This window comes from Methylobacterium sp. C33D (assembly GCF_053345825.1).
This window is the reverse complement of sequence record NZ_JBKFAV010000049.1, coordinates 1-43,463: the sequence shown is the minus strand read 5'-3', so window position 1 is coordinate 43,463 and position 43,463 is coordinate 1. Positions and strand designations below refer to the sequence as shown.

34 protein-coding genes and 2 pseudogenes are annotated in these 43,463 nt (G+C 69.9%); 21 read left to right on the top strand and 15 right to left on the bottom strand.

Annotation, left to right across the window (positions count from 1 at the left end):
* Positions 1 to 263 precede the first annotated feature (263 nt).
* From ACLBXO_RS27890 to ACLBXO_RS27880, 3 genes and pseudogenes are all read left to right on the top strand, one after another.
* Positions 264 to 1,374 (top strand): annotated as a pseudogene (locus ACLBXO_RS27890) (IS3 family transposase).
* A 435-nt stretch (positions 1,375 to 1,809) separates the two neighbouring features.
* Entirely contained in the window at positions 1,810 to 2,598 is a 789-nt protein-coding gene (locus ACLBXO_RS27885) for a Crp/Fnr family transcriptional regulator (RefSeq protein ID WP_447687435.1), read from the top strand.
* Positions 2,599 to 2,816: 218 nt separating this feature from the next.
* Entirely contained in the window at positions 2,817 to 5,291 is a 2,475-nt protein-coding gene (locus ACLBXO_RS27880) for a PAS domain-containing protein (RefSeq protein WP_447687434.1), read from the top strand.
* A gap of 137 nt (positions 5,292 to 5,428) precedes the next feature.
* Here the strand turns inward: ACLBXO_RS27880 and ACLBXO_RS27875 are convergent, their stop codons facing one another.
* The 3 genes from ACLBXO_RS27875 to ACLBXO_RS27865 form a co-directional block, all read right to left on the bottom strand.
* Positions 5,429 to 7,171 (bottom strand): HWE histidine kinase domain-containing protein, encoded by a 1,743-nt coding sequence (locus tag ACLBXO_RS27875; RefSeq protein ID WP_447687433.1) that lies wholly within the window; start codon positions 7,169 to 7,171, stop codon positions 5,429 to 5,431.
* Between the two features lie 240 nt (positions 7,172 to 7,411).
* Entirely contained in the window at positions 7,412 to 8,542 is a 1,131-nt protein-coding gene (locus ACLBXO_RS27870) for an L-talarate/galactarate dehydratase (RefSeq protein WP_447687432.1), read from the bottom strand.
* Between the two features lie 28 nt (positions 8,543 to 8,570).
* Positions 8,571 to 9,935 carry an MFS transporter gene (locus ACLBXO_RS27865; RefSeq protein WP_447687431.1) on the bottom strand — a complete coding sequence of 455 codons (1,365 nt, stop codon included), beginning with the start codon at positions 9,933 to 9,935 and terminating at the stop codon, positions 8,571 to 8,573.
* Between the two features lie 661 nt (positions 9,936 to 10,596).
* Here ACLBXO_RS27865 and ACLBXO_RS27860 point away from each other — a divergent pair.
* From ACLBXO_RS27860 to ACLBXO_RS27840, 5 genes and pseudogenes are all read left to right on the top strand, one after another.
* Complete coding sequence (locus ACLBXO_RS27860; protein ID WP_447687430.1) at positions 10,597 to 11,070, top strand: SRPBCC family protein; 474 nt, start codon at positions 10,597 to 10,599, stop codon at positions 11,068 to 11,070.
* A 415-nt stretch (positions 11,071 to 11,485) separates the two neighbouring features.
* The gene (locus ACLBXO_RS27855; RefSeq protein ID WP_447687429.1) at positions 11,486 to 12,814 is read left to right on the top strand and encodes an aryl-sulfate sulfotransferase; all 1,329 of its coding nucleotides are present in this window, start codon (positions 11,486 to 11,488) and stop codon (positions 12,812 to 12,814) included.
* A gap of 1,073 nt (positions 12,815 to 13,887) precedes the next feature.
* The gene (locus tag ACLBXO_RS27850) at positions 13,888 to 15,408 is read left to right on the top strand and encodes a sulfatase family protein (RefSeq protein WP_447687428.1); all 1,521 of its coding nucleotides are present in this window, start codon (positions 13,888 to 13,890) and stop codon (positions 15,406 to 15,408) included.
* Between the two features lie 140 nt (positions 15,409 to 15,548).
* Positions 15,549 to 16,538 carry a formylglycine-generating enzyme family protein gene (locus ACLBXO_RS27845; protein WP_447687427.1) on the top strand — a complete coding sequence of 330 codons (990 nt, stop codon included), beginning with the start codon at positions 15,549 to 15,551 and terminating at the stop codon, positions 16,536 to 16,538.
* Positions 16,539 to 16,672: 134 nt separating this feature from the next.
* Positions 16,673 to 16,912 (top strand): annotated as a pseudogene (locus tag ACLBXO_RS27840) (ATP-binding protein); the annotation flags it as partial.
* Positions 16,913 to 17,378: 466 nt separating this feature from the next.
* Here the strand turns inward: ACLBXO_RS27840 and ACLBXO_RS27835 are convergent.
* The 6 genes from ACLBXO_RS27835 to ACLBXO_RS27810 form a co-directional block, all read right to left on the bottom strand.
* A complete protein-coding gene (locus ACLBXO_RS27835) occupies positions 17,379 to 17,912 on the bottom strand; it encodes a hypothetical protein (RefSeq protein ID WP_447687426.1) in 534 nt (177 codons plus the stop codon).
* 151 nt (positions 17,913 to 18,063) lie between these two features.
* Entirely contained in the window at positions 18,064 to 18,834 is a 771-nt protein-coding gene (locus ACLBXO_RS27830; RefSeq protein WP_447687425.1) for a hypothetical protein, read from the bottom strand.
* A 54-nt stretch (positions 18,835 to 18,888) separates the two neighbouring features.
* The gene (locus ACLBXO_RS27825; RefSeq protein ID WP_331312965.1) at positions 18,889 to 19,128 is read right to left on the bottom strand and encodes a hypothetical protein; all 240 of its coding nucleotides are present in this window, start codon (positions 19,126 to 19,128) and stop codon (positions 18,889 to 18,891) included.
* A 235-nt stretch (positions 19,129 to 19,363) separates the two neighbouring features.
* Positions 19,364 to 20,116 (bottom strand): helix-turn-helix domain-containing protein, encoded by a 753-nt coding sequence (locus ACLBXO_RS27820; RefSeq protein ID WP_331312966.1) that lies wholly within the window; start codon positions 20,114 to 20,116, stop codon positions 19,364 to 19,366.
* A 92-nt stretch (positions 20,117 to 20,208) separates the two neighbouring features.
* Positions 20,209 to 20,799 (bottom strand): class GN sortase, encoded by a 591-nt coding sequence (locus ACLBXO_RS27815; protein WP_447687424.1) that lies wholly within the window; start codon positions 20,797 to 20,799, stop codon positions 20,209 to 20,211.
* A complete protein-coding gene (locus ACLBXO_RS27810) occupies positions 20,796 to 22,985 on the bottom strand; it encodes a marine proteobacterial sortase target protein (protein WP_447687423.1) in 2,190 nt (729 codons plus the stop codon). Before ACLBXO_RS27810 ends, ACLBXO_RS27815 begins: the two co-directional genes overlap by 4 nt.
* Positions 22,986 to 23,235: 250 nt before the next feature.
* On the opposite strand from ACLBXO_RS27810, the gene ACLBXO_RS27805 reads away from it, so the two are divergent.
* The 8 genes from ACLBXO_RS27805 (at position 23,236) to ACLBXO_RS27770 (ending at position 31,311) form a co-directional block, all read left to right on the top strand.
* Complete coding sequence (locus ACLBXO_RS27805; protein WP_331312969.1) at positions 23,236 to 23,967, top strand: NUDIX hydrolase; 732 nt, start codon at positions 23,236 to 23,238, stop codon at positions 23,965 to 23,967.
* A 73-nt stretch (positions 23,968 to 24,040) separates the two neighbouring features.
* Entirely contained in the window at positions 24,041 to 25,027 is a 987-nt protein-coding gene (locus ACLBXO_RS27800; protein ID WP_447687422.1) for an SPFH domain-containing protein, read from the top strand.
* Positions 25,028 to 25,038: 11 nt separating this feature from the next.
* Entirely contained in the window at positions 25,039 to 25,932 is an 894-nt protein-coding gene (locus ACLBXO_RS27795) for a hypothetical protein (RefSeq protein ID WP_447687421.1), read from the top strand.
* Positions 25,933 to 25,954: 22 nt separating this feature from the next.
* Positions 25,955 to 26,500: a GNAT family N-acetyltransferase gene (locus ACLBXO_RS27790; RefSeq protein WP_447687420.1), complete on the top strand. Its 546-nt coding sequence runs from the start codon at positions 25,955 to 25,957 to the stop codon at positions 26,498 to 26,500.
* Positions 26,501 to 26,960: 460 nt separating this feature from the next.
* Positions 26,961 to 28,013: an ABC transporter substrate-binding protein gene (locus ACLBXO_RS27785; protein ID WP_331312973.1), complete on the top strand. Its 1,053-nt coding sequence runs from the start codon at positions 26,961 to 26,963 to the stop codon at positions 28,011 to 28,013.
* A 4-nt stretch (positions 28,014 to 28,017) separates the two neighbouring features.
* Positions 28,018 to 28,944, top strand: a complete 927-nt coding sequence (locus ACLBXO_RS27780; RefSeq protein WP_331312974.1) for an ABC transporter permease — start codon at positions 28,018 to 28,020, stop codon at positions 28,942 to 28,944.
* Positions 28,934 to 29,740 (top strand): ABC transporter ATP-binding protein, encoded by an 807-nt coding sequence (locus ACLBXO_RS27775; protein ID WP_331312975.1) that lies wholly within the window; start codon positions 28,934 to 28,936, stop codon positions 29,738 to 29,740. The genes ACLBXO_RS27780 and ACLBXO_RS27775 overlap by 11 nt, the downstream gene beginning before the upstream one ends.
* Before the next feature lie 29 nt (positions 29,741 to 29,769).
* Positions 29,770 to 31,311: an amidohydrolase family protein gene (locus tag ACLBXO_RS27770; RefSeq protein WP_447687419.1), complete on the top strand. Its 1,542-nt coding sequence runs from the start codon at positions 29,770 to 29,772 to the stop codon at positions 31,309 to 31,311.
* A gap of 22 nt (positions 31,312 to 31,333) precedes the next feature.
* Here ACLBXO_RS27770 and gudD read toward each other — a convergent pair whose 3' ends face one another.
* The 3 genes from gudD to kdgD form a co-directional block, all read right to left on the bottom strand.
* Positions 31,334 to 32,719, bottom strand: coding sequence for a glucarate dehydratase (gene gudD / locus ACLBXO_RS27765; RefSeq protein WP_447687418.1), 1,386 nt, complete (start codon positions 32,717 to 32,719; stop codon positions 31,334 to 31,336).
* A gap of 93 nt (positions 32,720 to 32,812) precedes the next feature.
* Positions 32,813 to 34,168 (bottom strand): MFS transporter, encoded by a 1,356-nt coding sequence (locus ACLBXO_RS27760; RefSeq protein ID WP_447687417.1) that lies wholly within the window; start codon positions 34,166 to 34,168, stop codon positions 32,813 to 32,815.
* 98 nt (positions 34,169 to 34,266) lie between these two features.
* On the bottom strand, positions 34,267 to 35,181 hold the full coding sequence (kdgD, locus tag ACLBXO_RS27755) for a 5-dehydro-4-deoxyglucarate dehydratase (protein ID WP_447687416.1): 915 nt from the start codon (positions 35,179 to 35,181) through the stop codon (positions 34,267 to 34,269).
* 107 nt (positions 35,182 to 35,288) lie between these two features.
* Between kdgD and ACLBXO_RS27750 the strand changes: the two genes are divergently transcribed.
* On the top strand, positions 35,289 to 36,191 hold the full coding sequence (locus tag ACLBXO_RS27750) for a LysR family transcriptional regulator (RefSeq protein WP_331312979.1): 903 nt from the start codon (positions 35,289 to 35,291) through the stop codon (positions 36,189 to 36,191).
* A 110-nt stretch (positions 36,192 to 36,301) separates the two neighbouring features.
* Positions 36,302 to 36,589 (top strand): MTH1187 family thiamine-binding protein, encoded by a 288-nt coding sequence (locus tag ACLBXO_RS27745; protein WP_012322049.1) that lies wholly within the window; start codon positions 36,302 to 36,304, stop codon positions 36,587 to 36,589.
* Positions 36,590 to 36,921: 332 nt separating this feature from the next.
* Here ACLBXO_RS27745 and ACLBXO_RS27740 read toward each other — a convergent pair whose 3' ends face one another.
* Positions 36,922 to 37,095, bottom strand: coding sequence for a metallothionein (locus ACLBXO_RS27740; protein ID WP_012322048.1), 174 nt, complete (start codon positions 37,093 to 37,095; stop codon positions 36,922 to 36,924).
* Between the two features lie 155 nt (positions 37,096 to 37,250).
* On the opposite strand from ACLBXO_RS27740, the gene ACLBXO_RS27735 reads away from it, so the two are divergent.
* Together ACLBXO_RS27735 and ACLBXO_RS27730 are read left to right on the top strand one after the other, a co-directional pair.
* Positions 37,251 to 39,569, top strand: a complete 2,319-nt coding sequence (locus ACLBXO_RS27735; protein ID WP_447687415.1) for an FdhF/YdeP family oxidoreductase — start codon at positions 37,251 to 37,253, stop codon at positions 39,567 to 39,569.
* Between the two features lie 52 nt (positions 39,570 to 39,621).
* Entirely contained in the window at positions 39,622 to 40,992 is a 1,371-nt protein-coding gene (locus ACLBXO_RS27730; protein ID WP_331312982.1) for a pentapeptide repeat-containing protein, read from the top strand.
* A gap of 42 nt (positions 40,993 to 41,034) precedes the next feature.
* Here the strand turns inward: ACLBXO_RS27730 and ACLBXO_RS27725 are convergent, their stop codons facing one another.
* Together ACLBXO_RS27725 and selA are read right to left on the bottom strand one after the other, a co-directional pair.
* The gene (locus tag ACLBXO_RS27725) at positions 41,035 to 41,505 is read right to left on the bottom strand and encodes a MarR family winged helix-turn-helix transcriptional regulator (protein ID WP_331312983.1); all 471 of its coding nucleotides are present in this window, start codon (positions 41,503 to 41,505) and stop codon (positions 41,035 to 41,037) included.
* Positions 41,506 to 41,619: 114 nt separating this feature from the next.
* Entirely contained in the window at positions 41,620 to 43,083 is a 1,464-nt protein-coding gene (gene selA / locus ACLBXO_RS27720) for an L-seryl-tRNA(Sec) selenium transferase (RefSeq protein ID WP_447687414.1), read from the bottom strand.
* Positions 43,084 to 43,273: 190 nt separating this feature from the next.
* Here selA and ACLBXO_RS27715 point away from each other — a divergent pair.
* Positions 43,274 to 43,463: sugar phosphate nucleotidyltransferase (locus ACLBXO_RS27715; RefSeq protein ID WP_447687413.1), on the top strand; the 190-nt coding region annotated here is incomplete at its 3' end.

The window sequence follows — 43,463 nt, the reverse complement described above, 5'->3', positions numbered from 1 at the left end:
CGACCGCTGTAAAGAGAATGCGGATTTTCTCGGGGTGACTTTGGGATCCGACACCTGAGCGACACCCCGCGGGCAAGGTCCGCTCCCAGGTCGCCGTCAAGGCAGGGGCATGACTGGGTTGGGTCGCCAGCGGAACGTCCGCATATGCCCGCTCTCCGAAGCTTCGGTTCGGGTCTCTTCTCGCCTCGTCGGCATGGGCCGTGACCTTGCCCCCTGGTCTGCCCTCGTTCTGAAGCTAGAGTCCGTCGATCAGGAGACGGACGATGAAGAAGAGCCGGTTCAGCGAAGAGCAGATCATCGGCATCCTGAAGGAGCAGCAGGCTGGGCTGCCGGTCACTGAGATCTGCCGCCGCCACGGCATCAGCGATGCGACGTTCTACACGTGGCGTTCGCGCTACGGCGGCATGGAGATCTCGGACGCGCGCCGCTTGAAGGCGCTCGACGAGGAGAACCGCAAGCTCAAGAAGCTGCTAGCCGAAGCGATGCTCGACGTGGCGACGCTGCGTGAGGCGCTGGGAAAAAACTTCTGACGCCCGGCGCACGGAGAACAGCCGTGAGCTGGGCCATCGAGGAGAAGGGCTATTCGCAGCGTCGCGCCTGAGGGCTGATCAGCTTGGAGCCGAAGACGTACCGCTACGCCTCGACCCGTGGTGACGACGCGGCCGTGCGGGTACGCCTGCGCGGCCTAGCCGGCGAGCGCCGCCGGTTCGGCTACCGGCGCCTGCTCATCCTGCTGCGGCGAGAGGGCCTCACGCTCAACCACAAGAAGCTTTTCCGGCTCTACCGAGAGGAACGGCTGTCGGTGCGCAAGCGCGGGGGTCGCAAGCGAGCACTGGGCACGCGAGCGCCGGCCGCGGTGCCGCAGGAGCCGAACCAGCGCTGGAGCCTCGACTTCGTCTCCGACACGCTCGACGACGGACGGCGCTTCCGCATCCTCGTCGTGGTCGATGACTGCACGCGGGAGTGCTTGGCACTGGTGGTCGACACGTCGCTGTCTGGACAGCGGGTCGCGCGCGAACTCGACCGGATCATCGTGGGCCGGGGCAAGCCGCTGATGATCGTCTCGGACAACGGCACCGAGTTGACCCCGCACGCCATCCTGCGCTGGCAGGAGGAGCGTACGGTTGAGTGGCACTACATCGCCCCCGGCAAGCCGCAACAATACGGTTTGTCGAAAGCCTGAACGGGCGCTTGCGCGACGAGTGCCTGAAAGAGCATCTGTTCCGGAGCCTGCCGGCGGCCCGGACAATCATCGAGGCGTGGCGGGTCGACTACAACACATGCCGCCCCCACACGAGCCTCGGTGGGCTCACCCCGAACGCGTTTGCATCCCGGTCCCAACAGGACCAGAACCAGAACGGACTCTGGTTATGAACAGGGGCAAACACGGGGCAAGGTCAATTACTATCCCGCCGCCGTCACGGGGGCGGACTTCCTGCGGGCGTCCGCGGCGCCGGCGCTCCGCGACAAGTCCGGCGGGCGGCGCGAGGCGACCGGCGAGGTGAACTTGTTGCGCGACCTTGCGCGTTGCACCTGCGGCGGTCGAATGAAGTGCGAGAAGATATGCGCGACGCGCTACTTCCGGAGCCGACTCCGGCACCGCTGCGGTCCCTCGCGGACCGGCTGCGACGTCCACCTCCCGACCGCACAGGAGGCCCCGCAGGACCTCGTGCGGTTTGCACGCCGGCAGGACAGGGAAAATGTCGCGGACGGCCACCCGGCTTACGCGTCAGTTGTCAGGTATCGGACATCTTTGCGCCAGGAAGTCCGCTACTGGACAGTTCGGCCGCCCCGGCCCGGACCGCCCCCGTGAACGCCCGAACCCCGCCTTCCCTCGACGGCAACCTGCTGCTCGAAGCCCTCGACGAAGCCGACCGCGCCCTGGTCGCACCGCATGCCGAGAGACGCGAGGTCCCGCGCGGGGACGTGCTGTTCCGCGCCGGAGACGACGTCGACCACGTCACCTTCCCCGCACACCGCTGCGTCGTCACCCTGATGGTCCCGCTGCTGGACGGGAAGTCGGTCGAGACCGCCACGGTCGGTCGCGAGGGCGCCATGGGAGGTGTCGTCAGCCACGGCTACCTGCCGGCGTTCGGGCAGGCGGTCGTCCAGGTCGGCGGCCCGGTCATCCGGATCGACGCCGCCCGCCTGTCCGAGGCCAAGCACGCGTCGAAGGGCATCCGCGACCTGTTCGTGCGCTATGCCGACTGCCTGCTCGCCCAGGTTCTGCAGTCGGTCGCCTGCAACGCCACCCATACCATCGAGCGGCGCTGCCTGCGCTGGCTCCTGACCCTGCAGGACCGGATCGGCACGCCCGAACTGCCGGTCACCCACGAGATCCTCGCCGACATGCTCGGCGTGCGCCGCGCATACCTGACCGAGGTTCTCGGACGCATGCAACGCGACGGCCTCATCGCCATCGGCCACGGGCGCATCACCCTGCCGGACCGGGCGCGTGCCGAGGCCGGCTCCTGCGAGTGCCATGCAAGCGTCCGGCGGCATTTCTCCGAGGTCCTGGGCGCCGTTTACGGGAAGGGCGGGAGGATCGTCGCGGTCGACGAGGGGCCCGCGGTCGGCCACCTGGAGGCCGGGGCATGAGCGCCTCGTGCTCCGCCGCGGGTCCGGTCCACGACCCGGAACGCCTGTAGGCCCTCGACGGATACGACATCCTCGATACCCCGGCCGAGCGCGGCTTCGACGACATCGTCTCCCTCGCCTGCCAACTGTGCCGGACCCCGGTCGCGCTCGTCAGCCTCGTCGCCCGCGACCGGCAATGGTTCAAGGCGCGGGTCGGGTTCGACCCGTGCGAGACGCCATTGTCGCAATCGGTCTGCGCCCACGCGCTCGGCCTCGACGACCTGCTGGTGATTCCGGACCTGACGCTCGACCCCCGTACCGCCGCCAACACCCTGGTGACCGGCGAGCCGTACCTCCGCTTCTACGCCGGCGCGCCCCTTCACAGCCCCGAGGGCGTCTCCCTCGGCACCCTGTGCGTGATCGACCACGAGCCGCGGCCCGAGGGCCTGTCGCCGGAACAGGCCGACGCGCTCCGCGCCCTGGCCCGGCAGGTCATGGTCCAGATGGAGCTCCACCGGGCGGTCATGAACCGCGGGCAGGCCCTCGCCGCCAAGGGCAGGGCCGAGGAGCAGATGCGGCTGGCCACGGCCGCGGCCGGCATCGGCGTCTGGGACCTCGACGTGCCGACCGGCGAACTGCGCTGGGACGCGCGCGTCCGGGAGCTCTTCGGCGTCCCCGAGCGCGGCGCCGTCTCCTATGAGGCGTCGTTCCTGCCGAACCTGCACCCGGAAGACCGCGACCGCACCGACGCCGCCGTGCAGGCCGCCCTCGACCCCCTGGGTACGCTCCAGTTCGACATCGAGTACCGGGTGCTGGCCGCCGACACCGGCGAGGAGCGCTGGCTCGCCGCCCGTGGGCAAGGCTTCGTCGAGGACGGGCGGACGGTCCGGTTCATCGGCACCGTCCGGGACGTCACCCGGCGCAGGGCCGCCCTCGCGTCCCTCTCCGAGACCGAGGAGCGCTATCGCCTCGCGGCGCGCGCGACCACCGACGCGATCTGGGACTGGAACCTGGCGGCGAACCACGTCCATTGGAACGAGTCCCTGGAAACGGCCTACGGGCACGCGCCGGACACGGTCGAACCGACCGGCGACTGGTGGATCGCGCACATCCATCCCGACGACCGCGCCCGCGTCGATGCTTCCATCCACGCGGTCATCGACGGGTCGGGCAACACGTGGTCCGGAGCGTACCGGTTCCTGCGCGCCGACGGAGGCTACGCCGAGGTGCTCGACCGCGGCTACGTGATCCGGGACGAGGCTGGCCGGGCGTGCCGCATGATCGGGGCCATGCTCGACCTGACCGACCTGCGGGCGACCGAGAACCGGTTGCGCGTGAGCGAGCGGCAGTTGCGCCTGGAGCGCGGCCTGCTGCGCTCGGTGTTCCAACAGGCGCCGGTCGGGATCTCGGTCACCGACGCTACCTCGATGTGGACCACCCTCGTCAACGACCGCGCCAAGGCGATGTCCGGGTACGGCGCAGGCGGCCTGCCGTACGGTCACGACGGGAACGGCGCGCTCAGGCCGGACGGCAGCCCCTGCGCCCCCGCCGATTACCCGACCGCCCGCACGCTGCTCAAAGGCGAGACGGTGCACGCGGAACTCATGCGCCACCGCGACGGCGCGACCGGCGGGACACGCCGGTACGAGGTGTCGAGCGCGCCGGTCCGCGGCGAGGACGGTCGCCTCCTCGCCGCCGTGACGATCCTGGTGGACGTCGAGGACCGGTTGCAGGCCGAGGCACGGGCCGCGCGGCTCGCGGCCATCGTCGAGCAATCCGGCGACTTCATCGGCATCGCGGAGCCGACGGGACGGGGCGAGTACCTGAACCCGGCGGGCCTACGCATGGTCGGGTTTCCGGACGGGGCCGACATCGCCGCCATGCGGGTCGGCGACTTCTTCGCCGCGGAGGACCTACCCTTCGTCGAGGACACCATCCTGACCCGGGTCGTCGCCGGCGGGAGCTGGGCGGGCGACTTCAACTTCCAGCACCTCGCCACCGGCGAACCGGTGCCGGTGCATTACCACCAGTTCCCCCTGCGGGGTGCGGACGGCGCCTTCGCGGGATTCGCGACGGTCTCCCGGGACATCGCCGACCGCAAGCGGGCGGAGGCCCTGCAGGAGTTGCTCAACAACGAGCTCTCGCACCGGATGAAGAACCTGATGGCCATGGTGCAGGCCATCGCGGCCTCGACGCTGCGGGGGGCGACCGACGTCGAGGCCGCCCGCGAGGTCCTGGCCGGACGCTTGGTCGCGCTGGGCAAGGCGCACGACATCCTCCTCGGCGGGGTCGCCGAGGGCGCCAAGCTGGACGCGGTCGTGCGCCAGGGCGTCGGGGTGCAGGAGGTGGCGGGCCGGGTCGCCTACGAGGGTCCCGACATCGAGGTCGGCTCCAAGCCCGCGCTGGCCCTGGCGTTGACCCTGCACGAACTGACGACGAACGCGGTGAAGTACGGGGCGCTCTCGGTGCCCGACGGACGGGTCACCGTGGAGGCGACCGTGCTCGACAGCCCGGAGGGGCCGCGCCTGCGCATCGCCTGGACCGAGCGAGGTGGGCCCCCGGTGGCGCCACCATGGCGAAAAGGGTTCGGCTCGCGGCTGATCGAGAGGAGCCTCACGGCGCAGGTCGGCGGGACGCTGGCCATGGACTACGCGCCCGCGGGGCTGCGTTGCGTGATGGAATCAAGCCTCTCTGAATTCCAGTCCACCACGTGACGGGCCGGCCGCAATCGCTGCGCCCGGACGGATCTCTCCCGCAGCCCCCGGCCGGCGGGCGACCGTGACCGCCCGGGACGCAAGCCGACATACCGCCGTCACAGGCTGAGCGGGTCGGTCGAGGCCTGTTCGAGCCTTCAGGCCCTGCCGACCGGCCGCATGTCGGTGGCGGCCGCGAACGAGGTGAACCGGTCCGGGCCGTCGAGGGGCACGTCTAGACTGCAGCGCAGGCCGTCGTGAGCGAACTCCAGGCTGACCGTGGCGCCGAGATCGCGGCTGACGCCGCCCGTGATCAAGCGTGTGCCGAAGCCGCGCTTGCCCGTCTCCCGCACCGGAGGGCCGCCGCTCTCCCGCCATTCCAGGACGAGCCGCCTCGCGCCGCTCTCGCCGCCGACGACCTTCCAGGCGATGTCGACCCGGCCCATGTCGTTCGAGAGGGCGCCGTACTTGGCCGCGTTGGTCGTGAGCTCGTGCACCGTCATCCCGAGCGCCAGGACGTAGCGCGGCGGCAGGTCGAGGTCGGTGCCGTCCAAGCCGAAGCGGTATTCCTCGTCGTCCCGGAAGGGGGCGAGTTCGTTCTCCAGCACCGCGCGCAGCGAGGCGCCCTCCCAGTCGTCGCGCGAGAGCAGGTCGTGGGTTTTCGACAGGGACAGAATGCGCCCCTCCAGCCGCTCGCCGCGGTCCTCGTCGCGACGGGCCTGCCGCGCCAAGGACTGCACGGTCGTCAGTGTGTTGCGCACGCGGTGGTTCAACTCGTGCAGCATCATCGTCTGCCGCTCCTGCAGGACGCGGCTGCGGGCGACCTCCTCGCGCAACTCGCCCTCGTGCCGCTGGAGCGACGCGGCCATGGCGTCGAACGCCTCACCGAGTTGGCCGAACTCGTCGCGCCCCGACAAGCCGGTCCGCGTCCCCAACTCGCCGGCCCGCCACGCCCCGGCCGCCCCGAGCAGGCGCCGCACGGGCCGGCGGATGAAGGCGCGGCCGGCCAGGAGCGCGGCCGCCACTGCGAGGACCGCGCCGAGGCCGATCAGCACGATCCCGCGGCGGGTGGCGGCATCGATGTCAGCGAACGCGGTCGCGGGCGATAGGCCCACCGCCACCGTCATGCCGTCGAGGTCCCCGGAGGCGCCTCCGGCCACAGCCGTGATCCGCGGGTTGCCCCTCAACCCGGGGAGGTCCGCGACCTTGCCCCGGTTGCCGTTCAGCGCCGTCCAGTAGGCCGCGGGAAGCGGCTTTCCGGCCCAGGCCTCGTGGTCGGGCAGACGGACGAGGATCTTGCCCTGCCGGTCCGCGACCGTGAGGGCGGCGTCGGGTGGCAGACCGGCGTCTGACTGGCGGGCGGCAAGGTAGGTCAGGTCGATGCTGGTGATGACGATGCCGTCGGGGTGGCCGTCGCCGTCGTCGTCGGCGATGGCCTGCGCGAACTGGACGGTGGGGCGGCCGGTGACGCGGCCGGATACGACCTCGCCGATGGCGAAGCCGCCGGTGCGCATCGCCTCTTGGAAGTAGGACCGGTCGGAGACCGTGTAGGCCCCCGGCGCCGACCCCAGGGTGTTGCACCGGATGCGCCCGTCCGCGTCGGCGACGCCGAAGAAGAACGAGCCGGGGACCTTGCCGCCGACCGTCGCGAGGTATGCCGTGCAGGCGCGGGCGTCCTGGCCGCGGACCTCGGCCACGCCGGCCAGGATGCTGAGGATCTGCCTCGCCCCGCGCCCGAACTGACCGAGGTCGGCCGCAACGGCTCGCGCGCCGCGCAGGGCGTCGTTCCGGACGGCCTCGGTGCGGGCGGCGCGGAGCGCGTACTCGTTGTAGCCCTGGACGGCCAACGCGGGGATCAACGCCAGAACGACCAGGCCTACGATACGCTTCGTCAGTGACATCGAGTTCCCGGGGCTGGTGAAGCCCGTCGTGTCCCGGGTTCCGGCACCGAACTAGGTCGGGTCGGCCGCACGGCTATGGCAAGCCATAGAACCGGAGGCGACCGGGGATCCGTGGTCTCAACGTTCTGACAAGCCTATCTGGGTTCGACCCCACCTGGACCTGCGAGATTGCTCGCCCGATGCTCGGGAGCGGACGATCCCACCAGCGTTCCCGCCAGTCGCCCCGTCCGTAGGGAGGGGTCAGCCGAGGCTGCCGAACCCGGTCGTGTCCCGCGTCCATGCCAGGGCCTGCTCGCTCAGGCTGATGCCCAGGCCGGGTCGCGTCGGCACCAGCATCCGCCCGTTCTGCAGTTCCAGGCGCTCGTTGAACAGCGGCTCCAGCCACTCGAAATGCTCCACCCAGGGCTCCCGCTGCATCGCCGCGGCGAGGTGGATGTGCAATTCCATCGAGAAGTGCGGGGCGATGGTCATGCCGGCGAACTCGGCGAGCGTTGCGACCTTCAGGTAGGGGGTGATGCCGCCGACGCGGGGGGCATCCGGCATCAGGAAGTCGGCGCCGTTCTGGCGAATGAAATCCCAGTGCTCGGAGACGCTCGTGAGCATTTCGCCGGTGGCGATCGGCGTGTCGAGGGCGGCGGCGAGCGCCGCGTGGCCGGCGGCGTCGTAGCAATCGAGGGGCTCCTCGATCCAGATCAGGTTGAACTGCTCGAAGATCCGGCCCATCCGCATGGCGGTCGGTCGGTCCCATTGCTGGTTGGCATCGACCATGAGCGGGAACGCGTCGCCCAGATGCTCCCGGACGCGGGAGACCCGCTTGATGTCGAGCGCCCAATCCGGCTGACCGACCTTGAGCTTGATGCCGCCGATCCCCTTCTCGCGGGAGTGGTCGGTGTTCACCAGAAGCTCCTCCAGCGGGGTGTGCAGAAAGCCGCCGGAGGTGTTGTAGCAGCGCACGCTGTCGCGCTGCGCCCCGAGGAGCTTGGCGAGCGAGAGGCCGGCGCGCTTAGCCTTCAGGTCCCAAAGTGCCACGTCGAAGGCGCCGATCGCCTGTACGGCGAGGCCGCTGCGGCCGACCGAGGCGCCGGCCCAGGCGAGCTTGTCCCAAGCCTTGGCGATGTCGCTCGGGTCCTCCCCGAGGAGCGCGGGAGCGATCTCGCAGGCATGGGCGAACTGACCGGGCCCGCCGGCCCGCTTCGAGTAACTGATTCCGAGGCCGCGATGCCCGTCGCCAGTCTCAACCTCGCAGAATAGGATCGCGATCTCGGTCATCGGCTTCTGACGGCCGGTCAGCACCTTGGCGTCGCTGATCGGCGTTTTGAGCGGCAGGTAGACGGAGCGCAGGCGGATGCCCGTGACGGTGTCCTGAGCCATGATGTCCTCCAGAGTTGGGATGGGGCGCTCAGGCCCGGGCGGTGCCGACGTCGCGTGGCAGGGCAGGCTCGGCATCCGCAGGGCGCTCGTCGCTACGGATCTCCAGGCGGTTCAGCGGTCCGACGATGAAGAGGTAGGAGAGAGCACCGATCAGAGCGACCACGCCGATGTAGACGAGGGCGAGGTCGAAGGAGCCCATCTCCTTGACGATGATCCCGATGGCGAGCGGAGTGACGATGCTGGCGAGGTTGCCGCACAGATTGAAGATGCCGCCGCTGACGCCCATGATCTGCTTGGGTGACACGTCACCGACGATACACCAGCCGAGGTTGCCGATGCCCTTGGCGAAGAAGGCGACGCTCATCACCACGATCACGAACACGTCGGACTGGACGTAGTTGGCGAGCACGATGGTCGAGGAGAATAACAGGCCGACGATGATTGGCGTCTTGCGCGCCGTCGTGAGGCTGAAGCCGCGCCGGAGCATCCAGTCGGACCACAGGCCGCCGGCGAGGCCACCGAGGAAGCCGCAGATCGCCGGGATCGCCGCCACGAGGCCGACCTTGAGGATCGACATGCCCCGAGCTTCGAGCAGGTAGGTCGGGAACCACGTGAGGAAGAACCACGTGATCGTGGTGAGGCAGAACTGGCCGATATAGATACCGACCATCATCCGGTTGCTGATGAGAGCCTTGACCTCTGACCAGCGGATGCGGTCGCGTTTGTCGCCCATATTGGGCAGGCCGCCGCCGGCCTCGATGTAGTCGAGTTCGCCCTGGTTCACGCCCCGGTGATTGCGCGGTTCGTGGACGTAGAGCAGCCACACGACGCCCAGCACGATGCCGACGCCGCCGGCCCAGTAGAAGATCGCCTGCCAGCTATGGGCGTGCAGGATCCACGTCATGATCGGCGTGAAGACGGCCAGGGCGAAATACTGTGCCGACTGGAAGATCGAGGTCGCGAAGGCCCGCTCCTTCGTCGGAAACCACATCACCGTCAGGCGACTGTTGGCCGGAAAGGCGGGGGCCTCCGCGATGCCCATCAGGAAACGCAGGGCGAAGAGCGCGAGGAAGGTGAACGAGACGGCGTGGACGAGGCCCTGCATCATCGTCAGGGCCGACCACAGGATGAGGCCGATGCCATAGACGAGGCGGGCACCGTATTTGTCGAGCACCCAGCCACCGGGCACCTGCATCGCCGTGTAGGCCCAGCCGAAGGCCGAGAAGGCGAGACCCATCGTAATCGCATCGAAGCCGAACTCGCCGCGCATCGCCGGAGCGGCAACGGACAAGGTGGCACGATCCACGTAGTTGAAGGTCGTTGCGAGGAAGATGAGCGCCAGGATGATGTATCTGACGTTGGTCTTCTTCAGGGCTTGCCCTGCCTGAGCCATGGCGTTCCTCCGATGTCGAGGCCAGTCTCATCGCTCACGGAGCAACGGCAGCCTTCCTTCGACATCACAGGTGACTGAGGGCAGTTTTGACGTCCAACGCCATTTTTAGATCGATTATTGCTCAATCGACATCAATATCGAGATCCCTCTGGGATTTGGCAGTCCCGAACGGCCTTCGAGCGTCCGCTTTCTGGCGATTCGGTCCGAAGGCTGTCAGTCGAGGATCCACCCAACCTGGTCCTTCAGAAGCGGCGGAGGACGAGGGCAGGATTGGCCGGAGGCAACCGCCCCGCCAATATGCAGCACTTCAAAAGACGCAGCGCGTACTGGACCTAGCCCTGGGCGGCCAGCGCGAAGATGTGCACCAGCACGACTACGCCCACGATCCGCTTCGTCAGCGACATCGAGCTCCCGGGCTTGGTGAAGCCCATCGTGTCCCGGGACCCGGCCACCGAACTAGGTCAGGCAGGCCCCAAGCTTCAGGCCGGCGCTCCGGTCCTGTGGCCCGGGGGGCGGACGTTGGTCGGGGGGAGCGATACGGTCCCGGAGACTGCGTGGATCGCATCGTTCACACGTCCGCGTTCGGCCTCGTCCGGTTCCGGTTGCGCACTAGCTGGCGCATGGCGCGTACGACGCGCTTAAATCTTCGAGGAAACGCTCAATGCTCAGGTTCGCCGTCCCCGCCGTGGCACTCACCATGGTCTCCGTCACGCCCGCCTTCGCCCTGGAGGTGACCAAGAGCGTGATGGTCCCCGCGTCGCCCGAGGCGGTGTGGAAGACGGTCGGCGGCTTCTGCGGCATCGGCGACTGGCACCCCGTCATCGAGAAGTGCGTGCTGTCGAAGAAGGGCGGCAAGGAGGAGCGCACCCTCTCGCTGAAGGGTGGCGGCACCATCGTCGAGCAGGAGCAGTCCCGCAACGACAGCAAGATGGACTACACCTACACGATCCTCTCGGGGCCGCTCCCGGTCGAGGACTACAAGTCCACGATCATGGTCGAGAAGGACGGCAGCGGGTCCAAGGTGACCTGGACCGGCAACTTCAAGGCCAAGGGCGCTTCCGACGACAAGGCGAAAGAGGCCATTGCCGGCGTCTACGACGCGGGCCTGAAGGGCATCGCCGCCAAGGCGAAGTAAGCGGATCGGGCCGGAACACCGAGCCCAACCGCTCCTGTTCCGGCTTCGCCATTCGTTACGACGGGCCGTGCAATGCCCCGGGGGGCTTGAAGCCCGTAGTACCCCGCGGGCAGCCACAAACTAGGTCAGATCGGCCACATGGCGGTGGCAAGCCGCACACGGCCGCATTCTTCCCAGCGCCTTCCTCACGCAGCCGTGCATCGAGGGCACGGTAAAACCCGGCGCGGTTGGGCGTAAGGATGTAGGAGTGCAGGTCGAAGACGGTGGCGCTCGTGGTCGGCGCGCCGAGGACGCTCTCTTGCATGGCGATCCGAGAGCTGCGCGGGTCTCGCCGGTCGCGGTATCGGTTCGTCGTTTCGAAAAGTCGCCCGGCCGCCCGACGTCGCCGTTTTGGAGAAGCTCAGGATCCGACTTCATGAACGCACATGACTTACGCCTTCGGCTGCTCGCCGTCGGGGCCTTAGTCGTCGGATGGCCTGCGGTCGTGAACGCCGCACCGACCGTCTATCCCCGAGGCGTGACGATCCACGACGGGGATGCCGCGTACCCGACCGACGTCATGTTTAGCGCTGCGGACGGGAACAGTTACCTGATCGACATGGACGGAAAGGTGCTCAAGACGTGGCCCCACAAGGGGGAACCGGCGAAGATCGTCGATCCGGCCTTGATCGGCGGTCGCAAGGGTGTCGTCGGCTTTCCCCTGGACCTCGTCGATAGCGATGCCATTCCGGGCCTCGATGGCGTCGGCCTCGTTCCGGGACAGGCGACGAAGAAGGTCGACAAGACCTTCGGATTGGTCACCTGGGACGGCAAGGTGCTCTGGCAATGGAGCGGCCCCGCCTCGGTCGGCGCGGCGCTCCAGCATCACGATTGGGATAGGCTGCCAAACGGGAACATGCTGATCCTCTCCTACGTGATGAGGGACAACAAGGCGTTCTCGACGGGTAAGATCGTCGACGACATGCTCTACGAGGTGGATCAGGACGGAAAGGTGGTCTGGTCCTGGTCGGCGACCGACCATCTGGACGAATTCGGCTTCACGGCTGATCAGCTCAAGCTTGTCCATGCAAGCACGAGCCCGGACTATCTTCACGTCAATGCGGCTGTCGCGCTCGGTCCCAATCACTGGGAGAAGGCGGGCGACAAGCGCTTTGCCGGAGACAACATCATCTTCAGTTCGCGCAATGCCAATCTCATCGCGATCATCTCCCGGGCGACAGGCCACGTTGTGTGGCGGATGGGGCCGAACCTGCCGCCCCAGGCCCAAGGCCGGACTGCGGCCAAACTCCCGCGACCCGTCGACCAGACGAGCGGCCAGCACGACGTCCACATGATCCCCGACGGTCTGCCTGGCGCAGGCAACCTTCTGGTGTTCGACAACGAAGGGGAGGCCGGCTACCCGCCGGTCCCTCGTCCTCTGCTCGGTGGCTCGCGTATACTGGAGATCGATCCCGTCGCCGACACCGTCGTCTGGCAATATGTCGGCTCGATGAGTGACCGGCCGAACTGGACGTTCTTCAGCCCGTTCATCAGCAGTGCGCAACGCCTTCCGAATGGCAATACGCTGATCGACGAAGGAAGTAACGGTCGCTTCTTCCAAGTCACCCCGACCGGAAAGATAGTTTGGGAATACGTATCGCCCTATGAAGGCCACGCGCCGGGCTCATCTTCGGCTCGCGGCAACCTTGTCTACCGTGCACAGGCGGTGCCCCGGAACTGGGTTCCCTCCGACGCACACAACTGACCGCAACCCGTCCGCGCTCTGCCCTCGCTTAGTTTCAACGTCGAACGGAGCGCGTCCCGACCAATTCGAGGTGATACCGTAAGGCGCGAGCCATTTGCAGGGATGACCAGTCGAGACTGCTTGCTACCGCTGGACATCCATTCAGATCAGAACGAGCCCGGCCTTCGATTCTATGGCCGGGCTCGTTCTCACCGTGGCGCAGACGTCAGCCGCAGCGGCGTGTGCGAGTGATGATCACGCGGCCGCCAGGACCGCGCCGCTTGGTCACCACGGTACGACAGGCAGGTCGACGAACCACGACGGTCCGTGACACGACCCGAGCTTGAACGATCCCAGTCGGGGAGACCACGGCCGCAGGCGAGGAGAGAGGCAGGGCGTTGGCAGGCAGGGTGCTCGCGAGACCGATGACGGCGATGGCGAGTCCGAGTGCGCGCATGAGCGATGCTCCTTTGCTGAGGGGCCGGCCGTGTCCCACGCCAGGTATGAACGAGGTCTAAACGACCGGCGGCTCCTCCTGTCGGTGGGAGGCTCCGATGCCGCGGGCGTAGGAGCGTAACACGCAGGAAACGAAACTCGGCCACTCGACGATCAGGCTGATTTCGGACTGACGGACCATGCTGGGAAAGCTCGGATATCGACGATCGATCGAATGCCGCTCACAGCCGCGTCCGTCTCGTTCGCCCTCTATCTCATGGCGATGCCGGGCGGCTCGATCCCGTAGCGTGTCGTGGCATGCGGCGCCCGTACCGTATTCCGGGTGCGGGGCTCCTCCCAGGACGGTGTGGTTGCCGCCTTCTCTGCCGGTGACCGCCGGTCAGCGGCGGCGACCCGCTCGGCCCGGCTCTTCATCACGCGCACGACTGCGGGAGCGAACTTGAGCCGGGTTCATTGGAACGGCTCCGCTTGCTGCGCGTCGTTCGAACCAGGTGGACGCCTGGATTGTCACCGGCCGCAACGGTTTCCGGCGGCAGCGGCTTCCGGCGGTGCGTTGCCGGACCGCATCGCGTGATCCCATGGGCCCGGGGCGCCCGTGATCACCATGTCAGCGAGAGCTGCGCACCGAGAGGACGACCATGACCAAGCGCGATCTGCTGAGGGGCGTCGCAATAGCCGCGTTGCTCGGGATATCCCCCGCGCTGCGCGCCCAGCCGGCACGACGGCACCAGGCTCCCGCCGACGCGGCCAAGCGGCTCAACCTGCTGTTCATCACGGTCGACGACATGGACGTGTCGATACCCGGCTTCATGGGCAACACGGCAGGGCTGACCCCGCACCTCGACGCGCTTGCGGCGCGCTCGCACTGCTTCGCGAACAACCGCACGGTCGTACCGATCTGCATGCCCTCGCGCGAGGCATTCATGAGCGGGTTGCTTCCGCAGCACAGCGGCGGAACCGGCTTCGTCCCGATGAAGCAGGGCACGCCCACCCTCACCTCCATCCTGAGGGACGAGGGCTACTACACGGCCGCCAGCCACAAGATCAGCCACATGCGCCCGGCGAGCTCGTTCCCTTGGCTCGGGCAGGAGGAAGGGACCGACCGCCACCCGCTGGTCCACGCCGCCGCCTTCCAGGTCGCCATGATGGAGGCCGAGGCGCAGGGCAAGCCCTTCTTCGTCCAGTGCAACATCAACGATCCGCACCGTCCCTTCTACGGAAGCCCGCAGGCGGCGCGGAAGGACCACGGCCAGCAGGGTGTGTACCAAGTGGCCAAGCCGGTGACCGCCGCCGATGTGACGATACCTCCCAACCTCGATGACCTGCCGAAGGTGCGCGAGGAGGTGGCCCAATACTGGAACAGCGCGCAGCGCATGGACGTCGCGATCGGCCATATCCTCGACGCGCTCCAGGAGTCGGGACACGCCGGGAACACGTTGGTCGTCTTCATGAACGATCACGGCATGCCGTTCCCGTTCGCCAAGGCGACCTGCTACGACCACGGCTCGCGCGAGCCGGTGCTGTTGTGCTGGCCCGGCATGGGTCCGCCGAAGCGGTTCGACAACCGGACCACCAACGTCGACCTGCTGCCGACGCTGCTCGAGATCCTTGGCATCGAGACGAAGGCGACGTTCGACGGTCGCTCGTGGGCGCCGATCCTCCGCGGCGAGACCGTGCCCGATCCCGAATTCGTCGTCACCTACGTCAACGAGGTGTCGAACGGCATGGCCTACCCCTCACGCGGCCTTCAGGACGCGCGCTGGTCGCTGATCTTCAACGCCTGGTCCGACGGTAAGCTCGCGTTGCGCCTCGAAAGCATGGGCGGCCTGACCTTTCCCGCCATGGAGGAGGCTGCGAAGACGGATCCGGCGATGGCCGCACGCGTGAAGCAGTATGTCTACGGGGTGCCCCTCGCCCTCTACGACCTGCAGGAAGACCCCGGGCAGCGGCGCAACCTGATCGATGATGCGCGGCACGCCGCGCGAGTGGCACGGATGCAGACGGCGTTGCGCGACGAGATGCGGCGGACCGGTGACCCGCAACTCGCGAACTACGAAGCGGCGCTCGCCGGCCGGCCCATGTCGGTGCCGCAGGACCCCGAGCGTATCCGCGCCCTCGCTTGCACCGATGGCCACTGCCTGGGCGGTGACCATGACTGAGTGGGCGAAATGGTCCCTGGTCGGTGCGGCGTCTCCCTGGTGTCAGCGCCATGGCGGCCTTCGACCTCGCCCGTGCCTGACGGGGCGCGATGCGCCACGATGCTCGACCGGGACGCACCTGCAACGGTGAAGGAGGGACGATGACGACGCCCAGGCGGCCGCGCGCGTCCGGCGGCAATGCCTCCTTTGCCGGGATGCGCCACATCGCCGGCGAAACCTTCTCCATGGGTTCCGAACGGTTCTACCCTGAGGAGGCGCCTGTCCGCCGCGTCGGCGTCGACTCCTTCTGGATCGACGAGACGCCCGTGACGAACGCCCAGTTCGCGGCCTTCGTCGAGGCCACGGGCCATGTCACCCTGGCCGAAACGCAGCCCGATCCCGTCGATCATCCCAATCTGCTCCCCGGGATGGCCAAAGCCGGATCGTTGGTCTTCCACCAGACCGCCGGCCCCGTGAGCCTTCGTGACCACACGCAGTGGTGGCAGTTCATCACCGGCGCGGACTGGCGGCACCCGCTCGGTCCCGGAAGCTCGGTGGCCGGGGTCGCCGACCACCCCGTCGTGCACGTCGCACATGCCGATGCGCAAGCCTTCGCGGCCTGGGCGGGCAAGGCGCTCCCGACCGAGGCGGAATGGGAGTTCGCCGCGCGCGGCGGTCTGGACGGGGCCGATTATGCCTGGGGCGCCGAGTTGGCTCCCGACGGCAAGGTGGTCGCCAACTATTGGCAAGGCGATTTTCCCTATGCCAACCAGCCGCTCGACGGCTGGGAACGCACGTCGCCGGTCGGCGCCTATCCTGCCAACGGCTATGGCCTTTTCGACATGATCGGCAACGTCTGGGAATGGACGGACGACTGGTTTGTCCAGCCGATCGCCTCCGTGAAGAAACGCAAGGGTGCCTGTTGCGTCCCGGTCAACCCGCGCGGTGGACAGAGACGCGAGAGCTACGATCCCGCGACGCCGACCTCGCGGATCGGTCGCAAGGTCGTCAAGGGCGGCTCGCACCTGTGTGCTCCTAGCTATTGCCAGCGGTATCGACCCGCCGCCCGGCATGCACAGGCCATCGACAGCTCGACCACGAACCTCGGCTTCCGCTGCGTCTTGCGTGCTGGCAGGACGAGGCGCGCGTGACGGCGGTCGACCCTTGGCCTCGCTGCAGGGGTGGGAGACGTGTCTCGCCCGATCAGTTCTCCGCGTCTATCCGGCTACAGCCGCCAGCTGCCTGAAAGCCCAACCGGTTCGTGGACCGGTCCTGCGCCGCCCGCTACGACATCCCCGAGGGCCAGTACCTGTCGATCTGCGTGACCGACACCGGGACCAGCATGCCACCCGAGGTTGTGGTCCGCGTGTTCGAGCCGTTCTTCACGACGAAGCCCATGGGCGAGGGCACGGGCCTGGGCCTGTCGATGATTTATGGCTTCGCGCGGCAGTCGGGCGGGCACGTGCGCATCCAGTCCGAGGTCGGCCTCGGCACCACCGTCTGTCTCTACCTGCCGCGCCATTATCTACTTCACGCGCAGAATCGCGCCTCGCTCACCGGCATAAGTGAACGCCTGCGCACTTAGCGACACGCGAGGGAACCGTTCGGAACAAAGATTCCCGACGAATTCCCGACGGAACGCAGATACAAAGCAACAACCTTCGATTGAAAGCGCGAACTCAGAGGGCAGTGCGGCTTCCGGTCAGATTGACGAGAATTCTAGCGTCCGGGCGCACCGAATCGTTGGAAGCTTTGTTGGCGCGACGAAGGAATGATCGATTACTACTTCGAAGAGGACGCGGTGTAGACGTCATACCTTACCGAAGGAATGGAGCACAGCTCGGCGAACACCGGGGCAGCCGCCGTCGAAGGTGGCTGCGGCTTGGCATCCGACAAGGTGCCCTATGTCGCGGCAATGAAACCGCCGAGCTTACGGCGGACAGCACCCAAATTTGAATCGAGATGCTGAAACGAGCGGCGTGCAAGGGCTGTCAGACATCCTTCCTGGTGGACGGGATGAAACTTCCAGGATCCATGACGGCTTCGCATTCCTCGAAGGCAGGAGCGGCCCAGGGAATCCCGTCTTTTGCTCCCTCTGTCCGCGTCAACGCAGACGTGAAACTCGCCTTTTCGATTTCGTACGCGCCCATAATTGCTTTCGTCGAAAGCATCAGGCCCTTGACCTTCAAACCCAGTTTCTGAGATCGGTTGTAATGGAGCTCTGTTACGGGAAGCATGCGCTCTCGTTCGTACTCGCGTTTGAGATCCTTCCTGTACTCCCGATGAGCTATGATGGCCGACACAGAGCCGCCGAGTTCGTGATCTCCCAGGAAGGTGACGATCGCACGGCGAACGTCATGCGGGATCCAAGGCTGAATCCCATGTCTCTCGAACAGATCGACACCCTGGCTCTTGGATAGTCCCGTCCTGACCTTGCCTCGGATTCTCCTGGCGTCGACAGATCTTCGACCTGAAGGCTTGGTCCTGTGACGGATGCCTTGAAGCCGCCGCAACAGGCCTGCCAACCCACCTTCGGTAACAGGCCCAGGGCCCCGGAGGCTCGGGAACATCCAATCCGACCGATCGACGCCGCGCCTCGACCTCCAATACTCGAGGATCGCGATCGTCTCCGGTGGCAAGGGCAGCCAATGAGGCAACGAAAGCCCTTCCACTTTCTCAACCTCTCCGGGCTTCCAGGTCAGAACCCGCCATCCGACTGGTATCTTTGGAGATTCGAGGAGACGCCCGGTCGGCGTGCGAAGCAATTGACCAACCCGTTGACCGGTCAGGACGAGCGCCCAAAGCGCACCGACCATAGATGCATCGACCGCGCCTGCGCTGTGAGACTGTCGAGACAGGGAGTGGAGATGCTCGACGAGAACGAGCGTTCTCGCAAGTTCGGATATCGACGGAGCGTGGTCCCGAACCCCGCTCTTGCGCACGATCTTCCATCGCGCCCCAAAAAAACTGGAGCTTGGCGAGCCCTGTCCTCAAGGCGTGCTCGGCGTAAGCCCAATCCAGCATCGATCTGGCAATCGATATGGTGCGGGAGGCCTGAGATTTTGATTTTGAATTATTGAGATTGTCATGTGCCTTTTCAAGATCTTCATAGTTCAGCAAGCCGACCGGATTATTTTCTATAGAATTGAAGCATGGATTGCGCAAAGGTACTTCATATCGTGAAGCCCATCTTTCGTTGAGCGTTGGGAGTTTGTGCTCGCGATATTTCTTTCTTAGATAAGCCCAAGTCCATCTTTTGTCGGGCATCGCCACTTCGGGTCCTTGGATAGTCCCGTCGTCGTCGATCCAAATTCCCTCCTCGTAGTAGTAGGCGGCTTCTTCGCCTTCGTTCGCCCGGACTTGGCGGATCTTTTCAAGGAAAATGCGAGCGTCGTCGACCGTGCCGACATGCGAGACCTTCCGCACCATTTCACGTGCAGCGAGCACGGAGGTGTCGTCGATCGACCCGATGCGCAGGGTAGAAGTCTTGCGACGAAGGTATCAGGTCGCCGCGGTCGAGGTCAGACGCAGCACGAGCCCCTTCTGGGTGGCATCCCGCCACTCGATCACCATTCCTTTCGTGGCGCCGCGCTCGATGTACCGTTTGGCCTGCACTACGATGTCGAGCGTGATGATCAGAGTGACGTTCCGCAAAGGAGCGACGACATCTCTCGGCTCGGGCGGCATTGGGCGAAAGTTGCTCGGGCCCGGCAGCCGCCGGATGGTCTCGGCGTTCGTCATCTCGATCCCCGTACAACGGCCGAACAACCGGCACCCTCAAAGCCTCGCAAAGCTAGGTTGTCGCCCTAATGGGAAAAACGCAATGTCTTGACGATGTTGCTGAGAAAACGAATGCTGGATCGGGAAACCGCGCAGTAGATGCATCCGCCTTCCAAGCTGAATACCCGGGTTCGATCCCGGTACCCGCTCCAAGCCCGCCGCGCTTCGCGCCTCCGGACTCACCCGTCAGATCGCGTCAGGCGACGCCCGTGAAGAAGGTGGCGTAGCCGTCGTCGTGCACCCGGGCGAGATAGGCCCGATACGGACCGTAGCCCGGCGCCTCCGGACCGATCCGACCGTACCCGTGCGCGCCCGCCTGCTCGGGCAGCAGCGCCAGGGGCGCGGCGGCCGGGGTCAGCTGCGTGCCGCGCCCGGCGTGAAGGGTCGTGAGGACCCCGTACATCTCGCCCTGGATGTTCGGGCGGCACAGCACCGCGAGGCGGTGCTGCCCGTGCCAGTTGGTCACGAGGTAGATCATGCCCGACTGACTCGGCACGGCGACGCTGCCGGACTGCGCGAAGGGCGCGTCGAGTCGCTCGGCCTCGCGGAACACGAGGCGGGCCGCGTCCGGATCCCAGGCGATCTCGGTGCGGTAGGCGAAGATCGCGCCCGCAGCCCCGAACGAGGGCCGCAGGGTGAGGTAGCGCCCCTCGATCCAGGCGACGCTCTCCCGCGAGTAGGAACCGAGCTCGTCGGGCGCGTGGCGGGTCGCCTCCGGGGCCGGTCGACCCGTCTCCTGGCGGAGGGACTGGCCCAGGGCCTCCTCCAGCCGGATCGTCGTCGCGAGGGTGAAGGGCCGGCGGCCGGCGAGCGCCTTCTCCAGGGTCGAGATGCTGATCCGGGCCTCTTCGGCCAGCGTCTGCCGGGAGATGCGCCGGCGGGCCAGCGCCTCGCGCACGGTCTGGGCAATGGCGCGGCTCTGCGCCTCGGACAGTTCGATCTCGCTCACAGGCACGGCTCGCGCGGACTTGACCCGCACAGATCCGCACGAAACCGCACATTTGCGCAAGCGCGGCCAAGCTGGCCGTCCACGCCGACCGGTCAGGAACGCGCCGCCTCCGCGGCCAGCTCAGTCTCGACGATCAGCCGGAGCGGGCCGGCCCCCAGCGCGTCCAGGGGCCAGCAGGTGACGAGGTCGAGGTGCCGGCCGGGGGCCTGCGGGTCGATGCCCGAGGCGTCCCAGCGCGCCACCCGCGTGCCGGTGACGCGGAAGCGCAGGGTCCGGCCGTCGCGGCCAGTCACCGTGACGGGATCGCCGGGCCCGAGCCGCCCCAGCACCGCGAACTGCGTGTCGCGGTGAGCCGCGAAGACGGCGGTACCGGGCGCGCCGGCCTCCGGGGTGCCGTCCAGGTGGCCTGGGCCGAAGGCCAGGGCCTGGCCGCTCCCGCCCCGCAGCACCACGAAGCTGCGGCCGGCGACACCGAGCCGGGCGACCGGCTCGGTGTCGGCCCAGGGCCAGGGCCGGGCAGCCCGGCCCTCGACCAGGGTGCGGGCGAAGGCGCGCTCCAGCAGAACCTGGGCCAGGGCGGCCTTGGCGGGGATCCAGGCGGCCTGCGCCGCGAGCCCGAGCCCCGCGAGGGTAAGGAGGGCGGCTAGCGCCCTCCCCAGTCCGGTCACCGTGCGGCGGCTCATCGCGCGGCCCCGGTCCGCCCGCGGACGATCCACGGGCCGGCGCCCAGCAGAAGACCCAGCAGGGCGAGGAGCAGGCCCAGACCGAGCTGCGCCAGGAACCCGGCCCCGGTCTGCGGCAGGTCGATGGCCGCGCCGTCGGCGCGGATCGGCACGATCCGCGCCGCCCCGTCGTGGGCGGGCGCGGCGCCGGGCCGGTCCGTGCCGAACACCTTGGCGAAGTCCCAGCCCGCCGGCAGGTTCAGCGGCAAGTCGGCGGCGACGAGGGGCGTGCCGGGCGCGCGGCGCGGCGTGGCGTCGACGGCCACGAGGCTGGTCAGCCGCGTCGTCAGGCCGTGCTCCAGGGCCAGCGCCAGGATGGCGGCGTCGGCCGCGTCCGCGCCGAGGCGCCCGGTGATGCGCGCCGTCTCGGTCTCCCCGATCCGGGAGCGCGCCCAGACCTTGGAGATGCCGGCGCCCGCGCCCGCTCCGGAGAGCGGCAGCGTCCGGGTCCAGGTCCGGCCACCCACCCGGCCCGAGACGGTCACGGTCCCCGGGAGCCCGCTCTCGGCCGAGCCCGGCAGAAGCGCGGCGAAGACGAGCGGCTCGCCGCGGTACAGGTCGGGCAGCGCGCCCGGCGTGACCGCGACGCCCGGGACCGAGAAGGTCGCGGTCAGGTCGGTGACGGCGGGGGATTCCAGCTTCTCGTAGAGCGCGCGGGTCCGCTCGCCGACCTGCGCGAGGTCGCGGATCTCGGTGAAGCTGCCGCGGCCGATCTCGGCGGCGTGGCGCATCAGGTGGCCGTTGGGTGCCGAGCCGATGCCGACCATGAACAGGCGCGTGCGCCCGAGACCGTCGTGGATCGCCGCGAAGATCCGCTCCTCGTCGCCGACGGCGCCGTCGGTGAGGAACACGACCTGGCGGACGCGCCCGTCCTCCGGGTGCGGGTCGGCGAGCGCCGCCTTGAGGGGTGCCAGCATCTCGGTGCCGCCGCGGGCCTCCAGGGCGGCGACGAAGGCTTCGGCCTCCGCCAAAGCCGCCGGCGTCGCCGGGACGGGCTCCGGATGCAGCGCGTCCCAGGTGTCGTCGAAGCGGATGACGTTGAAGCGGTCCCTCGGGGTCAGGCGGCCGAGGCCGGCCAGCAGCCCGGCCTTGGCCTGCCGTATCGAGGCGCCCGACATCGAGCCGGAATTGTCGATGACGAAGGTGACGTCGCGCGCCGGCCGGGCGGCCGCGTCGGTCTCGGGCAGCGGCGGGTTCACGGTGGCCAGCAGGTAGGTCCGGCCCGCCACGGTCTCGCGGAACAGGCCGAGGCCGGGCAACCGGCTGGGGACCGGCGCCCAGGTCAGCTCGAGGTCGCGGTCTGCCGGCACCACGCCGGCGGCGAGCGTGACGGTCCGCGATTCCGGGCCTGTCTCGGTCACGCGGATCGCGTGGGTGGCGCTCTGAACGGCGCCGACGGGGAAGCCCGCCTGCAGCCGCACGGTGACGGCGACCGGGTTGGTCGGCGACGACAGGGTCGGGTCGAGCACCGGCGGGCTGATCCGGGCGCGATCCGGAACCGGGTCGCGGGCCGCCGCGGCCGCGCCGTCGAGGGACACCGCCTCCACCGGGGCGGGGGCGGGATTGTAGCGGGGCGCGACCACCAGGGGCAGGCGCAGCGTCCGCGTCTCGCCGGAGACGGGGATCGTCTGCTGGTAGGTGATCTGGACCACCACCGTCTCGCCCGGGCCGATATTGGCGACCGCGTTGGTGAAGACGTTCGGCCGCTCCTGCGCGGTCAGCGCCGCGGACTGCCCGGCCGCCTTCGCGGCCTCGTAGGCGCGCTTGGCCGCCGCCCGCTCGCGGATGTCGGCGACAATGACGCGGGCGCCGACGACGAGCTTCATCCCGTCGACGGCCGCGTCCTCCGGCAGCGGGTACACGTAGGTGCCCTCGACCCAGTCCGCCGTCACGTTGCGGAAGGCCTGGGTGACGGTCGCCCGGGCGGTCGGGCCGCTGACATCGACGCTGATGTCGGTCGCCAGCTGGACGGCCTCGACCGGCGCGGTGCCGGCCGGCCCGCGCAGCCTGAGTCCGCCCCGCTCCGGGCCCGGCGCCGCGTGGGCCGAGGCCAGCATGATGAGCAGCGCCAGCAGCGCGAGGAAGAGCGGTGACGGCGCGGCGTTGCGGGGGGGCTCGACCGCGGATCGGGGAGCGAAGAACGGCATCGGGAAGACCTCCTGCGCCGGCGGATCGATGCCGGCTCGCCGCCGAAGCTCCCCCGCCCGCCCCTCCGTCGCCACGAGAAGCTTCGCCCTTTTCCGGGCTCGGACCGCACCCGGCGGCCGCGCCCGGGCGGATCTGTGCGGAGCCAGTGCGGAGCTGTGCGCCCCGCGGCGGCGCGCGACGGATCCGCCCTCGCTTGACATATGCGCAATTTACGTCTTAGTTATGCTCAACGTGAGTAGAAATCGACCGATGACCGAATCCGAGTTCCTGACCGGCTACGATCCCGCGGCCTACGACCGGCCCGCCCTGGCGGTCGATCTCGTCCTGATGGGGATCCGGGCGGGGCGGCTCGCCGCCCTCCTGCTGCGGCGGAGCCGGCAGCCGCAGGCCGGCCTCTGGGCGCTGCCGGGCGGATTCGTGGGAATCGCCGAGACCCTCGACGCCGCCGCGGAGCGCGTCCTGCGCGAGAAGGCCGGGATCGGGCGGGCGCGGCTCGAGCAGCTCTACACCTTCGGCGCCGTGGACCGGGACCCGCGGATGCGGATCGTCTCGGTCGCCTACCTGGCGCTGCTGCCGGAGGCGGCCTTCGCCGAGGCCCTGGCGGGCGGCGCCGGGCTCGCGGCGGCGGTGCTGGTCGTGCCCTGGGCGGGCGAGGCCGGCGGCCCCGTCTCGGCCGGGGCGGAGGACGGCGCCCCCCTCGCCCTCGCCTTCGACCACGCCGACATCCTCGCGCTGGCCGTGAAGCGCCTGCGCGGCAAGCTCGACTACACGGATGTCGGCTTCGCGCTGCTGCCGGAGCACTTCACCCTCCGGCAGCTCCAGGACGTGCACGCGGCGATCCGCGGCGCGCCCCTCAACAAATCCGCCTTCCGCCGCCGCATGCGCGACCGGGGCTGGATCGCGCCGACGGGCGCCCGCGAGGCCGGGACGGCGTTCCGCCCCGCCGAACTCTTCCGCTTCGACAGGCCAGGCCAGTTCTAGGCCTTTGTTTCAGCGCGCTCTCTTGAGCCGAACCGGAATCCGCCTCGGCGGAGAGCGCTTCGAGGAGACCATCATGGCCACCGTCCGCAACATCGGTGTGATCGCCCAGCTCCGGAGCGAGGCGAGCAGCCACATCATCCGCTTCCGCAACGGCCGGGTCCGGCAGAGCGGGCGGGGTCTGGTCTTCTGGTTCCGGCCCGAGACCGCCAGCATCAGCGAGGTGCCGGTGGACGACCGCGAGATGACGCTCTTCGTCCGCGGCCGCAGCCGGGACTTCCAGACCGTCGTGGTCCAGGGGACGATCGGCTGGCACGTCGTCGATCCGGAGCTGCTGGCGAGCCGGGTCGACTTCTCGATCGACCTCCGCACCGGGCGCCTGCAGGGCGAGCCGATCGAGCGGATCGAGGCCCGTCTCGGCGGCATCGCCAGTCAGGCGGCGCTCCAGTATCTCGGGGCGAGCCCGATCGGCGCCCTCCTCGACGCCGGGCCGGAGCCGCTGCGCGCCGTGCTGGAGCGGGTCCTGTCGGACGCCCCGGCGCTGGCCGAGATCGGCGTCGCGGCGGTGTCGGTGCGGCTCACCAACCTCGCGCCGACCAGCGAGCTGGAGCGCGCCCTCCAGACCCCGACCTTCGAGGCCCTGCAGCAGAAGGCCGACGAGGCGACCTTCGCCCGGCGCGCCCTGGCGGTCGAGAAGGAGCGCGCCATCGCGGAGAACGAACTCGCGACGAAGACCGAGCTGGCGCGGCGCGAGACCGTGCTGATCGCCCAGGAAGCCGAGAACGCCCGCGACCGCGCCGCCGGCGTCGCGGAGGCCCGCGGCCTGGAGGCGGCCGCGGAGGCCGAGCGGATCCGCCTCGTCGAGGGGGCCCGGGCCGACGCGGAGCAGCGCCGCGCCGCCGTCTACCGGGACATCCCGCCCGCCGTCCTCCTCGGGCTGGCGGCCAGGGAACTCGCCGGCAAGCTGGAGACGATCGAGCACGTCAACGTCACGCCCGACCTCATGGCGGCCGTCCTCGGCGAGTTCCGGGGCGCGCTGTCCCCACGGCTCGCGCCGCGCTGAGGAGGCCCGCCATGCCGGCCGTCACCCCCCGCGTGGTCTTCGTCATCCGCGACACGGACTACGAGCTGCTCATCGCCCGGCACGCGACCCGCGGCCAGGTCCGGTTCTTCCTGGAGAGCCGGGACCAGACGCTCGCCGAGGTCGAGGCGCGCCACGCCCAGTTCCAGGCCGTGCTCGCCGAGGCCCGGTCCGCCGTGCCCCTGGACTGGCGGCAGGCCCTGGTGCGGCGCCCCGACCTCGACCGCTTCCTCTTCGCCCCCGAGGACGTGGTCGTGGCGGTGGGACAGGACGGGCTCGTGGCCAACGTCGCCAAGTACCTCGACGGGCAGCCGGTGGTCGGCGTCAACCCGGCACCCGACCTCTACGACGGCGTGCTGGCCCGGGCGCGGGTCGAGGCCCTGCGCGCGCTCCTGCCCGCCAGCGCGGCCGGCGCCGCGCCCCTGCAGCGGCGCACCATGGTGCAGGCGACCTTCGACGGCGGCGAGCGGCTGCTCGCCCTGAACGAGATCTTCGTCGGCCATCGCAGCCACCAGTCGGCGCGCTACCGCATCGACGACGGGGCGCGGGCGGAGGACCACTCATCGAGCGGGCTGATCGTGGCCTCGGGCACCGGCCTGACCGGCTGGGCTCGCTCGATCAGCGAGGCGACGCACCTCACCGTGGAGGTGGGCATCGAGGAGGCGGCCTTCGGCTACTGGGTGCGCGAGCCGTTCCCGAGCGTCGCCACCGGCACCGACCTCCGCGGCGGCAAGTTCGTGGGCTCGCCCCTCACCGTGGTGTCACGGATGAACGAGGGCGGTGTGGTGTTCTCGGACGGGATCGAGCAGGATTTCGTCGCCTTCGACTGGGGGCGGCGGGTGAGCCTCGCGCCGGCCGACCGCACCTTCAACCTCGTGGCCGCGTAGCGCGGCGGCGTCCGGGAGCCCGATGATCGCCATCCGGACCGAACGGCTGATCCTGCGGCGCTTCAGGCCGGACGACGCAGCCGACCTGTTCGCCTACCTGCACCGCCCGCGGGCGCGCTGCTTCCTGAGCGGCCGGCTCGACACGCCGGCGGAGGCGGAGGCGGAGGCCGAGCGGCGCGGCCGCGACGACGAGTACGTAGCCGTGTCCATCGCCGCGTCCGACCGGCTGATCGGCGACCTGTTCTGCCAGCCCGAACCGCCCGACACCTTCTCGGTCGGCTGGAACTTCAACGCCGCGTATGGCGGCGCGGGCTACGCCCGCGAGGCCGCGGCCGCCCTGTTCGGATACCTGTTCTCCGAGCGGGGGGCGCGGCGGCTCTACGCCTACGTTGAGGAGGACAACGCCCCCTCGCGCCGCCTGTGTGAGGCGCTGACGATGCGCCGCGAGGGCCTGTTCCGGGAGTTCGTCTCCTTCGTCGATGACGATCGCGGCAACCCGATCTTCGAGAACACGATGCAGTACGCCATCCTGCGTCGGGAATGGGCGGGCCGCTCGGCGCGCGGTTGAGGCCGGTCCGGCACTGTCCAGCGAGCCCGGCTGAATACTGCGGCGGCATTCAGCCGCTTTCGCGGGCGTCGGACCGTTCGATGCCGGGTGCGACGTCGATGTCCGTCTTCACGAGCGCAGCGAAGTGACCCAGGGCAGCGCCGAGTCCGGAGGCGTGGCGCGGCTGGATTGCTTCGCTCCGCTCGCAACGACGGCGGTGCCGTTCCTCGACAACGCCGACGGGCAAGGCGAGCCGCCAATAAGTCGGGCCCCGCGTCTGGCACGCTTCTTGGTTCGTAGTCACCAGCGCAGCGTCGCCCCGGCGGCGGCTAGAGGTTGGCGTGCCGTCGATGTGGTGAGGTGCCGGGCGACCGGATCTCCGCGACTGCCTTGAGCCTGTCCCGAGCTCCGATCCCTCCGTTTCAGCACCGGCACGCGCCGTCCGGCGGATCGCGCGATCCGCCCTCTGAGGAGAGTCGATATGTGCGACCGTCACGGCGATTATCGTGTCCCGGATCTCACGCGGTTCAAGCCCAGCCGCAGGCGCTTCCTCGGCGGAACCGCCGCCGCGCTGACCCTGGCGGTGGGCCCGGGACTGACGAGTCCGGCCGCGGCGGCCACCGGCATCCGGGCGACCCACGGCACAGGCTTCTGCAACCTGAATTTCTTCCTCGCGGAGGCGATGCAGCTCGCAAAGGATGACGGGCTCACCATCGACTTCGTCAACACGCCGACCTTCTCGGATCAGGTCACCTTCCTCGGGATGGGCCAGGTCGATGCCGGCGTGATGCCCTACACGAGCTTCATGGCGCTCTACGACGCGGGCGCCCCGGTGAAGATCGTGGCCGGCGGCGGCATCGAGGGCTGCGTGCTGGTCGCCCAGCCGGGCCTCGACAGCCCCGAGAAGCTCAAGGGCAAGACGCTCGGGACCTTCCAGCTCGATACGCTGGAGGTGCTGCCCTACGATTGGCTGAAGAAGAACGGCGTCGCCTTCAAGGACATTACCGTCCGCTACATGGGCTCGACCCCGGAGGCCGTGGAGGCGTTCCGCGCCGGGGCGCTGGACATCATCTCGACCATCGAGCCCTACGGCACCGCGCTGCTCACCGACGTGAAGGGCGCGGTCAAACTCTCCGACGGCACCGACATCTACGGCAAGGGCTACACCGACTGCGTGCTCGCCGTCCGCAACGAGCTGATCGCCAAGAACCCGGGCGCCGTGAAGGCCCTGATCAAGGGCATGATGAAGGCGCAAGCCTTGGCCGAGGGCGACCCCCAGGCCGCCCTGAACAAGCTCGTGGGCTCCTACTACAAGACCTCGATGCACAACGCCCAGCTCGCCATGGGCCGGCAGCCCTCGGTGGTGGACGCCCGCAACCAGACGCAGTTCATCCTCGACCGGACCGATTCCGTCGCCGAGATGGGCTACATCAAGAAGAAGCCCGGCCGCGACGCGATCGACTGGACCCTGCTGGAGCAGGTCATCGCCGAGAACCCGGATCTCTACGGCAAGCTCAAGCTGAAGTCGGCCTGAGCGGATGGCCGTCAACCTCGTCCGCGCCGCCGTCCCGCACGTCCGGCCGCGCCTCCCGCTCGGTCAGCGCCTCGCGCTGCCCGACGGCCTCGTCCCGCTCCTGCAGCGGACCGGCTGGATGCTGGTCTCGGTCGGCTGCTTCGCCGGCCTCTGGGAGCTGCTCTGGGCGCTCGGCGTCGCCGACGCCAAGCTCCTGCCGCCGCCGCACATCTTCCTCGGCAACCTCGCCGAGCAGGCGCGCTTCTTCAACACCGCGCAGCGCTGGCAGATCGGCACCGGGATGAATACCGGCCCGAGCCCGGCCATGGCGGTGCTGATCACCGTGCTCGCCTCGACCGGCCGGGTGCTGGCCGGCCTCGCCCTGGCCGCGACCCTCTCGATCCTGGTCGGCGTGGGGATCCGCTACTTCAAGCTGTTCGAGCGGCTGACCCTGCCGACCATCACGCTCCTGGCGCCGGTCTCGCCGATCGCGTGGCTGCCGGTGGCGATCTTCATGTTCGGGATCGGCAACGCCCCGGCGATCTTCATGGTGTTCATCGCCCTGTTTTTCACGATGGTGCTCTCGACCATCCAGCAGATCGACGGGGTCAACCGGAACTACATCAACGTCGCCCGGACGATGGGGGCGACGAAGCGCCAGATCTACGCCCGGGTGATCGTGCCGGCGATCCTGCCGGGGCTGCTCGCGGTGCTGCGCCTCAACCTGTTCGGCGCCTGGATGGTAGTGCTCGTCGCCGAGGCGACCGGCGTCGGGTACGGGCTCGGACAGGTGATCATGCTGGCGCGCAACACCTTCAACCCGTCGCTGGTGTTCTTCACCATCACGCTGATCGGCCTCTTGGGCTTCGCCTTCGACCTGCTGTTCCGGCTGGTCCAGCGGCGGCTGCTGTACTGGCTGCCGCGCGACGCGGGAGCCTCCCTTGGCCTCTGATCCCGGATCCCAGGACGCCGTCTCGTGCCGCGGGGTCGCCAAGGTCTGGGCGGCCGGCACCGCCCGCGCCCACGAGGCGCTGCGCGACATCGACCTCACTGTCCGGCCCGGCGAGTTCGTGGTGTTCCTCGGCCCCTCGGGCTGCGGGAAGAGCACGCTGCTCTACCTGATCGCCGGGCTTGAGGCCGCCTCCGGGGGCGAGCTCCTGGCCTTCGGCGAGGCCGTCACCGGGCCGTCGCCGGAGCGCAGCCTGATCTTCCAGGAAACCTCGCTGCTGCCCTGGCTCAGCGTCTGGCAGAACGTCAGCTTCGGCCTGTCGCTGAAGGGCGTGCCGGAGGCGGAGCGCCGGAGCGTCGCCCGGGCGGCGCTCCAGCGGGTCGGCCTCGCCGAGGCCTTCGACAAACGGCCGGACGAACTCTCCGGCGGCATGCGCCAGCGCGTGGCGGTGGCGCGGGCGCTCGCCATGCGCCCGAAGGTGCTGCTGATGGACGAGCCCTTCGCGGCCCTCGACGTCCAGACCCGCCAGAAGATGCAGGACTTCCTGCTCGACGTCTGGCGCGACAGCGGCGCCTCGGTGCTGTTCGTGACCCACCACATCGACGAGGCGGTGGCGCTGGCCGACCGGGTGGTGGTGTTCACCGCGCGACCGGGGCGGATCAAGACGATCGTCCGCAACGACCTCCCCCGCCCGCGCGACCCGTTCTCCCCCGAGGCCGAGGCGCTGCGGCGCCACCTCACCGAGCTCCTGCGCGACGAGGTCGACCGGGCCTTCGCCGAGCAGGAAGCGCTCGCCTGACCCCCTTCCCAATCAAGACGGACCCAACCATGGCCACATCGCTGATCCGCAGCCGGCGGATGATCACCCGCACCCTCGACCACGACCGCTGGGAGGAGATCGCCGACGGCGCGGTCCTCCAGAAGGACGGGATCATCGCGGCGGTCGGCACCTACTCGGACCTGCACGCCCGCTATCCCGACGCCCCGGTGATCGGCTCGGGCCGCGAGATCCTGCTGCCGGGCTTCGTCAACGGCCACCACCATGTCGGCCTGACGCCGGTCCAGCTCGGCTCCCCCGACATGCCCCTGGAGCTGTGGTTCGTCACCCGCATGGTGGCGCGCAACCTGAACCTCTACCTCGACACCCTGTACTCGGCCTTCGAGATGGTCGGCTCCGGGATCACCACGGTCCAGCACATCCACGGCTGGATGCCCGGCAGCCTGGAGGAGGTCGAGGCACGCTCCAACGAGGTGCTGCGCGCCTATCGCGACATCGGCATGCGGGTCTCGTACTGCTTCGCGGTCCGTGACCAGAACCGCCTCGTCTACCAAGCGGACATGGACTTCGTGGCGAGCCTGCCGGCCTCGCTGCAGGACCCGATGAAGCGCTGGTTCGAGCGCTTCCAGATGTCCCTGGAGGACAATTTTTCGCTCTTCCGCAGCCTGCACAGCGGCCAGGCCGGCGCATCGCGGGCCAAGATCCAGCTCGCGCCCGCCAATCTGCACTGGTGCTCGGACGCGGCCCTCGAAGGGCTGGCCGGCCTGTCGGAATCCTACGACGTGCCGATGCACATGCACCTCGTCGAGACCGCCTACCAGAAGGCCTACGCCGAGAAGCGCGGCGGCGGGACCGCCCTGGAATACCTCGACCGGTTCGGCATGCTCGGGCCCCGCCTGACGCTCGGCCACGGGGTTTGGCTCAACGAGTCCGACATCGAGCGGGTGGCGGCGACCGGCACGTGCATCTGCCACAATTGCTCGTCGAATTTCCGGCTGCGCTCCGGCGTGGCTGCGCTCAACCGCTTCGAGGCGAAGGGCATCAATACGGCGATCGGCCTCGACGAGGCCGGCATCAACGACGACCGCGACATGCTGCAGGAGATGCGCCTCGTGCTGCGCGCCCACCGGGTGCCCGGCATGGACGAGGCCGACGTGCCGAGCATGGCGCAGGTGCTGCGCATGGCGACCGTCGGCGGCGCCCGCACCACCCCCTACGGCGACGGCTTGGGTACGATCGAGGTCGGCAAGGGCGCCGACATGGTCCTGATCGATTGGGACCAGATCGCCTACCCGTATCTCGACCCGGAGACGCCGCTCCTCGACGCGGTGATCCAGCGGGCCAAGACCGGCGGCGTCACCGCGGTGCTGTGCGAGGGCGAGGTGCTCTACGCGGACGGGCGCTTCACGCGGGTCGACCGCGACGCCGCCCTGAAGGCGCTGCATGACGACCTGTCGCGGGCGCTCTCGGACGACGAGGTCGAGCGGCGCCAGCTCTCGAAGGCGCTGCTGCCGCACGCGCGGCGCTTCTACGCCGACTACATCGACCCGTCGCGGCACGAGCCGTTCTACCGCCCGAGCTCGCGCGTCTGACGGCGCGGGCCCGGGCCGGGCCTCAGCGGACCAGGCAGGGCTTCTTGTTGTCGAAGGTCCAGCCGGGGATCAGGTACTGCATGGCGGCCGCGTCGTCGCGGGCGCCGAGGCCGTGGTCGCGGTAGAGGGCGTGGGCCGCCTCAACCGCCGACATGTCGAGCTCGATGCCGAGGCCCGGCCGCTCCGGCACCCGCACGAGGCCGCCGCGGATCGCCAGCGGCTCCCTGGTCAGGCGCTCGCCGTCCTGCCAGATCCAGTGGGTGTCGATCGCCGTGACGTTGCCGGGCGCCGCCGCGGCCACGTGGGTGAACATCGCGAGCGACACGTCGAAATGGTTGTTCGAGTGCGAGCCCCAGGTGAGGCCGTGATCGCGGCAGAGCTGGGCCACCCGGACCGAGCCGGCGAGCGTCCAGAAATGCGGGTCGGCCAGCGGGATGTCGACGGCGCCGAGCTGGATCGCGTGGTTCATCTGCCGCCAGTCGGTGGCGATCATGTTGGTGGCGGTGGGCAGGCCGGTGGCGCGGCGGAACTCCGCCATGATCTCGCGGCCCGAGAACCCGCCCTCGGCGCCGCAGGGATCCTCCGCGTAGGCCAGGACGTGGCCCTGGCCCTTGCACAGGCGGATCGCCTCCGCGAGGGACCACGCGCCGTTCGGGTCGAGCGTGACCCGCGCCTTGGGGAACCGCTCGTGGATCGCGGTGACGGCGGCGATCTCGTCCTCGCCGCGCAGCACGCCGCCCTTCAGCTTGAAGTCGTTGAAGCCGTACCGGTCGTAGGCGGCCTCGGCGAGCCGGGCGACGGCCTCGGGGGTCAGCGCCTCCTCGTCGCGCAGGCGGAACCAGCCGTCGCGGGCGGTCGGGGCGCGGTAGCCGAGATCCGTGCGGGTGCGGTCGCCGACGTAGAACAGGTAGCCCAGCATCTCGACGGCGTCGCGCTGCTGGCCCTCGCCCAGGAGGGCCGCCACCGGCACGTCGAGGTACTGGCCGAGCAGGTCGAGGAAGGCGGATTCGACCGCCGTCACCGCGTGGATGGTGATGCGCAGGTCGAAGGTCTGGAGGCCGCGGCCGCCGACGTCGCGGTCGGCGAAGCGGGTCCGCATGGCGCTGAGCACCGCGTTCCAGGCGCCGAGCGGCTGCCCGACCACGAGGTCTTGGGCATCCTCCAGGGTCTTGCGGATGCCCTCGCCGCCGGGGACCTCACCGAGGCCGGTGGCGCCGGTGGAATCGGTCAGGATCACGAGGTTGCGGGTGAAGTACGGCCCGTGCGCGCCCGAGAGGTTGAGGAGCATGCTGTCGTGGCCGGCCACCGGCACCACCGTCATGGCGGTCACGGTCGGCGTGTGGCGGGCGGCGTGGCGGCTCTCGTTCGACGTGACGTGATCCTTGGCGAGATCCTTGGCGTGATCCATGATATCCTCCTCGGGGCCCCCGGCCGGTCTGCGCCGGGCGCGAGGCGGGATCGTTGCGGGGCCGGTCCGGCCGGGGCCGGTCCGGCGGGCGGGTCAGTGGGCCTTGAGCTCGACGCGGCGGATCTCGCCGACCACCACGAGGTAGCAGAAGCAGGCGACGAGGGCGTTCAGGCCCACAAAGACCAGGGCGCCGTTGAACGAGCCCGTGCTCTGGACGATGTAGCCGATCGCGATCGGCGTGGTGATGCCGGCGGTGTTGCCGAAGGTGTTGAACAGGCCGCCCGAGAGGCCGCCGCTCTCCCGGGGCGAGGTGTCGGCGACGACCGCCCAGCCGAGGGCGCCGATGCCCTTGCCGAAGAAAGCGAGCGCCATCAGGCCGACCACGAGGGCGTCCGCCTGGACGTAGTTGCAGCCGATGATGCTCATCGACAGCAGCATGCCGCCGACGATCGGGATCTTGCGGGCCGCCGTCAGCGAGAAGCCGCGGCGCAGGAGCAGGTCGGAGATCACGCCCCCGAGGATGCCGCCGATGAAGCCGCAGAGCGCCGGCAGCACCGCCGCGAACCCGGCCTGCAGGATCGACAGGCCGCGCTCCTTGACGAGGTAGACCGGGAACCACGTCAGGAAGAAGTAGGTCAGCACGGTGATGCAGTACTGGCCGACATAGATGCCGAGCAGCATTCGGTTGGCGAGCAGCTGGCGCAGCGTCCGGCCGGCATCGCCCTGCCGGGTCCGGCTCTGGCCGTCCATGTCGAGCAGAGCGCCGCCGGCCTCGATGTAGTCCCGCTCCGCCTGGTTCATCGCCGGGTGGTTCTTCGGGCTGTCGACGACGCGCAGCCACACCACCGCGAAGACGATGCCGAGCAGGCCCATGCTGGTGAAGACGTGGTGCCAGCCGAAATTGTGGACGATCCACGCCATCAGCGGCGTGAACAGCACCGTGGCGAAGTACTGCGCCGAGTTGAAGAACGCCGAGGCCATGCCGCGCTCCCGCGTCGGGAACCACGCCGCGACGATCCGGGCATTGGCGGGGAAGACCGGCGCCTCGGTGAGGCCGACGGCGAGCCGCAGGGCGAAGAGCAGCACAACGGCGGTCAGGCCGGTGAAGAAGCCGACGGCGCCCTGGACCAGCGTGAAGCCCGACCACAGGGCGACGGCGGCGGCGTAGACCCACTTGACGCTGTAGCGATCGAGGAGCCAGCCGCCCGGGATCTGGGCGAGGACGTAGGACCACGCGAAGGCCGAGAAGACGTAGCCCATCTGGACCGGCGAGAGGCCGAGTTCCTTGGCCATGTCGGGCCCGGCGATCGAGATGGTCGCGCGGTCGGCGTAGTTGATCGTCGTGGCGGCGAACAGCATCGCCACGATCAGCAGGCGGACCCGGGTGCGGCGACCCGCGTCGGCGGCGTCGAGCAGGGTGCTCGGCGCGCCGGTCGAACTGGCACTCATGGACGTTCTCCCTGGCTGGTCGCCGCCCGGTTGATCCGGGGAGCGGGTCGTGGCCGCCGTTGGCTCGGCGGGTCCGTCTTGGGTGTCGAGGCGGGGGCTCAGCGGCGGTCGCCGATCAGGGCCGTCAGCTCGGCGCGCTCGGCCGCGTCGAGCTCGGTCAGCGGCGGCCGGACCGGGCCGGCGTGGCGGCCGACGGCGCTCATGCCGGCCTTGACGATCGAGACCGCGTAGCCCCGCTTGCGGTTGCGGATCGCGATGTACGGGAGGACGAAGGCGCGCAACTCCCGGTAGACCGCGTCGCGGTCCCGGCGGCGGACGCTGTCGTAGAAGGACAGGGCCCATTCGGGCAGGAAGTTGAAGATCGCCGAGGAGTAGGTGGTGACTCCCATCTCCAGGTACGGCAGCGCGAAGGTCTCGGCCGTGGGCAGACCGCCGATATAGGTCAGGCGGTCGCCCAGGGCGGCGTAGACCCGGGTCATCAGCTCGACGTCGCCGACCCCGTCCTTGAAGCCGACGAGGTTCGGGCAGCGCTCGCACAGGCCGGCCAGCGTCTGCTCGTTCAGCTGGGCGTTGGCGCGGTTGTAGACGATGACGCCGAGGGAGGTCGCGCGGCAGACCGCCTCGATATGGGCGGCGAGACCGCCCTGCTCGGAGCCGACAAGGTAGGGCGGCAGAAGCAGGATCCCGTCGGCGCCGGCGGCCTCGGCGGCCCGGGCCATCTCGACGGCCAGGGCGGTGCCCTGGCCGGCGGGCGCGATGACCGGGGTCCGGCCGCGGGTCTCCTCGACGGCGGCGCGCAGGACGCGGTCGATCTCGGCGGGCGTCAGCGAGAAGAATTCGCCGGTGCCGCCGGCGGCGAACAGGCCCGACACCTTGTAGTCGGCCAGCCGCCCGAGATTGTCTCGATAGGCGGTCTCATCGAAGCCGAGATCGTCGCGGAAATGCGTGACCGGGAAGGACAGCAGGCCGGAGCCCAGCACGCGCGCCATCTCGGCCGGGGTCATGCTCGCCATCGATTCTCTCCCTGGAACGCACCGTTCGGTGTCGCGACCGGGGTTAGGCGCCCGTGTTCAATGCGTCCAACGTTGATTTTGGCTGGATTATCCCGGATCCTGCATCAATGTTCGATCTCGGCCATGCCCGCAGCTTCGTCGCCGTCGCCGAGGAGATGCATTTCGGCAGGGCCGCGGCGCGGCTGAACCTGACCCAGTCGCCCCTGTCGCGGCAGATCCAGATGCTGGAGCTGACCCTGGGCGTGACGCTGCTGGAGCGGACCACCCGGGCGGTGCGCCTGACCCCGGCGGGCCGCACCTTCCTGGCGGAGGCCTACCGGGTGCTGGCGGCGGCCGAGAACGCGGCGCGCATCACCCGGCGCGCCGCCCTGGGCGAGAGCGGGGTGCTGCGGCTCAGCTTCACCGCCGCCTCGGCCTACCGGACGCTGCCGCAGGTCGTCGCCCATGTCCGCCGGACGCTGCCCGAGGTCGACCTCGTGCTGGAGGAGATGGTCTCGGACGAGCAGATCCTGGCGCTGGGCGAGAACCGCACCGATCTGGCGATCCTGCGGCCGGCCCCGATCCTGCAGGATCCGCAATCCGCGATCGCCACCGCGCCGCTGGCGCGCGAGCGGCTCCTGCTCGCGGTCCCGCGCGGGCACCGCCTCGCGACGGCGCGCGCGCCGACCCTGCGGGACCTCGACGGCGAGGCCTTCGTGACGTGGTCGCCCCGGGGCGGCCGCTACTTCATCGACCTGCTCGACCGTCTGTTCGAGACCGGGGGCGTGCAGCCGCGGATCGTGCAGCGGGTGAACCAGGTCCACGCGATGCTGGCCCTCGTCGGCGCCGGCATCGGCGTCGCGCTGGTGCCGGGCAGTGCCCGGGGCAACAGCATGGCCGACATCCGGCTCCGACCGATCGCCCTGCCGGCCACGACCGGGCCGGAACTGTGGCTCGCGTGGCGCAGCGACAACGCCAATCCGTGCCTGCCCTCGGTGCGGGCCGCGGCGCTGGAGACCGGCGAGGCGTGACCGCCGGCGCCGCCCTGGAAAGTCGGCGCGGCCGGCGATAGGCTGCGCGCCCGCTCCGCTTCCGGTCGCGCTGCCGGCCGGGGCCGCCCCTCCCGGATCAGGCAGGCACCATGAGAGTTTCGGCCGACCTCTGTATCGTGCCGATGGGCGTCGGCCCGTCGGTCTCGCCCTACGTGCGGGAGATCAAGGGGATCATCGAGTCGAGCGGGCTCACCGCCACGATGCATCCCAACGGCACGAACATCGAGGGCGAGCTGTCGGAGATCTGCGCGCTGGCGGAGCGGTGCGAGGCGAGGCTCGCCGAGCTCGGCGTCCAGCGGACCTTCTTCACGCTGATCTTCTCGACGCGCCGGGACAAGGACCAGTCGATGGCCGACAAGCTCGCCGCGGTCTCCTGACCGCGCCCCGATCGGCCCGCAATCCCGGGGCCCACGCCGCGGATCCGGTGATGCGGTGCCGGGGTCGACAGATCTCACGCCGACGGAGCGTCGGCATTCCGGGGCCGCCTTCGGCGCCCCGAAACGAGAGCGCCTGATCCTCTGGGAGGCCTGATCTCACCGAGGTCGGAACAGACCCAGGGCCGCTCTCGATCAGGTCGGCACGGTGACGTCAGCCGAGCCCGCGCCGGGTGAGGCGTGGGTCCCCTCTCCCGCACGGGAGAGGGGCGCGTTGCGGCTGTCTCGAACGTAGTTGCGTTCTCCAGGCCGGCGAGACGCGATCGGAGGCGGCCCTAGCCGTGGCAGGCGCAGCCGGCGTGCTCGCAGCCGGCGTGATCCTTGTGACCGTCCGCGCAGTCGTCGCAGCAATAGGCCTTGCCGTCCCGCGACACGGCCTTGGCGACCGGGATCACGCAGACGCAGTCCTGGCAGGCGCACTTCACCATCTCGACGTCGACGCTGGCCATGGTTTCCTCCTCCGGCAATTGGTCCACGAGTCGACGTTAGAGCCGCGCCACCGGCGAGGGAACCCGCCTGGGAGCGCGGTGACGCGCCCGTGATCCCATTCGCCCGCTCGCGCGTTCCCCCGGTCCGGTGCCCGCTGCGCCGGGTGGAGGGCGCCATGGCCGATCAGAACACCGACGACGTCCGGATCGAGCCCTACGACGGGCCGGCGGGCGGCTGGGGCTCGGCCCGCTCCCTCGTCGAGATCCTGACGCGTGAGGGCGTGCCGGTCACCGGCTCGGCGATGCTGCTCAAGCAGAACAAGCCGGACGGCTATATGTGCACGTCCTGCGCCTGGGCGAAGCCCGCCAAGCCGCTGGCATTCGAGTACTGCGAGAACGGCGCCAAGGCGACGGCCTGGGAGCAGACGCGCCGCCGCGCGACGCCGGACTTCTTCGCCGCGCACACCGTGACCGATCTCCTCGGCTGGAGCGACTACGCCCTGGAGGAGCAGGGCCGCCTGACCCACCCGATGCGCTACGACCCGGCGACGGACCGCTACCGGCCCGTCGCCTGGGCGGAGGCCCTGGCCGAGATCGGCCGGGAGCTGAAGGCGCTGCGCGCGCAGGACCCGCGCTCGGTGGTGTTCTACGCCTCCGGCCGCGCCTCGCTGGAGACGAGCTACATGTGGGCGCTGCTCGCCCGGCTCTACGGCAACAACAACCTGCCGGACTCCTCGAACATGTGCCACGAGCCGACCTCGGTAGCGCTGCCGCAGTCGATCGGGGCGCCGGTCGGCACGGTGCTGCTGGAGGATTTCGAGACCACGGACCTGATCTTCTTCTTCGGCCAGAACGTCGGGTCGAACTCGCCGCGGATGCTGCACCCGCTCCAGGAGGCGCGGCGCCGCGGCGCGCAGATCATCACCTTCAACCCGCTGCGCGAGCGCGGGCTGGAGCGCTTCACCGACCCGCAATCGCCGGTGGAGATGCTCACCCGCTCGTCCACGAAGATCTCGACGCAGTACCACCAGGTGAAGGCCGGCGGCGACCTCGCGGCGCTCACCGGCCTGTGCAAGGCGCTGCTCGCCCTCGACCGGGCCGCGGAGGCTGCCGGCCGGCCGCGGGTGCTCGACCACGCCTTCATCGCCGAGCACACACACGGCTTGGAGGCCTTCGTGACCTTCTGCGACGGGCAGGACTGGGGCGCGCTGGAGCGGCGCTCCGGCCTCACCCGGACCGCCCTGGAGGCCGCCGCCGGGGTCTACGCCCGCGCGAAGGCGGTGATCGGCATCTACGGGATGGGCCTGACGCAGCACCGCAAGGGCACCGAGACCGTCCGGATGCTGGTGAACTTGCTGCTCCTGCGCGGCAATATCGGGAAGCCCGGCGCCGGGATCTGCCCGGTGCGCGGCCACTCGAACGTGCAGGGCCAGCGCACCGTCGGAATCACCGAGAAACCCGAGTTGGCGCCCCTGGACAAGCTGCGGGAACTCTACGGCTTCGAGCCGCCGCGGGAGAAGGGCCTCAACACCGTCGAGACCTGCGAGGGCGTCCTCGACGGGCGCGTGAAGGCCTTCGTGGGGCTCGGCGGCAACTTCCTGCGGGCGATCCCCGACACCGCCCGGATGGAGCCGGCTTGGCGGCGGCAGCGGCTCACCGTGCAGATCTCGACCAAGCTCAACCGCTCGCACCTCGTCACCGGCGCCGTCGCCTACATCCTGCCCTGCCTGGGCCGGATCGAGATCGACCGGCAGGCGAGCGGCCCGCAGGCCGTGTCTATGGAGAGCTCCACCGCGCAGTTCCACGGGTCGCGGGGCGTGGCCGACCCGGTCGGGCCTCACCTGCGCTCCGAGCCCTGGATCGTGGCGGAGATCGCCAAGGCGGCCCTGCCGCCCAACCCCCGCATCGACTGGGACTCGTGGGTCGCCGACTACGCCCGGGTGCGCGACGCGATCGAGGCAACCTACCCGAGCGTGTTCCACGATCTGAACGGCCGCATGTTCCACCCGGGCGGCCTGCTGAAGCCGCTGGGCGCCCGCGACCGCAAGTGGGAGACCGACACCGGCAAAGCGAATTTCGCGGTCCCCGAGGGCCTGGAAGCCGACCCGGACCTTCCCGACCGCGGCCCGGAGGTGCTCGACCTGATCACGCTGCGGTCGAACGACCAGTTCAACACCACGGTCTACGGCTACGACGACCGCTTCCGCGGGGTGAAGGGCACCCGGGACGTGCTGTTCATGAACCGGCGGGACATCGCGCGGCTGGGCCTGAGGGACGGGCTCAGCGTCGACGTGGCGACCGAGGCCGACGACCATGTGACGCGGCGCGTGGGCGGCCTGCGGGTGATCGCCTACGACATCCCGGAGGGCAACTGCGCGGGGTACTATCCGGAGCTGAACGTCCTGCTGCCGCTCTGGCACCACGACGAGCAGTCCAAGACCCCGGCCGCGAAGGCGATCACGGTGCGGGTGACGGCCGCGACCGCCGCACCCTGAGCGGAGCGTCTGGCGTCTGGCGTCCGGTCGCGCGTTCCGGCAAGGAACGACCATGGACCAGGCGACTCCCCCCGACGCGCGACCGGACGCTCCGGCGGACTCGCGGCTGCGCGCGCTCGTCGGCCGGCTCGCCGCCGGAGCGCCCCTGCGGGAGCCGGGCGCGGACCTGTCGCAGCTGAGCGCCGGGCCGGGCGCCCTCGCGGCCGTCCCGGATGCCGGTCCCGGGCCCGACCCCGAATCCGGCGGCCTGACGCTCGTCGGCGCCGACCTGTCCCGCGCCCGCATGGAGGAGGCCGACCTCTCCGGCGCGAACCTGCGCGGGGCGAGCCTCACCGGCGCGGTCGGGCGCTCCACCCGCTTCACCGGAGCGATCCTGGAGGCGGCCGACCTGTCGGAGGCCGATCTCTCGGGAGCGGACTTCACCGGCATCGTCGCCGGGCAGGTGAGGTTCGCGGGAGCGATGCTGGAGGATGCCCGGTTCGGCCAGGCCGCGATGCGCTTCGCCGACCTGTCCGGCGCCCTCCTCGACGGCACCGACTTCGCCGGCGCCGATCTCTGGGGCGCCGACTTCTCCGGGGCGGACGCGGACGACACCGTCTTCCGCGGCGCGCGCCTCGACGAGGCCAAGCTCGGCGACGCCAACCTGACCCACGCGGATTTCGCCGAGGCCAGCCTGACCAAGGCGAGCCTCGCCGGGTCGCGGCTGCGCGGGGCGCACTTCACCGGCGCGAAGCTCGACGGCGCCGATCTCTCGGGGGCGGATCTCTCGGACACCGACCTCGTGCGGCTCAACCTCGCCACCTGCCGGCTGCGGCACGCCCGCTTCGCCGGCGCGTGGCTCAACGGCACGCGGATGAGCGTGGAGCAGCTCGGCGGCGCGGTCGGCGAGGAGGTGGCCGGCGCCTACGAGGCCGCCCAGGCGAGCTACCTCGCCCTGGAGCAGAACTGGAAGAGCATTGGCAGCCACGACGCGGCGAGCTGGGCCTACAAGCGCGGTCGCCGCATGGGCCGCTTCCACGCCGGGCAGCAGGCGCGCGCCGCCTGGTCCGACCGGGACTGGTCCGGGCTCCTGCGCCACGGCTACCGCTGGACCGCCGACCGCTTCGTCGAGTGGCTGTGCGATTACGGCGAGAGCCTGTCGCGCATCGCCCGCGCCTTCGCGCTGCTGATCGTGCTGTTCGGCGGGCTCTTCGGCCTGACCGGCGGCCTGTTCATCCTGGAGGGCCCGGACGCCGGGCCGACCTACAACCCGCTCGATCTCCTGAGCTACAGCGCGCTCAACATGATGACCGCGAACCCGCCGGAGATCGGCCTCAAGCCCACCGGCCGCGTCACCAACCTGCTGGTCGGCATCGAGGGCGGCGTCGGCATCATCCTGATGGGGCTCTACGGCTTCGTCCTGGGCAACCGCCTGCGCCGGTGAGGCCGACAGTCCCGGCGCCGCGTCCCCGGATCCGGGTCGCCCTCAGTCGTTCACGCTGAGCCGCTCGATGACGAGGCTCAGGTCCTTGCGCAGGGCGCGGATCTCCGGCTCGCTGAGTTCGAGCTGGCACATGACGCTCTCGCGGACCGAGACCGCGTCGGCGCGCAGGGCGGCACCCTCCGGCGTCAGGGCGATCTCGACCTCGCGCTCGTCGGACTGGCGCCGGGTCCGCAGCAGGAAACCCGCGCTCTCGAGACGCTTCAGCACCGGTGTCAGCGTGCCGGAATCGAGGCGCAGGCGCCGACCGATCTCCGAGACCGTGACGCCGTCCTGCTCCCACAGCACCAGCAGGACCAGGTATTGCGGATAAGTCAGTCCGAGCCGCTCGAGCAGCGGCCGGTACGACTTGGTCATCCGGTGCGCGGCAGCGTAGAGCGCGTAGCAGAGCTGATTATCGAGGAGCAGCGGATCCGTCTCCGGCAGCGCCTCAGCCGTATCGGCAATATACGCCATATCGTTCGCCCATCGCGGTCCACGCACCGCCACTCTCGACCGCGACCGCGGGTCCGTCATCATACCATAACATGGGATGCCGCCGCGCAAGCTCCGGGCATCCGGCCCGTTCCCTTAACAACCCGATGGGGTTCGTCTCGGGGTTCGCCCCCCGTCCGCGACGGGCGGGAGCGCCGCGAGGGTGTCGAGGAAGCCGGTCTCGTCCTCGAGCGTCCGGAGGTCCAGGCGGACGGTATCGTCGCGGATCCGGCCGATCACCGGCACCGGGAGCCGGCGCAGGTCCTCGGCGAGCCGCCGGCACCGCGCGCCCGCGCCGCGGCCGCCCGCCGAGGCCGGCGCCAGGACCAGGGCGGCGCTGGGCAGCGTCTCCACCGGCAGGGCGCCGGACCCGATCTGGCTGATGCAGTCGGCGACCGTCACCGTGGCGCGGCCGGCGAGTCGCTCCGCCACGGCGGGGGCGAGGCGCTCGGCCTGCGCGGCGATCGCGTCGCGCTGGCGGGTGAGGAGCCGCAGGGTCGGCAGCTCCGCGCGCAGCCGCTCGGGGTGCAGGTAGAGCCGCAGCACCGCCGCGAGGGCCGCGTAGGTCATCTTGTCGACGCGCAGGGCCCGCTTGAGCGGGTTCCTGCGCACGCGGGCGATCAGGTCCGTCCGGCCGGCCACGATGCCGCACTGGACCGCGCCGAGCAGCTTGTCGCCGCTGAAGGTGACGATGTCGGCCCGCTCCAGGGCGTCGCGGACCGTCGGTTCGGGGGGCAGCCCGTAGGCCGCGAGGTCGACGAGGCTGCCGCTGCCGAGATCGTCCGCCAGCGGCACGCCGCGTTCGCGGCAGAGGGCGTGGAGGGCGGCGGGATCCGCCGCCGCGGTGAAGCCCGCGATGGCGTAGTTGCTCGGATGCACCTTCATCACGAGGCCGGTGCGGGGCCCGAGGGCCTCCGCGTAGTCGCGCAGGTGGGTGCGGTTGGTGGTGCCGACCTCGCGCAGGCGGCAGCCGGCCCGCACCATCACGTCCGGCACCCGGAACGAGCCGCCGATCTCCACGAGCTCGCCGCGGGAGACCACCACCTCCTTGCGCATGGCGAGCGCGTTCAGGACCAGCAGCACCGCGGCGGCGTTGTTGTTGACCACCACCGCGGCCTCGGCGCCGGTCAGGCGGCAGATCAGGGCCTCGACATGGTCGTCCCGCTCGCCGCGGGCGCCGGTCTCGAGATCGAACTCGAGGTTGCTCGCCTGCACCATCACGGCGGCCACCGCCTCCGCGGCCGAGCGGGGCAGCAGGGCGCGGCCGAGATTGGTGTGCAGCACCGTCCCGGTCAGGTTGAGGACCGGCCGCAGGGACGGCCGGCGCTCGGCGGCGAGCCGCGCCGACGCCGCGGCCCGGATCGCCGCCGCGTCCGGGACGGGGCCGCCCCCGGCCCGGATCCCGGCCAGCACCGCCCGGACGGCGTCCGTGTAGGCCGTCCGCCCGTAGCTCTCGAGATCCCCCGGAGGGGCGGCGCCGACGAGGCGCTCCACCGCGGGGATCCGGCGCTGGGACGGCGCCGGGGCATCGGCCGGGCGGGTGGGGACGGGTCCGTTCATGTCGGACCAGAGATAACCATCCCGCGGCACGGAGCCAGCCCGTCGACGCGCGGAGAATGCGCGCAGGTTGTTCCGGTCCCGGCCCGACGGTAAGGGCAGGTCCTGAAATCGGCGTCCGAGAGTCCATCGCACCCGCGCGGGGCGGGCTCGGCCGCGCCGACCCCGCCGAGCCCTCTCGGGAGACGTCACCATGTCCCGACCTTCGATCCAGATCCACCCGATGATCCTGTGCGGCGGGACGGGGACGCGGCTTTGGCCGGCGTCGCGGGAGAGCATGCCCAAGCAGTTCGCCCGTCTGGTCGACGCCGAGCGCTCGACCTTCCAGGCGACGCTGGCGCGGGTGTCGGACGCCGCCGTCTTCGCCACGCCCACCGTCATCG

Coding starts and splice junctions, on each gene's coding strand:
- ACLBXO_RS27850 (WP_447687428.1), top strand. CDS start 13,888: ATGACCAAGCGCGATCTGCTGAGGGGCGTCGCAATAGCCGCGTTGCTC.
- ACLBXO_RS27810 (WP_447687423.1), bottom strand. CDS start 22,985: ATGCCGTTCTTCGCTCCCCGATCCGCGGTCGAGCCCCCCCGCAACGCC.
- ACLBXO_RS27725 (WP_331312983.1), bottom strand. CDS start 41,505: ATGGCGTATATTGCCGATACGGCTGAGGCGCTGCCGGAGACGGATCCG.
- gudD (WP_447687418.1), bottom strand. CDS start 32,719: ATGGATCACGCCAAGGATCTCGCCAAGGATCACGTCACGTCGAACGAG.
- ACLBXO_RS27790 (WP_447687420.1), top strand. CDS start 25,955: ATGATCGCCATCCGGACCGAACGGCTGATCCTGCGGCGCTTCAGGCCG.
- ACLBXO_RS27815 (WP_447687424.1), bottom strand. CDS start 20,799: ATGAGCCGCCGCACGGTGACCGGACTGGGGAGGGCGCTAGCCGCCCTC.
- ACLBXO_RS27875 (WP_447687433.1), bottom strand. CDS start 7,171: ATGTCACTGACGAAGCGTATCGTAGGCCTGGTCGTTCTGGCGTTGATC.
- ACLBXO_RS27750 (WP_331312979.1), top strand. CDS start 35,289: ATGTTCGATCTCGGCCATGCCCGCAGCTTCGTCGCCGTCGCCGAGGAG.
- ACLBXO_RS27860 (WP_447687430.1), top strand. CDS start 10,597: ATGCTCAGGTTCGCCGTCCCCGCCGTGGCACTCACCATGGTCTCCGTC.
- ACLBXO_RS27795 (WP_447687421.1), top strand. CDS start 25,039: ATGCCGGCCGTCACCCCCCGCGTGGTCTTCGTCATCCGCGACACGGAC.
- ACLBXO_RS27735 (WP_447687415.1), top strand. CDS start 37,251: ATGGCCGATCAGAACACCGACGACGTCCGGATCGAGCCCTACGACGGG.
- ACLBXO_RS27780 (WP_331312974.1), top strand. CDS start 28,018: ATGGCCGTCAACCTCGTCCGCGCCGCCGTCCCGCACGTCCGGCCGCGC.
- ACLBXO_RS27870 (WP_447687432.1), bottom strand. CDS start 8,542: ATGGCTCAGGACACCGTCACGGGCATCCGCCTGCGCTCCGTCTACCTG.
- ACLBXO_RS27785 (WP_331312973.1), top strand. CDS start 26,961: ATGTGCGACCGTCACGGCGATTATCGTGTCCCGGATCTCACGCGGTTC.
- ACLBXO_RS27825 (WP_331312965.1), bottom strand. CDS start 19,128: ATGACGAACGCCGAGACCATCCGGCGGCTGCCGGGCCCGAGCAACTTT.
- ACLBXO_RS27865 (WP_447687431.1), bottom strand. CDS start 9,935: ATGGCTCAGGCAGGGCAAGCCCTGAAGAAGACCAACGTCAGATACATC.
- ACLBXO_RS27745 (WP_012322049.1), top strand. CDS start 36,302: ATGAGAGTTTCGGCCGACCTCTGTATCGTGCCGATGGGCGTCGGCCCG.
- ACLBXO_RS27740 (WP_012322048.1), bottom strand. CDS start 37,095: ATGGCCAGCGTCGACGTCGAGATGGTGAAGTGCGCCTGCCAGGACTGC.
- ACLBXO_RS27770 (WP_447687419.1), top strand. CDS start 29,770: ATGGCCACATCGCTGATCCGCAGCCGGCGGATGATCACCCGCACCCTC.
- ACLBXO_RS27805 (WP_331312969.1), top strand. CDS start 23,236: ATGACCGAATCCGAGTTCCTGACCGGCTACGATCCCGCGGCCTACGAC.
- ACLBXO_RS27760 (WP_447687417.1), bottom strand. CDS start 34,168: ATGAGTGCCAGTTCGACCGGCGCGCCGAGCACCCTGCTCGACGCCGCC.
- ACLBXO_RS27855 (WP_447687429.1), top strand. CDS start 11,486: ATGAACGCACATGACTTACGCCTTCGGCTGCTCGCCGTCGGGGCCTTA.
- ACLBXO_RS27845 (WP_447687427.1), top strand. CDS start 15,549: ATGACGACGCCCAGGCGGCCGCGCGCGTCCGGCGGCAATGCCTCCTTT.
- kdgD (WP_447687416.1), bottom strand. CDS start 35,181: ATGGCGAGCATGACCCCGGCCGAGATGGCGCGCGTGCTGGGCTCCGGC.
- ACLBXO_RS27800 (WP_447687422.1), top strand. CDS start 24,041: ATGGCCACCGTCCGCAACATCGGTGTGATCGCCCAGCTCCGGAGCGAG.
- selA (WP_447687414.1), bottom strand. CDS start 43,083: ATGAACGGACCCGTCCCCACCCGCCCGGCCGATGCCCCGGCGCCGTCC.
- ACLBXO_RS27730 (WP_331312982.1), top strand. CDS start 39,622: ATGGACCAGGCGACTCCCCCCGACGCGCGACCGGACGCTCCGGCGGAC.